Raw genomic sequence first — 57,671 nt, 5'->3', positions numbered from 1 at the left:
GATATAAAAAACCCCGGCAAAAAAAGTCGGGGCAATAAAAATTCCATCAACCATCATACATTTCGTTATCCTTCGCGTAAAGCATTTACAATATTCATTCTTGCTGCACGAACAGACGGCAGGAAGCCGCCAAGAAATCCCATAAAGATTGAAAAGATCAAGGATGAAATTATAATAGATGGCGAAAGCGCAAATTTAAATTCCAATTCGGAAAATGATTGAAAATTAAGTGTGGATATTGAGAAGAATTGTAGCAACGATGCTAAAATTAATCCCAATACTCCACCAAGTAGAGCAATGGCAAATGATTCCATTAGGAAGGCTGCAAGTATGCTTCTTCTTTTGAAACCTAAAGAGCGGAGCGTACCAATTTCTACGGTTCTGTTTGCTACCGAAGCATACATTGTAATCATTGCTCCAATGATTGAACCAAAGCTAAAAATTATGGTAATGAAAATTCCCAGAATTCTTATGAATGTTGCCATAAATTCAGATTGTTCTTCAAAAAATTTTCGTTCAACCTTTGGTTCAAATTGCTGAAGTCTTCTATCAGCTATAAAAGCGCTTCTAAAGTTTTCAAAATTTTCTTCTTTGTCTAATTTTAAAGTTAGTGTGGAGACAGCACTACCACGGTTAAAGGAGCTAAGGAGTTGAAGAGCATCGCCCCAAATTTCTGAATCGAACCCGCTTCCATCTGAAGAAAAAATACCAACTACAGTCCACTGATCTCCTGCAAATCGAACCTGGCTTCCTATCTGTGCACCTTTAAATCGCTTGGAGATTGATTCACCCACAATCAATTCCTTAACACCAAACTTAAACATCCTGCCATCAATTAGTTTAACATTTGGACGAAGAAGTGTAACTGGTTCCGAAACTCCGCGAACAGTAATGTTGCTTAACCCGCCTTTAAATTTATCTAAGTTGATAACAACAACCGGCTCAGCAGAAATAATCTGCTTTCCATCTGGCGATTTTGCAATATGCGGCAACGTTCGTATTACATTCTGCGTTTCACCTTCAATTATGCTACTTATTTCTCCATTAGAAGCTTTACGTGTTACAATCACATTGTCCTTAGCTCCAGTCGCAATCAAAGTTTTTTGAATACCGTAAGCCATCATTAAAACAGCTGCGAAAACAAAAACTACCAGCATAATACCAACAACCGTAATTCCAGTTGTAAGCTTACGAGTTTTAAAATTACGAATTGAATATTTTAAAGGAATCTTCATTCAAGCTCCAAATTTTTCAAAATCTTATTTCTCTTTATTCATTTTGTTAAATCCTAAATTCTAATCACTAAATCCTAAACAATTGCAAATGTCAAAATAAAATCTCAAAACTAAACTTTATAATTTTTCCTATTTAGTGTTTAGAATTTCGTACTTCAAGTTTTATCCAACGTGCCGGAATCCATCAACAATTTTTGTTGTAAGTGCTCTTTGAATTGGGAATATTGAAGCAAGAATTCCAATCAATAAAGCAGATGAACCAGCAAGGATGACAGTAATTGGTTCAATCTGAAAAACCGGAAAAAATCCTTTTGGTATATTAGCTTCGAAACCAGTGATTATTGGAAAAGTAAATAATAATCCAACACCGCCGCCAAGAGCTGAAATTAAAAGTGACTCACCAAGAATTAATCCGATAATATGCTTGGCGTTAAATCCCAAAGTTTTAAATACCGCATATTCTCTTGTTCTTTCTCGTGCAGCCATTATCATTGTGTTGCCAAGTACCAGCATTATAATTCCAATAATTACAAATGACATAACATTCATTGCAGTAATAATTGAACTGACTGCACCCATAAATCCCTGTGCAAATGCTCTTTCAGTTTCAGTTTTAGTTTCAGCAGTGGAATTTTTGAAAAGAGCATCAATCTCGTTGGAAATTCTTCCGGACTGAGAAGGATCTTTTATTTTAAGAATATACCATCCAACATCACCGGCTCTTGCAGGTGATTCTTGTTTCATCCTTTCATCAATATACTGCCAGTGAAAAAACATTTGAGTTGCATCGGTAGTTTTATCACGCGGCTGATAAATTCCTCTAACTACAAAATCCCATCTGCCGGGGAATATGTCGCCTTCAAGCGTTATTATAGAACCGATTTTAAAATTATACTGCTTTGCAATATCGCGCCCAACTATACAAGAGTTTCTTTCCTTCTTAAATGTTTCCAATTCCTGTTTGGATAAAAGGAATTCAGGGTACACTTCAAACATCGTTTCAGCATCAACAGCCATACGGGCAAAGAACTGGTTTTTATCCTTGTAAACTCCGCCAAACCAATTAGCATAAGATACCGTTTCAATCCCAGGTACTTGTTTTATTTTATCCAGATAAGCATAAGGTAACGGGAAGATGAACGAAACTGCCTGACGAGTAATCATCCTGTTGGCAGAAGAAGCTTCTACACCTACATTCCAGGCTGTAACTACAGTTCTTAATAATCCAAATGCAATAACTGCAATGGCTATTCCAAGGATTGTTAAGAGAGTACGAAGCTTATGACGTTGTGCATTTTTAAAAATCAATTTAAATATTTTCATAATTTCTCCTAAACCAAATCGCCTTTATCAAGATGACGAATTAGATGCGCTTTTTCTGCGGCGCGGGGATCGTGTGTTACCATTACAATTGTTTTCTTAAATTCTTTATTCAATCGCTCAAGCAGCATTAAAATTTCTACCGCAGAAATCTTATCAAGATCGCCAGTTGGTTCATCTGCAATAAGAATCAGCGGATCAGTTACAATAGCCCGGGCTATTGCTACACGCTGTTCCTGCCCGCCAGATAGTTGTTTAGGATAGTGTTTCATTCGATCAGCTAATCCAACTATATCCAATGCAGATTCAACATGTTTTCTTCTTTCTGCTTTTGATAATTTTGTTAGCAGCAATGGCAGCTCAACGTTTTCATAGGCAGTTAGTACAGGTAGCAAATTATAAAACTGGAAAACGAATCCAATATTATTTGCTCTCCATTTAGCAAGAGCTGATTCTCCAAGACTGGCAATGTTGGTGTTGTTAATTATAACATTTCCTTTAGTAGGTTTATCTATTCCGCCAATTAGATTTAAAAGTGTTGTTTTGCCGGAACCCGAAGGACCCATCAGAGCAAGAAATTCTCCTTCTTCCACACCAAAAGTAATATCATTAAGTACTGGAATTTCAAAACTATCTCTCCAGTAAGATTTAAAAACATTGTTAACATTAATTATTTCTGCCATTTAGTCTCCAATAATTCTATTATCTAAATATTATTATGAACCTATTTTTATTTAAAGTAGAATGATAAAAGCAAAAAGTCAAACGTCAAAAGTCAGATGTCAAACGCAAAGAACTCCATCAACCATCATCCTTCAACCATAAAACATCTAATTCACTTTTACTTTTACTCCAGCTTTAAGCTTTTCCGGAATTGATTCTACAATACGATCTCCCTGGTTTAGTCCAGATTTTATTTCAGTAAATCCGCCAAAATTTCTTCCAGTTGAAATTGTCAATTCTTCAATCATATCATTTCTTACTACATAAACAAAAGTTCTTCCATCGATATTTACCACTGAAGTTGACGGAACAACCAATACGGATTTCTCTTCAACATTTATTTTCTTGTCAGCAGCATTAAGGAATAAAACTTTCGCACTCATTTCCGGAAGAACACGGTTGTCGTAATCCCTAAATCCAATTTTAACCATAACAGTTGCCTTAGATCTATCAGCTGTTGGAACAACTTTAGCCACAAAACCCGGATAGTGTTTATCGGGATAAGCATCAAGTACAATTTCGCAGTTTTGGTTTAATTTTATCCTTTCAATATTGGATTCGGAAACATCAGCTTCAACTTGAAGTGAACTCATATCAGCCAACAAAACTACAGCCGCTTTGGATGAGGCACTTGCTGCAAAAGGAGCAACAATTTCACCAACATCAGCATTCTTAGTTAAAACAGTTCCGTCAAATGGTGCACGGATTAGCATGTTTTCTAACGCAACCTCCGCTGCTGTAACCTGTGCTTTTGCAACTTCAATTGTTGCAAGAACTCTAAGGTAACGAGATTCTGCTGCATCAAGTTCTTGCTGGGTTGAAGCATTTGCTTTAAGCAATTCTTTTTGTCTGTTAAAATTTCTTTCAGAATCTTTCAAGTCAGCTTCGGTTACTCTTAAATTAGCCCGTGCCTGTTCAAGCTGCGCTTTAATATCGTTATCTTCTAACCTGGCAATTATTTGATCTTTTCTTACTTTATCACCTTCAACAACACCAAGATAAACTAATCTTCCAGTACCTTTAGAAGCAACCGCTGCTTTCCTTTGTGCAACTACATACCCACTTGCTGTAAGTACAGCATTTGATTCCGAGGGAGATCTAAATACCACTGTTGTTAATTTAACTTCGATAGTAGAGCTAAACAAAGAATTATAACCGAAATACCCCGCAATAATTAGTATAAGTGCAGCTAATAAATACACAATTGATTTCAATAATTTTTTCGATCCACCGGATGATTCATAATTTTCATTTGATGAGCGATTGATCTTTAAAGAAGATAAGTCTGCATTCTTTGTTTCCATTTTACCTCATTAACAAATTTTAAATGCTATCTAAATCTATTGCTTAAACTACGATTAAAACTAAATATTCTCCATGAAAAGAAACGTTAAAAAATAATTAAAAAACAAATAATTACCAGCGGGAAATAGGTAAATGAGCCGATTTTATCGGTGAAACTTAAAAAAAACAATACAATAACAAGTAAAAATTTTTATGAAGTATTTTTTAAATCTATTTCGATTAAAATAATAATTTAACGCATGCAATTATAAGTTGTGATTTAGATTTCGATTTTGAGAAAAGTTTCTCATATATTTGCGTCGTATATTTTCAATAAACAACCAACGGGAAAGTTTTATGAAAAACTTATTTTGCTTTTCAATTATCGTCTTAATTATTGGTGTTAACAACGTCTACGGACAATTTGACATTAGTAAAAAAATTAAAAAAGAAGTTGAAAAACGTGTTAATAAAAATATTGACCAGGGAATTGACACAACGCTAAATAAGGTTGAAAAAGGTATAAAGGGGGATGATAAGAAGAAAGACATGACGCAACAGGAAGATAAAAATAAAAAACAGGTAGCTGAAGAACAAAAGAGTTCTGGCAAAGAAACCGAAAATAATATTCAGTTTACAAGTTCGTCAAAATATGATTTTGTACCTGGCGAAAAGATAATCCTCTTTGATGATTTCAGCCAGGATGCCGTTGGCGATTTCCCAGCTTTGTGGACTGCAAATGCTCCTGGTGAGATTAATACATTGAGCATAGCCCCGGGGAATTGGTTCAATCTGAATAGTGGAGATGGGAATTATTTTCTATTAAAAAATATTGATTTTCCAAAAAATTTCATCATTGAATTTGATATTGTTCCTAAAAAAACTGGAGGACGTATTGCTGCTGGACTTATATTGTATGGAGAAGATAAGCATAAGGAAATGGATAATAACCCTCATCCTGGGAATGGCGGCATAATTATCTCCATTGAAAAAGGAGGTTGGAACACATTAGGATACAAAACAGGTGAAAGTAGTAATATTACAGGATCGTCAACGTTGAATCCAGTCGAACCGGAAAAAGTTAATCACGTTATTATCTGGGTACAAAACCGAAGATTCAGGATTTATTACAAAGAAGCAAAAGTTTTGGATATGCCCACAAATATTTATGATGAAACTAAACTTAATCGACTTTGTTTCAGATTATCAAGAGGTGCTTCCTGCGGTTCATACATATCAAATTTCAGAATTACCGATGCATCACCCGATATGCGAAGCAAACTCCTTACAGAAGGCAAATTGGTTAGCTATGGAATTTATTTTGATGTAAATAAAGATGTAGTGAAAACCGAATCGTACGGCACCATTAAAGGGATTGCAACTATTCTACAAGAAAATCCAACCGTAAAAATTAAAATTGTTGGTCATACGGATTCTGATGGTGAGGATAAATCAAATCTGGATTTATCTAAACGCCGTGCCGCTTCTGTAAAGAATGTCTTGGTAAAAGATTTTAGTATTGATGCAGCAAGAATAGAAACAGATGGAAAAGGAGAAGGCGAACCAATTGCACAAAATGATACTGCTGCTAATAAATCGCTGAACAGAAGAGTTGAGTTTATAAAGTTGTAATTATTAACTAACTATTCATTCAATTTAAGGATTATATAGAAAAATATAATAATCATTTTAAAAAAGAGTTATCAAATCATTAAAAAATGCAACTATACAAGCTTGTTATTCTGGTTTGTATGGTTGCTTTCTTTTTCCAATCTACTCCAAAACATTATGATCGTAAATTGATATTAAACCAGCATTCAGGTATATTTTTAACTGGAAATCTGTTAAATTAGCATATCATTTGTCCGTCTTATAATGAATAATGAAAAGATCAATTATATTATCAACGAATTAAAATATTTGCTTTCGCAAAAGCACAACGATTTTAAGGGCATTTATTATTATGGATCAAGAAGACGCAAGGACAACCAAGAAGATTCGGATTACGATCTAATGTTTGTATTTAATAGAGAAGTTGACCGTAAATTAAAAGAAGAGATAGTACATTTGCTTTATAGCTATGAACTGGAAAATGATATAATTATTGATTGCAGAGTTTATTCAGCCGACGATATTGAAAATATTTATACTCCATTTACACATAATGTTAAAAAAGAAGGACTGTTTTATGGAGTATAGTAAAGGGGATTTTATAAAGTACAGAGTTGGCAGATCAAAAGAAACCGTAGAAGAAGCAAAACTGCTGATGGAGAATAATAAACTATTCGCTGCACAGAATCGGATTTATTATGCGATCTTCTATATTGTTTCTGCCCTTGCAAGTAAAGACGGATTTTCTACTTCAAAACATCATCAGCTTTTAGGATGGTTTAATAAAAATTATATTAAAACCGGAAAACTTTCGCAAGAGATAGGCGAGATTTACAAAAATCAATTTGTATACAGAACTGATAGTGATTATAATGACTTTATCAAATTAAAAATAGAAGATGTACAAGCTAATTTTGATAATATGATTATTTTTATTAATACTCTTGAAAAATTATTTTTAGAAACTTAAAAATCCTTCTATGTCAACCCCATTAATGGCTCAGTACCATAAAATTAAGGAAAATCATCCGGATACAATCCTTCTTTTCCGTGTGGGTGATTTCTTTGAAACCTTTGAAGAGGATGCTAAGACTGCTTCTAAGGTGCTGGGGATTACTTTAACCAGGCGAGCAAATGGTTCAGCAGGTGATGTACCACTTGCCGGCTTCCCGTTCCACGCGATTGATACCTATTTACCAAAATTGGTAAGGTCCGGTTATCGTGTTGCCGTTTGCGAGCAGATGGAAAATCCAAAGTTTGCCAAAGGAATTGTTAAACGGGAAGTTATTGAAGTTGTAACACCAGGTGTTGCTTTTTCCGATAAACTTTTAGATCATAAAAAAAATAATTATGTATTTGCTTTTTGCATTAACGATGAAATTGCCGGAATATCTTTCTGCGATATTTCTACCGGAGAGTTTTTTGCCTACGAAGTTCCAGTAAACGAAATAAGTCAGCAGGTAGAATTGATTGCTCCCTCAGAAATTCTTTATCAAAAAAAGGATAAGGATCTGATTTCTTCCATCCTGCAAAAGATAAATTTAAAGCTGCGTCTTACAAAAGTTGATGACTGGGTTTTCAATATAGATTTCAGCAACGATATTCTGACAGCTCATTTCAAAACAGTTAACCTGAAAGGATTTGGAATTGATAATCTTTACAGCGGAACCGTTGCGGCGGGAATTGTTCTAAACTACTTGCAGGAAACCCAAAAAGTAAATCTCTCTCACATAAATAAGATTGGAAAATACAATCCTTCTGATTATATGCTGCTTGATTTTTCCACCAAAAGAAATCTGGAAATAATTTTTTCTATGCAGGATGGCAGCAGAGAAGGCTCACTAATTTCAATTCTTGATAAAACAGAAACCGCAATGGGCGGCAGGATGCTAAAGAATTGGATAAGTGCCCCGCTTAGAAAACTCCAGCCAATTCTTAAACGCCAGGAATGTGTAGAAGAATTTTTTAATAACAAACCTATTCGTTACAAAATTATAAATGAGTTAAAAGAAATTGGTGATCTGGAAAGATTGATTTCCAAGGTCTGCACAGCTAAAGCAAATCCACGCGAGATTGTTGCAGTTAAAACATCACTAAAGAAAATTCCGGTAATTAAAGAGTTGCTTTCTGAATTTAACTCACAAGTTTTAGTAAATCTAAATCAAAAACTTCAACCGATAGAAAAATTAGTTGATAGAATTGATAAAGCAGTTGTCGATTCTCCACCACTCAGTCTTTCAGACGGCGGAGTAATAAGTTATGGATTCAGTCCTGAGCTTGATGAGCTGCGCGACTTGTCTGGCAATGCAAAAAGCTGGATAGCAAATTTGCAAAAGACAGAAAGAGAAAGAACAAATATCTCATCACTTAAAGTTAGCTTTAACAAAGTATTTGGTTATTACATTGAAATCAGCAATGCAAACAAAGACAAGATTCCTGAAAATTACATCCGCAAGCAAACTCTTGTTAATGGAGAAAGATATATAACTCCTGAGCTAAAGAATTACGAAGATAAAATTTTAAATGCAGAAGAAAAGATCGCCGATCTTGAGTATCAGTTATTTAATGAAATCCGGTTAGAAGTTGCTGCCGAAGCTGAAGCCATTCAACAGAATGCAAGGTTAATTGCGATGCTTGATTGCTACATCTCCTTAGCAGAAAGCGCCGAACAATATAATTACGTAAAACCGGAATTAAATGAATCGGATGAAATTGAAATCATCGATGGAAGGCATCCGGTTGTTGAAAGAATACTTAAACCCGGCGAAAAGTTTAATCCTAACAATTGCTCTCTTGTTAATGAGGATACACAAATAATTCTTCTTACCGGACCAAATATGGCAGGCAAGTCTGTTTATATCCGCCAGGTTGGGTTGATTGTTTTACTTGCTCAAATCGGCTCATTCGTTCCGGCAAAATCTGCGCGGATTGGTTTAGTAGATAAAATTTTTACACGTGTAGGAGCAAGCGATAACATTACTGCCGGTGAAAGTACTTTTCTTGTTGAGATGCAGGAAGCAGCAAACATATTGAACAATGCTACAAATAAAAGCCTGATCCTCCTTGATGAAATTGGCAGAGGCACAAGCACGTTTGATGGAATTTCTATTGCATGGGCAATTACAGAGTACCTTCACGAAAACATTGCTGTAGCGGCTAAAACATTGTTCGCAACGCACTACCATGAATTGAATGAGATGGCAACAATTTTTCCGCGCATCAAAAATTTTAAAGTTGAAGTGAAAGAATACGGCGATAAAGTCATTTTCCTTCATAAGGTTTCGGCCGGTGGTGCGGACCATAGCTACGGAATACAGGTTGCACAAATGGCTGGGCTGCCGATGTTTGTAACTTCCAGGGCAAAACAGATTTTGGAAAATCTTGAAGGAAAGGAATTAACTCCGTATGAAATAAAAAAAGCTAAGCTTGCAAAATTTAAAACTCATGATGAAACTCAGTTTAGTCTTTTTGAGATAAAAGATGATTCAATAAGAAAAGAAATTTCTGATATGGAATTGGATAATCTTACGCCATTGCAAGCATTAAACAAGCTAAGCGAGCTTAAGAAAAAAGTTGAGAAGAATTAGTTTTTTGTTATATTATTAAAAGATGGGATCGCCAAACAAATGAAAAAATTTATCATTTTATTTTGTATTTCAATTTTGTTTTTCACTTCCTGCGGAAAAAAATATTCAACTGAGGAAAGAGAATACATTAATAAAATTGAAAAGATTCGGATGGAAAAAGATTATAAATTGAAGAATGACCCGGATTCTCCATTTAACCTGGATCCAAAAGCGCATTTAGAACCTTTAAAATATTTTGACGTTGACCCAGAATTTGTTTTTAAGAGTAGGCTATTCGAATATCAACAAAAGGATACTTTAAAAATTTATGGGACCAAAGGAGATTATCGAAAAGTATTAAAATTTGGTTATGTGAATATAAATTATAAATCGAAGAATTATAAAATTAATGTTTATAAAGGTACAACTACAGATGGACTGGTATATTTCACCATTTGGTTTACTGACAAAACGACCAACAAAGAAACTTATGGTGTAGGAAGATATATTAGTTTTGAAAAAAATGATGATGCAAATTATGTTTATACAATTGATTTTAACTTAGCACATAACCCGTTTTGTGCATACTGCAGTCTTTTTAGCTGCGCTATTCCAACTAAAGAAGATTATATCGCTCTGGCAATAGATGCCGGTGAAAAGAAATTTCATGAATAAATTGAATAATTGTTTAATTGATAAAATGTTAAATTGGTATAAGTTTCAAAAACAATTTAACAACAATGCAACAATTAAAAATCGAAAAGTAAGTTTTAAATAAATAATGAGGTTATTCCGTGGTTGTAGTTTTAGAAAAAAATGCTTCTGAACAGCAAATTGAAGATATAATAAAACATCTTGAGAGCTATGGATTCGATGTTCATAAATCCACAGGTATTGAATCGATTGTGCTCGGAGCAATTGGAGTAAAACCCGATTTTGATACACGCATGGTTGAAGTTCTTGATGGAGTAAAAGAAGTTCACAGAATTACTGAACCATTCAAACTTGCAAGCAGAAGTTTTAAAAAAGACAATACAACAATAAAAATAAAAGATGTTGAAATCGGTGGTAACGAAATAATTGTAATGGCGGGACCTTGCTCAGTAGAAAATGAATATCAGATTAATTTATTGGCTGAAATAGTTGCAAAAGAAGGGGGGAAAATTTTACGCGGCGGTGCTTTCAAACCGAGAAGTTCTCCGTATTCATTCCAGGGATTAGGTGAAGCCGGACTTAAAATGATGCGTATTGCTGCGGACAAAAATGATCTACTGGTAATTACTGAAGTTATGCAAATTGAACAGATTGACCTTGTTGAACATTACACGGATATCTTTCAGGTAGGCGCACGTAACATGCAAAACTATCCGCTGTTAAGTGAACTTGGAAAAGCAAGCAAACCTGTTATGTTAAAACGTGGATTAGCTGCAACAATTGAAGAATGGATGATGTCAGCTGAATACATTTTATCCAAAGGCAACAAAAATGTAATGCTATGCGAAAGAGGAATCAGAACGTTTGAGACTTACACTCGCAACACATTTGATTTATCAGCCGTACCAGTCGTGCATAAAAAAAGCCACCTCCCAGTTGTTGCAGATCCATCTCACGCAACAGGATACAGGGACCAGGTGATTCCGATGGCTCGTGCTGCAGTTGCTGCCGGAGCTGATGCAATTATTGTGGAAATTCATCACGATCCGGACAAAGCTCTTTCAGATGGACCGCAGGCATTATTGCCAGAACAGTACACTAAAATGATGAAAGAAATCAAAGCCATTGCTTCTGCAATTGGAAGAAAGATATAGTTTTGGAAAAAGAGGAAGATTAAGATTAAGTGCAAGAGTAAGATTAAGAGCAAGAGTAAGATTAAACATTTAGTTTTTAAATCATGTCTGTCTACTGAGTCTGTTGCTGAACTCGGATATGTTATAGTGGACGAAGAATCTAACGCCCAGATAAGAGTAAGTGCCATTATTAGCATATAGATTCTTCATTTCGCTTTGCTTCATTCAGAATGACAAGTACTGCAACAAACTCATAAGGCAGGAGCAATTTGGCAAAATATGTGTGAAATGTATATTCTTAAAAATGCAGAATCGGAGAGTGGGAGAATCGGAGATCGCCGTTTCGCCAATTCACCGTTTCGCCAATTCACCGTTTCGCCGATTCGCCGTTTCGCCAATTCTTAAATGTTTGTTTCCAACTATGCTGGTTTAGTATTTAGAATAATTTGATTCCTGGAAAATATTTAATGAAAAATATTTCTATCATCGGACTTGGTTTAATAGGCGGTTCTATTGCCAAAGGATTAAAGAAAAGTAACTCTTTAATCCGCATACATGCTTTCGATAAACCAGAAGTTACAGCCAGAGCAATAACCGAAGGAATGATTGACGCGGCATTAAATTCCATTGAGGATGCCGCTGATGATGATATTATTTTTATGTGCCTGCCGCTTGAGCCTGCTCTTCAATCATTTGAAAAACTATCGCCAATCTTAAAAGAAAATTCTATTCTTACTGATGTATGCGGCATAAAAGGAGTGTTCGAGGAAAAGTGGAAAGGAATATCCAGTAAAGGAATTTACATCGGCGGGCACCCAATGACCGGTAAGGAAAAAGGCGGTTACGAAAATTCTGATCCATTGCTATTTGAGAATGCTGTTTATATTCTATCTGATGTACAGAAAGCGAATGGAAGAACGGACGACTTAGCCAAGTTAATTAAAATGCTTGGTGCAAGAATAATTTTCCTTGATCCTTACCTGCATGATAAAGTTGTAGCAAACGTTAGTCATCTTCCACAGCTTTTGGCTGTTTCGCTTGTAAACACAGCAGCTAAAGGAAATAATAAAATTAATAACCTCGATTTTGCCGCCGGCGGATTCCGTGATATGACCCGCATAGCTTCAAGCGATTTCCAAATCTGGGACTCGGTGCTGAAACTAAATGGTAAAGAAATCCTTTCAGCTCTAACATCTCTTCAAAACGAATTGGAAGAAATAAAAAATTACCTGCTGGAAGATTCAATTGACGAACTGAAAGCAATGTTCGTTTCTGCTGCAACAAAACGTGATGGAATTCCCAAGGACACAAAAGGATTTATGTACCCACTGCACGATGTTTATGTTTTTGTAAATGATGTGCCCGGAATAATTAGTAAAATTTCTACTGCGCTGTTTAATAGTAATATTAACATAAAAGATATAGAACTTCTAAAAATCCGCGAAGGAACCGGCGGAACATTCCGCGTGGCATTCGAATCAGAAAAAGACGCAAGCCAGGCAAAAGAAATTTTAAAAGGAATAGGATTTACTACCAATTGAGAATTAGAAATTGGGAATTGGGAAATATGTATATGAAAAAGAAAATAAAATACAGCGATGAAAAAATCGGAGAGGTAGAAGTGGTAAAAGACTTTTTACCTAAGCCTGAAGAATTAGTATTCAAAGAAAATACTGTAAAAGTAACACTGAATTTGAGCAAATCAAGTATCGAGTTTTTTAAGGGAATAGCTCGAAAACATGGAAGCCAATATCAAAAGGTAATTAGGAATTTACTCGATAATTATACTTCTCATTATTCTGAATAAAACTATTCTAATTATTTTTTCAAAGTGGTTGAAAGTAAAATAGATTTAAACTAACTTGCCAGCAGAATTATTAATGAGACTTGAAAAGTGGTCAGTGGGAATTCAATCCGAAATTACTTGAAGACCAAGTTAATAGATAAGGGGTGTAATGAGGAGAAATCTTTATAGAATAAAACAAAAAGGTTGATATACATTTACACTCACATCTATCACCTAGAGAAAGATATAAATTACTTTTATGGTATGTTAGACAATATAAAATAAAAATGGATATGGAAAAAAGGATAAGAATAGGAATAATAGTTTCTGTTTGTTTATTATATTTTCTATATTCCTGTTCATCTAATCCGTATATTAAATCAGCTAAAGCAGAGTTGAAAATTATCTCCTTAAATAAGGATTCAGTTAATTATAATTCACAATGGCCAAAAGAAAAATTTAATGGATTTAAAGAAACGATTGAATTCTCAAACCACCATTATTATATTTATCTAAAAAATGATGATTCAATATTAATAAGCCTTATTTCCGCGGATAAAAAAGATTCTTGTATGCTTTTTAATAATTTTTTGCGAAGTGGAAAATATGAACTAAAATTTAAAACACTTGATGTAGAAAATGGTCTATATTTTATAAAGTATTCAAACATTGATACAACTTATTGTCAAAAGATTATTCTTATGAAGTAATCGTAAAAAAAATGAAATAATTTTTATTTACAGTCACAGTTTAAACCGCGAATGATTTACATTATTTGAACACAATCAATAATAATTCTTTCACTTAGCGTTTCGTGACAGCCAGTAATTTTCAGTCATTCAATTTACAACCAACCTTGCTGCGGCGTTTGCACAATTCTCACCATCAATTGCTGAAGATACAATTCCACCAGCGTAGCCAGCACCTTCGCCGCAAGGAAATAATCCTTCAACTTCAACATGCATAAAAGTTTCTTTATCGCGTGGAATTCTAACCGGCGAACTTGTTCTTGTTTCTGCTGCAAGAATTTGTGCTTCTTCTGTATAATATCCTCTCATCTTTTTGCTGAATATTAACATTGCCTTCATTAAATTCTTAGAAATTACCTGTGGTAAAATCTGATGCAGCGGAGAAGAAACGATGCCGGGGATATATGAAGTTTTGGGAAGAGTAGCAGAAATTTTTCCCGCGACAAAATCAGTTATTCTTTGTGCCGGTGCTTGTTGATTTCTTCCACCAGCTTCAAATGCAATCCGTTCAACTTCTTTCTGAAATTCCAATCCTGCAAATGGGCCAGACTGTTTATACTTCATCCAATCTTTTTCATCAACTGTAACCACCAAACCGGAATTTGCAAACTGAGAATCTCTTCTTGAAACTGACATGCCATTTAGAACTAATTCATCCGGAGCTGTTGAGGCTGGAACAATTATTCCACCGGGACACATACAGAATGAAAAAACTCCATGCTCCCCTACCTGGCAAGCCAAACTATAATTTGCTGCTGGTAAAAATTCATCCCGCTTAGATGAATGATACTGGATTTCATCAATCAAACTTTGGGGATGCTCTATCCGCACTCCAATTGCAAAAGGCTTAGCTTCAATTTTAATATTTCGTTTGTGTAGAAGATAAAAAATATCACGAGCAGAATGTCCTGTTGCCAGGATAACGGCATCACCAAAAAATTCCTGTTCATCATTTACAACAACACCAATCAGTTTTTTTTCTTTCAGGATGAAATCAGAAACCCGCGAGTTAAAATGAATTTCGCCTCCGCTTTGAATTATTGTTTCCCTGATTCTTTGAACAATTTGCGGAAGTTTGTTTGAACCGATATGCGGATGAGCATCAATTAAAATATCTTCACTTGCCCCAAACTGAACAAGCAGGTTTAAAATTTTTCTGATGTCGCCTCGTTTAGTGGAACGTGTATAAAGTTTACCATCACTGTAAGTTCCAGCGCCGCCTTCTCCAAAGCAGTAATTGGAATCCGGATTAACAATTCCCATTTGCTGGATAGCTTTTAAATCTCTTCGTCTTGTTCGAACATCTTTACCTCGTTCAATTACAACTGGCTGGATTCCAAGTTCAATCAGCCTAAGAGCAGCAAACATTCCTCCGGGTCCAAATCCAACTATAATAACTTTCTTGTTCTTGTTAACTGGATTGTAAATAATTTTTGGAAGTTCTTCTGAAGGTTTTTCGTTTATAAAAACATCAGCAATAATTTTGTAAACGGGTTGACTTCTTCGTGCATGGATTGATCTTCTTCTTGGCAAAACTGCATTAATTTCTTGTGGATTTAATTTTAATTTTTGAGCGGCAAGAATTTTCAAAGTCTCCAGGTCGAATGCTTCTCTGGGTAATACGGATAGTTCAATTTGTTTTATCATTTTTGCGTCCTCTACTTTAAGGAAAAATTTGATTTCAGAATGCGGATTGCCGATTATTAATTACAGAACCAAGAATCGGAGAATCGGAGAAACGGAGAATCGGCGATCTCCGATCATGATCTTCAGTACACAGTTTCTCCCATTCTCTTTTTTTCATTCTCCGCTTCGCCGATTCCCCCTTTCTCCGATTCATTATTCTACGTTCTTCACTCTGCACTCTTCACTCTACATTCTTCACTCTTCACTCTAAACTCAATAACTTCCTTTAATTATTCCACCATCAACCTGAATAGTCGTTCCTGTAATGTAAGCTGCTTGTTCTGATGCTAAAAATACAACGGCGGCAGCAATTTCGTCAGGACGGGCTAATCTACCGAGCGGCACTTCTTTAGACATTTCCGCAATAATATGCTCGTGCGATTCTCCACCAATTTTTGCTTTGTTCTTTGCTAATTCATACAAACGATTTGTAAGAGTATATCCGGGAGCAATATTATTTACAGTTATATTATACTTACCAACTTCGTTGCTTAGAGTTTTTGCAAAGCCAATTATTCCTGCCCGCAGAGAATTGGAAAGCATTAAGTTCTCAACAGGCTGCTTTACAGAAAGCGATGTGATATTAATAATTCTGCCCCATCTTTTTTCTTTCATACCGGGCAGTGCTTTCCGGGTAAAGCGGACAGCGCTTAACAGTACCTGTTCAAATGCTGATTGCCAATTTTCATCAAGTAAATCATCAAAATGCCCGGGTGCTGGACCACCACAATTGTTAACAAGAATGTCTATAGATCCAAAATTTTTCTGTACGACATCAAATGTTTTATTTATATCCTTTTCATCATTAATATCGCATACTAACCAGATAGGTTCAACATCATATTGCTTTTTAATTTCTAACGCAGTACTAATTAATTTTTCCTTATCCCTGGCGCAAATAGCAACCTGGCACCCTTCCTGGATCAGCAATTCAGCAACCGCACGTCCAATTCCCAGGCTTGATGCAGTAACTAAAGCCGTTTTCCCTTTTATTTGAAAATCCATTTATCTTATCTCCGGAAATAATTTTTATTTACCTAATAATACAAAATTTAAAATAGATAGGAAATAATTGTTTGGAGTAACTGAAATGTCAAATACTAAAATAAATGAATGTCAGGAATTTCTATAAGTTCTGTTTTCCCTTTCCTCGTTCCCTCGTCCCGTTCCCTTTTCCTTTCCCCTTTCCCTCGTCCCGTTCCCCAGGTCCCATTCCCCTTTTCCCATTCCCGTTTTCTCAAAATAAAATTTCTCTTTACAACTTCATTTTATATATTTGAACCAGAAAAGAATCTTTATTAAACAAACACCAGAGGAATGATGAAACGATTAAATTTTACAATCAAAATTTTTCTCTTCACTTTACTTTTTACTTCCATAATTATTCCACAACAAGACAAATTAAAATTAAATCTGATGCCTGTACCGGCAAAAATTACTATGCTTGATGGAAAATTTATACTCCAAAATAATTTTTCCATCGCTATAAAAGGAAATCCTGATGAAAGAATCTACCAATATGCAACAAGAGTATTGAGAAGGTTATCCGGAAGAACCGGATTATTCTTTCCACAGGATTTTATTACCAAACAAAGCAACAGCGATACTTGCCAAATGATAATCACTTGTAATCGTTCTGGTAAAATAAAACTTAATGAAGATGAATCTTATAGTTTAAAAGTAACTTCATCAAAAGTTGAGCTGACTTCAGAAACTGATCTGGGAGCTTTACGCGGATTGGAAACTCTTACTCAACTTTTAAGCTCTGATGAAAAAGGTTACTGGTTTCCATCTGTTCAAATAGAAGATGCTCCGCGATTCCCTTGGCGTGGATTGATGATTGATGTAAGCCGCCACTTTATGCCGGTTGATGTAATTAAAAGAAATCTGGATGGACTTGCTGCACTTAAGTTAAATGTTTTCCACTGGCATTTAAGTGATGACCAGGGAGTAAGAGTTGAAAGCAAAGTGTATCCTCAAATTCAAAAACTTTGTTCCGATGGAAATTATTTTACGCAGGAACAAATTAAAGACATAATTAAATATGCTGCCGATAGAGGAATAAGAGTTATCCCTGAGTTTGATGTACCCGGGCATTCAACAGCATGGTTTCTTGCTTTCCCGGAATTGGCAAGCCTGCCTGCCGGACAGTCAGGCGCGCCAGGTCCGTATAAAATTGAAAGGAACTGGGGAGTATTTGATCCAACATTTAATCCAACGATTGAACCAACATATGAATTCTTTGATAAATTTTTTGGCGAAATGGCAGCGCTTTTTCCTGATGAATATTTTCATATAGGCGGTGATGAAAATAATGGCAAGCAGTGGAAAGAAAATAAATCCATCCAGGAGTTTATGAAGAAAAATAATATTCCGGATAACCATTCACTTCAAGCATACTTTAATAATAGAATTCTGAAAATCTTAACGAAGAATGGCAAGAAGATGATCGGCTGGGATGAAATTCTTCACCCTCAAATGCCAACAAACATTGTCATTCAATCGTGGAGAGGAACTGAAGCGTTAATTGAATCGGCAAAAAAAGGTTATATGGGAATTCTTTCAAACGGTTATTACATTGATCTGATTCAGCCTGCGGAATTTCATTACCTGAATGATCCAATTCCTTCCGGCTCTAAACTAAGCGATGAAGAAAAGAAAAAAATTCTTGGTGGAGAAGTAACCCAGTGGGCAGAGCTTGTAACACCGGAAAATGTTGATTCAAGAATTTGGCCCCGCACAGCAGCAATAGCAGAAAGACTTTGGTCTCCGGAAAACATTAAAGATGTTGAAGATATGTATCGCCGACTTGACGTGATCAGTTTTCAACTTGAGGACCTGGGATTAAACCATTTTAAAAACCAGGAGATGATGCTGCGGAGGCTGACAAATAATAATGATACTTCACCCTTAAAAACATTAGTGGATGTAGTTGAACCTGTAAAAATTTATACTCGTCATTCACAAGGAGTAAAGTACACACAGCAATCACCATACACGCGGGTGGTGGATGCATCTCAACCTGAATCCAATGTTGCACGAAAATTTAAAAAAACAGTTGATGCTTTTTTAGCAACAAAAAATGTAAAGTATGCTGAAGAAATTAAACACTGGTTAAATCTCTGGAAATCCAATCAAGATAAATTAACACAACTTATAAAACTATCTCCAGTGCTAAAGGAAATTGAACCGATGTCAGTCAATCTTTCAAAAGTTTCTCAGACAGGATTGGAAGCAGTTGAAAGTATTCTTTCAAATAAAAAAGTAGGCGGCGATTGGAATTCTAAAAATCTTAAGCTACTTGAAGTGGCAAAGCAACCATTTGGGCAAGTTGAACTGATGGTTACTTCAGCCATTGAAAAACTAATTAACGCCGTTGAAAAGTAAAATTAATTGAAATTAGTAAACAAGGAATTTTGAAAATTGAGTGAAGAACTTAGAGATTCATTATTCCTTGTTCGCTATTAAGAACTCTTAGAGATATGAAAACAAAATTATTCATCTTACTATCACTTGTTATTTCTTCATCATTCTTATATCCTCAAAAATTTGAAGAAATAAATAAGCTAATTCAGGAAAACATCGTTTCTCCAAATTTCAGAAACGGGCAATGGAGTGTTTACGCTGAATACACAGACCACCAGGAAAAGATAATTGATTTACATAGTGAGGAAGCCTTGGCTCCTGCTTCCTGTCTTAAGCTTGTAACTACATCCGCTGCACTAAATTATCTTGGCGAAGATTTTAAATACGAGACAAAACTTTATTATGATGGTACGATCAACACAAATGGAATTTTGAATGGGAATATTTTTATTGTTGGAAGTGGAGACCCAACTCTTGGCTCAGACATGGTAAAAGGTTCTTTATCTTTGGATGAACTAATGAAAAGCTGGGTTCAATCAATTATTCAAAAAGGGATTAAAAAAATTTCTGGTTCTGTAATAGCGGATGATTTTCTATTCGATCATATACCTCTTCCTGACAATTGGTTTTGGGTAGATATTGGAAATTATTACGGAGCAGGAACCAGCGCCTTATGTATCAACAATAATCTTTATTATCTCTTCTTTAAGCCTGCAAAGGAAATTGGCGGAGTAGCAAAAGTTTTAAGAACCGAGCCAGAAATTCCCGGATTACATTTTGATAATTTTATGAAAACAGGTAAGAAAGGTTCTGGAGATAATGGATATATTTACTGCGCGCCGGAACAGTATAATGCCACCTTAAGAGGAACAATTCCAGCAGAAGTTGACGAGTTTTCAATCAAAGGTTCAATTCCAGATCCACCACTTTTTGCCGCGCAATACTTAACCAAGAAACTTGAAGAAAATAAAATTAAAGTTTCTAAGCCGGCACATAAACTTGAAGCACAAATTAAATATGATGAAATCAAAAAAATTATTTCAACTTTTTCTCCGCCATTAAGGGATATTGTTTATGTAATTAATAAACGAAGTAATAATCTTTACACTGAACAGCTTCTAAAAACTATCGCAAAAGTTAAATCGGGTACTGGAAGTTTTGAAAAAGGAACAGAAATTAATTTTAATTTCCTAAAAGAAAACGGAATCCCGACAGAAGGGGTAAATTTTTCTGATGGATCTGGATTGTCGAGAACTAATTCAATAACAACAAAAGCATTTGTAAAACTATTAACTTTCAATACAAAGCAAACATACTTCAACTCGTTCTACAACTCGCTGGGTGTAGCTGGCGATAATGATGACTTTGGATATTTTAAAAATTATGGTGCTGAAACACCCATCGCTAAAAATGCAAGAATAAAAGATGGATTGATTCAAAATGTAAGAAGTCATTCGGGCTATATAAAATCGCAAAGCGGAAGGCTGATTGCTTTTTCTTTTATTTCCAATAATTATAATGGAACATCAAAAGATGTTGATGGAATACATCTTAAACTGATGATTGAATTGGCTAAACTTCCTTAGATTAATTAACCAATGCTTGATTCAATCTGGATTCATCCAATACTTTTTCTCGCCGGACTTGCTGCCGGAACAATAGATTCCATTGCTGGCGGAGGTGGTTTAATCACTCTGCCTGCATTACTTGGATTAGGATTCCCACCGCACGTTGCACTTGGAACTAATAAATTTCAATCAAGCTTTGGAAGTTTTACAGCTTCATTCTATTACATCAAACATGGACAAGTTGATTTAAGAGATTGCGTTCAAGGAATTATTTTTACGCTTATTGGTACAGTTGCAGGAACAATAAGCGTCCAACTTATTCATAAAGATTTTCTAAATGATTTTATTCCCGTACTTTTAGTCTGCATTATCATTTATACATTTATAACGCCCAACCTTGGTGAAATTGATAAACATAAGCGATTAAATGAAAAAATCTTTTACTTGATTTTTGGATTGATGTTTGGATTTTATGATGGTTTCTTTGGACCGGGTGTTGGTTCTTTCTGGGCAATAGCTTTTGTTGTTGGTTTGGGATTTAATTTAACAAAAGCAACCGGCTATACAAAGGTAATGAACTTTACAAGCAATATAGTTTCATTAATCATTTTTGCAATTAGTGGAAATATATTTCTGCTTGCTGGATTATCCATGGCTACTGGTCAAATAATAGGAGCACGGATAGGTTCCGGATTGGTGATTAAGAAAGGAGCAAAGTTCATACGTCCTGTTTTTATTACAATTGTTCTGCTAACAACATTAAAGTTGATTTACAGCCGGTTCTTTTAATATAATTATGATGCTCATTCTTGATTGCAATTCTTATTTTATCTAAGTTATAACTAAATTCATTAAAACAATTAACGAATTTCTTTTTCAATTGAAACAGATTAGACACTAAATAATAAAACTTGAGGTGGACAATGAAACTAAAACGGATTACTGTTAAAATTTTGCTGATGCTTTTAATAACTTTTATGAACTTGAATGCACAAGATATTAAAATAAGTGTCGGAGATGTAAAAGATTCAAGAACTACCGGTGAATTTTTTGCGGGATTAGAGGTAGATCTAAAAATTTTTGGTGATGTTCTGGAGAATGCAAAAAGCATGCGTTGTACAATATTAAAAGCAGTTGATGAAATGGATAGAGATTTAGTTAAGGAGGAAGAAAGGACGTTAAATTTTTCAGACCTCGACAAGGATTCACCGGATAGAGCCGATTTAACTCTTAAATTGAAAAATCCATCACGTAAGGCAATGACTATAAAAGAAATTGCTGGTGAAGTTGAATTGTATATTCCAAAGAATGACCCAAATGCAATTGTTACAATTAAAAATTTTACTTCACAATCCGGCAAACCAATTTCCAATCCTGGATTAAAAGCATCTAACATTGAACTATCTATTCTTACAACCACACAATATGAGCAGCTTAAAAAAAAGCAGGAGCAAGCAACAGATACTGCTGATGTAATGGGACAGATGGTTAAAGCGCTTGCTGGATTATTTGGTGGTATGTCAGAACCAGGACAGAACAGCATTATTCTTCAGCTTAAAGATCCGGATGCAATGATCATTAATGTAGAATTTCTAGATCAGAAAGGTAAAGAAATTTCTTCGCAGGGTTCGATGAATTCGGAGGATATACAAGTTTATGATTTTGAAAAGGCAATGCCGAAAAATGCACAAATCCAATTGAATATTATGACTTCACAAGCCATAAAGAAAATCCCATTTACATTGAAGGATATTATGTTACCGTAGGAAATAGATTTTAACATTTACAACTATTTTTTCCAGGTTTATTCAATTTGGAATTGAAACATTGGATATAAAAAATGCGGTACAAATTTTATTGTACCGCATCTAAAAAATGGAACTATCCTTTTCTTACATTAGACTTTTAACTTTGCCTTATTTAATCTCCATCATCTGCTCTCTAACTATCTCTTCAGTGTCCAAAGCAATTACTAATTCTTCGTTTGTTGGAATTTTATATACTTTAACTTTGCCAGTCGGTTTTGATAAAAGAACTTCTCCCGCTGGTTTGCTGTCGTTTAACTCAACATCTAATTCTATTCCGGCACAATCAAGATTCTTACAAACTTCTTTTCTAACTAATTCAGAGTTCTCACCAATTCCACCAGTAAATACTAATGCATCAAGCCCGCCCATAGCTGCCGTGTAAGCTCCAATGTATTTTTTAATCCTGTAAACAAAAACATCAAAAGCATATTTAGCTCGTTTATTTCCTTCAGATACAGCGGTTTCAATTTCCCGCATATCGCTGCTCTCACCACTAATACCAACCAAACCGCTATGTTTGTTAAGAAGTGTGTTTGCTTCCTGAAGTGTTAATTCTTCCTTTGCCATAATGTAAAGAATAACAGAAGGATCCATATCTCCACCGCGTGTTCCCATCATCAAACCTTCAAGCGGAGTAAAGCCCATAGAAGTATCAACGGATAGACCGCCAAGTACCGCAGCCATGCTGCATCCATTGCCTAAGTGAGCAGTAATAATTTTAGTTTGCTCAATCGGTTTGTTCATCAAAACGGCTGCTCTTGCAGATACAAATCTATGTGATGTTCCATGAAAACCATAACGCCGGATTTTATATTTTTTATAAAGTTCATAAGGTATTCCATATAGAAATGCGTGCGGTGGCATTTTTATATGAAATGCAGTATCGAAGACACCGCATTGTGGTGTATCCGGTAAATGTTTCTTGCACGCTTCAATTCCTTTTATGTTAGGCGGATTGTGTAAAGGCGCTAATTCAATATTATCAATTAAGGCTTTCATCACCTGCGGGGTGATTAAAACTGAACCAGAAAATGTTTCGCCACCGTGCACAACTCTATGACCAACTGCATCAATTTCACTTTTATCTTTTATTACACCATGGTTTTTGCTAAGCAAAACAGCAATCACATATTCAATTGCAATTGAGTGGTCTAAAATTTCGCCAACGATTTTAATTTTTTCTTTTCCAAGCGGAGCGTGAGTAAGAACCGCGCTGCTCATACCAATTCTTTCAACAATTCCTTTTGCTAATGCTTCTTTTGTTTCTGTATCGAAAAATTGGTATTTAATTGATGAGCTGCCGCTGTTTAATACTAAAACTTTCATCTAAGAATTTACTCCTATAAAATTTTCTTATCGCCGTTATATTTATAAAAGCCTTCACCTGTTTTTTTACCGAGTTTTTTCTCGCGAACTAATTTACGCAACAAAGGACATGGTCGATAACGGGGTTCACCCAAAGTCTGCCATAAAGATTCCATCCAAGCTAACACTTCATCAAGTCCCATACTATCTGCCATTTCAAGTGGTCCCATTGGAAAGTTATATCCAAGTTTCATTGCTGTATCAATACCATCAGCAGTTGCCACACCTTCCATTAAAATGTGCATTGCTTCGTTTAACAATGGAACAATTGCACGTGTTGTTACAAAGCCGGGATATTCATAAACTTCAACTGGAGTTTTACCAATACGGATTGCAAAGGCTTTTCCTTTTTTAAGAGTATCTTCTGAGGTTTCGAATGCTCTTATAACTTCTACAAGAGGTACTTTGGGAACTGGATTAAGGAAGTGCATTCCAATAATCCTATCTGCTCTTTTAGTAGATTCCGCAATTTTTGTAAGGCTAAGAGTTGAAGTGTTAGAAACAATAATGGTATCTGGTTTGGCTAATTCATCAAGCTGCTGAAAAATCATTTTCTTAAGACCAAAGTCTTCATCTACCGCCTCAATTATCAAATCGCATTCTTTAATGTCAACTAAATTGTTTGTCCATTTAATCCTGCTTAGAATGGATTTTTTTTCACTCTTGGTCATAGCCCAGCGGCTAATTTCTCTATCCATTGATTCAGCAATTTTTTGCTGTGCTAACGCTAAATGTAATTCATCCTTCTCAACAATCATAACATCAATGCTTGCAGCAGAAATTGTTTGTGCAATCCCCTGCCCCATCACTCCTGCGCCAATAATTGCAACAGAATCAATTCTTTCATCTTTTTCGTCAGAAGCCGTAAACGAGCTGAGTAAGTCTTCAAGTTTTAATTTTTGTTCACTCATATAATTCCTAAAATGAAATATTTCTTAATTACTTTTTTAAATCTATTAAAAATGACAAATACTATTCCAGCAAATAAATTTTGTTTAAGTGTTAGAATTGAATCATTAATAATCCTTTTTATTAAAAACAGTAATGCTTGCAGCAAGAATGAGAATAAGCTGAACGAATGAAATTATGATTGGTTCATATGAATTAATTGTCCCATTTATTGCCAGAAAAGTGGATATCGTTCCCAAAGGCGAAGTTAGAGGAATGATATAGTACATAAAGTCTAAAACGGATTTTAAAAATGTACTATGCGTTATTTCAAAAAAGAACTCTCTACCCATTAGTAGAGGACTGAGAATAAAAAATATAACATATGAAGAAACCATTGAAAGTACAGAACTTTTTGTAAGTACAGCAGCAAAAATTATTAAGGAATAAATAACGGCAAAGGCAAAGGTTATTGTAAGAATTGAGTACAAAAAAGCCGGGTCCCAGTTGGAAAATTTTAGTCCGACTAAAAACCAGATTCCAATAATAACATATGCAATATTTAAAAAGACAATCAGGATTCCACCAAAATATTTGCCAAGTAAAAGCTGTGCACGGGAAATTGGTTTAGATAAAAACAGGTCGATGTTTCCTTTTTCGAAGAGAGCCGAAATTATTCCCGCTGTAGAAAAGATTGATAAAAACAATCCACCACCGAATAATGGTCCAATGATTACTGATCTGACCATACCAACAACTTGACTTAAAAGCTGCTGCTCGTTTCCCTTACCAATTCTAATATTCATAAATGATTGTAAATCAAACATTGCAAAGCCAATTGCAAAGCCAATAAGAACTAATGTGGATACGATAGAAAAAATTATAAAAATTTTTCTGGCTAATGCTTCTCTTAAAGTGAAAATTGTTATTTGATAAATGTTCCTCACTTTTTCTTTCCTTCTGTTTCGTTAATAAGAGCAATAAACATTTCTTCAAGAGTTTCTTTTTGAGGAATTACTGCTTTAATACTTTTACCATCCCTGCGAAGGTAATCAATAAAAACATTCAGCTCATTTATGTTTCCAACTTTTACTACAAACGATCCATCCTTAAAATTAGAAAAGGAAAATTCAGATGAATATTTTTGTAAATCTGATTCCCGATTTTCTCCATCAATTGAAAATTGATATTCTTCCTTTTTCTCGGTTAGTTCTTTAACTGTTCCTTCTCTAAGAAGAATTCCTTTGTTTAATATTGCAACCCGATCCGTAATTAATTCAACTTCTGAAAGTAAATGGCTGTTAAGAAAAATTGTTTTTCCCTGGCTCTTCAAATCAAGAAGCAAATCACGGATTTCTTTTCGTCCAATCGGATCAACTCCATCCGTTGGTTCATCAAGAAAAATCAATTCGGGATCATTTATAACAGCTTGAGCCAATCCCAGCCTTTGCATCATTCCTTTTGAATAATTTTTAATTTTAGTTTTTTTCCACTTTCCAAGATTAACTAAATCCAGTAATTGATCTACCTTCTTATTCAAATTTTTGTCATCAACTCCACTTAGCTTTCCAAAGAATTTTAAAACACCTTCGCCTGTTAGATAAAAAGGGTAGCGGTGATTTTCAGGTAGATAACCAATTCTCTTTTTTACTTTGTAATTCTTAATATCCTCACCTAAAATTTTTGCCGATCCTGATGTTGGATGAGTAATTCCCAGCAAAATTTTTACTAAAGTAGTTTTTCCAGCGCCATTCGGTCCTAAAAATCCGAAGATCATACCAGAATCAACTGTTAAGTTTAGACTGGAAAGCGCCTGTACATTTTTTCTTTTAAAACTGGAGTAATAAATTTTGGTAAGATTATCGGTCTGAACTGTAATCATAAATTAACTTGGTTAATAAGCGAATAAGATTTAATTTTTACTGGGTAAATATAAGTAAAAAATAGAAAGAATCGGTTGAAATTTTACGACAAATGACACCTAAAGAAGCGCTAAAAAAATATTTTGGTCACGAAGTTTTTCGATTTGGTCAGGAAGAAATTATTGATGACATCCTGGTGGGAAAAAACTGTATTGTAATTCTTCCAACTGGAGGCGGCAAATCTTTGTGCTACCAAATACCAGCAATTATGACAGAAAATGTTTCAATCGTGGTCTCTCCGCTTATCGCTTTAATGAAAGATCAGGTTGATTCACTTAACAAAAATGAAAAACTGGCGGGGTTCATTAATAGCACCATGGGATTTAGAGAAGCCGAGGAAGTTTTTAACAGCATCAATCGTAAAGAAATTAAATTGCTGTACCTTGCACCGGAACGATTGGAAAATTTATCATTCGCAGAAAGAATAAAAAATCTTTCTCCATCATTTCTATTTATAGATGAAGCTCATTGTATAAGCGAATGGGGACATAATTTTAGACCAAGCTACAGAAAAATAAAAGAGTTTGCGGATTTTATTGGTATAAAAACAATTTCCGCTTTTACTGCAACTGCAACTCCGGAAGTTATAGATGATATAGCTGCCCAACTTGCTCTTATAAATCCCAAGATTTTTATAAAAGGTTTTGAACGAGAAAATCTTACAGTAAAAGTTATAAGGATAAAAAAGAAAAGAGAAAAGTGTATAGAGATAATTAATCAACATGGAACGCCGGCTATTATTTATGCTTCTTCCAGGAAAAGGACAGAAGAGGTAACTGAGTTTTTAAATCTGTATGGTTTGGAAGCCGCCTATTATCATGCGGGATTAGCACCCGAAGAGAGAAAGCATATCCAGGAATTTTTTCTTGAAGATAAAATAAAAATTATTGTTGCTACTACAGCATTTGGGATGGGGATTGACAAGAAAGACATCCGGCTTGTTATTCATTACAACATGCCAGCTTCCATAGAAAATTACTACCAGGAAATTGGAAGAGCTGGAAGAGATGGTTTTGAATCTTACGCTTACCTGTTATACGAAGAGAGAGATAAAGATATTCATAATTATTTTATCTCAAGTTCAAATCCAACCAAAGAAATTGTTAAAGAAATTTATAATGCAATATGCGATTTTGGTAAAATTGCAGTTGGAAATAAAAGCGAAGAAGAAATTCCGGTTAAACAGGAATACATTTCCCAGTATCTTAAAAAAAATATTTCTAAAGGATTGCTTGAATCATCAATTAAAATTCTTGAAGAAGCGGGTTATGTTAAATCTGTCTCGGAACTGGAGAAAAAATACACGATTCAGTTTAATCTCGATCAAAGCAAGTTAAAACAATTTTTAAAAACAACAGAGAATTTTTTAGTAAAAGATGTAATCCTTTTATTAATCCGGGAGTATGGCAGCACAATATTAAATTCAAAAGCACAAATTTCATTAACAAATCTTGCGCATAAGTTTGAAACATCCGAAGAATACCTGGATGATATTCTTTCACAACTTTATAACTCCGGAATAATTGATTACTCGAAACCAATTCTGAATAGAAGCGTTCGATTGAACAGTCCAAGAGTAAGTGATAGATTCCTAAACCTTGATTACAACAAAGTAATTAAAGGTTATGAACATGCATTAAAAAAACTTGATTCAGTTACAGAGTTTGTCTATTCCAATGATTGCAGAATGAAATTTATCATCAATTATTTTGGAGAAGCAGAAAAAGAATATCGTTGCAACAAGTGCGATAATTGCGCAGAAAAAATAAGTTTTCCCAAGGGTGATTTGGAATATCTTTCAGAAATTTTCATACGAACAATTGCTGAAGCTAAGGGAGAAATTCAGGAAAAAAGATTACTAAATATTTTACTTGGAATGATAGGGAAAGAATATTCCACTTACGGAAGCTGCATTAATTATTCTGAAGATGAATTGAAAAATGTGCTGGAAGAATTAGTTTCAAAAAGAATAATTATTAAAAATGTTGTTGGCAAAAAGATAACCATTGGAAATAAAGGCAAAGAACTCTTGGATAAAATTGGAATACAATTATTGCCTAAGGAAGAAAATATTTTTGATTATGAGGAAAATCTTGAATTATTTAACAAATTGAAAGAAGTACGAAATAAGGCAGCCGAAAAGTTTTTGCAAACAAATTATTTGATTTGCCCAGATGAAATTTTAAGAAATGTAGCGGAAGTTAAACCAACATCCACACAACAGATTTTGAGTATAAAAGGATTTAACCATAGAATGTTTAATAAAGTTGGAAATGATTTTCTTGAATTGGTTAAAGAACACCTGGATGAAAAAGGCGGAAACAATAAGCAAGAAGAAAAAATACCTTCAAACATTTCCGAAACTTATAATCTGGTTATTAAAGGATACAATCTTGCGGCAATTGCATCTTTGCGTAAACTTTCTGAAGCAGTTGTATCAATGCAGATAGAAACCATTTTAGAATATTTTCCACAAACAGATATTCAGAATTTGTTCAGCAAAAATATTATTGAATCTATCAATTTGGAATTAAAGAAAGGATTTGTTGATCTCAAAGATTTGAAAAGTCGTTTTCCGGAAGATATAGGCTACCCGCAAATACGGATTGTCCTGGCAAAAAATAAAGCTACTTTGATTTAGATCCTTTATCAATCCTGTTGTAATAATTATTCACTTTTACAAAAAAATCTCTCCAGCGTTCAGGATCTTTATGATAATACTCAAGTGTAGCTTCATACTGTTTCCTGTTCACTTGATATTTCGTAAAAATTTTGTTCTGCTCTAATTTTACTTTAGAAGTATCTCCCCTGTTCTTTTCTTGATTTATTAACAGGTCTACATAAATCGATGCAAATTTTTCTTCATCCATAATTACTTTTTCATCAGAGCAGGTAAGAAATAAAAAAGATGAAAATAGTAAAATAGAAATTAAGCTCTTCATCAGGATTTTTTGCTTGCCTCAAAAAGAATTTTCTTTTCGTGTTCAGTTAAATTCTGGTAACCACTCTGGCTAATCTTATCCAAAATTTTATCAATTTCTTCCTGAGTAACATGAATGTTTTCTTTTTTCTGACCGTTGATTTCATAAAAATCAGCGTCTTCCACTTTAGCGTTAGGCGAAAATCTTTTCCTGAACCCGTTTGATTTTGGTGAACCGTAAGTAGATTTTTTAAATGAATTCATCATCTTACCAAAACTAAACTGATTATTTTTATCGAATAAGATAAACAGAAATCCAACAACTGCACCACCCAAATGAACAACATGGGCAACAAGACTTGGCTGCCCGGCAGACATAAATTCAAACACAACAAGAATTGCAATTAGGTATTTTGCTTTTACAGGAATGAGGAAGTAAATATAAATGTATCTATCAGGAAACATCATGGCAAAGGCAATCATAACTCCAAATATTGCTCCTGAAGCACCTACAGTTTGCGCCATACCTGAACCAGTTATAAGTTGAACAAGTAATTGAACAATTGCACCACCAATTCCACAAAGCAGATAATAAATTAAAAACTTTTTAGAACCCCACAAATTTTCTATTTCCATTCCGAACATCCAGAGTGCGATCATATTAAAAAGAATATGAGAGAAATTAGCATGAAGAAATTGATAAGTAACTAATTGCCAGGGATAGAATAATGCAGTAAGCACTTCTCCGGTAAGTGGATTGTACCCAATAGGTAATCCGGAAATAGGAATGAGTGCAAAGTAGCGGGTAATTATTACTTCAGCAGGAATGCCGCTAACACTTAGGTTTGCAAGTATGAGATTGTTTATCAAATAAACTATTGCATTAATTATTAAAAGATTTTTAATTACCGGAGGAAACACACTGAACCCACCTAAACCTGTCGGACGATAATAATCTCGCTCATTATACATTAATCTACCTTTATATTCTTTTATATGTTAAACATCTTAAGACTAAAAAAGATTCATCTTACTATTTCGGAATGCTGATTTCAGATTGCGGATTGAAATTTTTAAATTACTTTTCAATCCGCAATCCGCACTCATCAATCCGCATTATTAAGAGCTTCAACTCCAGGAAGAATTTTTCCTTCTAAAAATTCTAACGAAGCACCACCACCGGTTGATACGTGAGAAACTTTATCTTCCAAACCAGCTTTTTTAATAGCTGCAGCAGAATCACCACCACCAATTATGGTGGTAGCTCCTTTTGATGTAGCTTCAACTAAAGCCTTAGCAATTGCATCTGTTCCTTTTGCAAAATTATCAAATTCAAAAACACCCATCGGACCATTCCAAATAACAGTTTTTGCTTTTAGAACTTCTTTGCTAAAAAGTTCAATTGATTTTGGACCAATGTCTAATCCTTGTTGATCAGCAGGAATATTTTTAATATCAACTACAGAAGAAGGAGAATCGTTTTTAAATTCCGCAGCAACAACAACATCAACAGGCAACAAGAAATTTACTTTGGCGGTTTTTGCTTTTTCTAAAATTTCTTTTGCCAAATCAATTTTTTCTGCTTCAAGAAGAGAATGCCCAATTTCATATCCCATTGCTTTATAGAAAGTATACGCCATTCCACCACCAATAATCAAAGTATCAACTTTTGGAAAAAGATTTTGAATAACATCAATCTTACCGGAAATTTTTGCACCACCAAGGATTGCTACATATGGTCTTTCTGGTTCAGAGATAGCTTTACCAAGATAATCCAATTCTTTCTGCATCAAATATCCTGCTGCGCATACTTTAATGTATTTAGTTACACCTTCTGTTGAAGCGTGAGCACGGTGGGCACTGCCAAATGCATCATTAATGTAAACATCTCCCAATTCAGCTAACTTCTTTGCAAACTCCGGATCATTTTTTTCTTCTTCAGGATGGAATCTTACATTTTCTAAAATTAGAACATCACCATCTTTCAACAAATTTACAATCGCTTTCACCTGATCGCCAATGCAGTCAGGAGCCATTTTAACTTCCACACCAAGTAATTCAGATAATCTAATTGCTGTTGGTTTTAAACTGTATTTAGGATTAGGACCACCCTTTGGTCTTCCGAGATGACTCATTAAAATTGCTTTTCCACCTTCCGAGATGATCTTTTTTATTGTAGGAAGTGAAGATGTAATTCTAATATCATCAGTAATCTTCAAGTTTTCATCTAAAGGAACATTAAAATCTACTCTTACCAAAACTCTTTTACCTTTAAGTTCAATTTTATCAATCGAAAGTTTGTTCATTTTTCCTCCAGGAATTAATTTCTCTAAATGTTTTAACTAAAAAAAAGACGCAGCCCAACTAAGAAAGTGGAAACTGCGTCTTCTGGTAAATCATCTATAAATTATTTTGCCATTTTAAGCAATAGATCAACACATCGGCAAGAATAACCCCATTCATTATCATACCAGGAAACTACTTTAAAGAAGCGTTTTTCACCTTTTAAATTATTTTGCAACGTAGCTAAAGAATCATAAATAGAAGAACGTTCATCGTGAATGAAATCAGATGATACAACTTCTTCTTTACTGTAACCAAGAATTCCTTTTAAATAAGTTTCAGAAGCTTTCTTCAGCAAGCCATCAATTTCTTCAATTGAAGTATCCTTGGTTGCGCGGAAAGTTAAATCAACAACAGAAACATCTGCTGTAGGAACGCGGAATGACATTCCCGTTAACTTACCTTTGGTAGCTGGTAAAACTTCACCAACAGCTTTTGCTGCACCGGTTGAAGAAGGAATAATATTAATTGCAGCAGCTCTGCCACCACGCCAGTCTTTCTTTGAAGGACCATCAACGGTTTTTTGGGTTGCTGTATAAGAATGTATAGTTGTCATCAAACCTGTTTCAATTCCAATCCCTTCTTTTAACAGAACGTAAACAACAGGAGCCAAACAGTTTGTTGTACAAGATGCATTAGAAACTATATTATGTTTTGCTGGATCATACTCATTATCATTCACACCCATTAATAAAGTTTTTACATCGCCTTTACCAGGAGCAGAAATAATAACTTTCTTTGCACCGGCAGCTAAGTGCCCTTTTGCTTTTTCAGAATCTGTAAATAATCCAGTAGATTCAATAACAAAATCAACACCTAATTCTTTCCAGGGTAATTGTGATGGATCTTTAGTAGCCGCAACGCAACGAACTTTATTTCCATTAACAACTAAAACATCATCCTCTTCTAATTCAGGTTTACTTTTTTCTGTACTTATTTCTGCGTTTAATCTGCCATGAACAGAATCATATTTTAATTGATACGCGAAATATTTTGCATTTGTACTAACATCAACTACTGCAATAACGTTTATTTCTTTACCTAACAAACCTTTCTCCACCATGGCATTAAAAACCAATCTGCCAATTCTTCCAAATCCATTAATTCCAACATTGACTGCCATAAAATTAGTACCTCCTAAATAAGTTTTCTTTATTAAAATTGCTGTGTAAATATAGTTATTCAACGCTATAATATCAATTAAGGTATGCTAAGAATGATTAATTACTGCAAAATTTAGCTGTATTAATCATTAACTTTTCATTATTGCACTTCAATCCAAATTTGATTGTTTAATTTAAGTGTGCACGTACTCTAAAACCTTTTTATTAGCATTTTTATTAAAAATAATTATATTAGCACTGGAGAAAATTAAATTTTCGCAAAATCTTTACCTTATTAAAAAAAATTTTATGATATTAGAAATAATTTACATTCAAAATATAAGAGGGTTGAAATGCTAGCTTTAAGTTTAGCGGAATTCTTAGTGAATGTTCCAATTTTTGCTGATCTTGACAAAGAGACACTTGAAAAAATTGCCGGATTAGGTAAAAAGAAAATTTACCCAAAAGAAACTGTAATTTTATTGGAAGAAGAGGTTGGTTCTGCTTTATTTGTTATTACAAAAGGAAAAGTAAAAGTAGCAAGAACCAGCACAGATGGTAGAGAAGTAATTTTAACTATTTTATCAGAATCTGACTTTTTTGGAGAAATGGCAATACTTGATGGCTTAAACAGATCGGCAACTGTTACTGCAACAGAAGAATCTGAACTTTTTATCATTCAAAGGAATGATTTTATTGATCTTTTAAAAACTCATCCTGAAGTATCAATTGCACTGTTGCAGGAATTAACAGCAAGACTTAGAGCCGCTGATATGAAAATAAAAGCTCTATCTTTAAAAGATGCTGAAGGAAAAGTTGCTACTGTAATTTTGCAGGTTGCTGATGATGTTGGTAAGATTAAACATGGTATTGTGGAAATTGAAAAACTACCTTTACAACAAGATTTAGCAAATATGGCTGGAACTTCAAGAGAAACAATTTCTAGAACTCTACATTCATTTGCCAAGAAAGGTTTACTTGAGTTAGATGGATCGAAATTACGAATATTGAATTATGAAAAATTCAAGGAGAATTACGGTTAATATTTTACCGTTACCTTTTATGGAACTAAAAGTAGATCTGCACGTACACACTAAATGTTCTGATGGATTTTATACACCATCGGAAATAGTTTATAAAGCCAAACAATTAGGGCTTGATATAATAAGTATAACAGACCACGATAATTTGAGCGCAATTGCAGAAGCAACAGAAATTGGAAAACAGATAGGTGTTGAAGTTATCTCTGGTGTTGAAATAAGCACAGACCTTGAAGATAAAGAAGTTCATTTACTCGGTTATTTTATTAATATTGAAAATGAAGAATTTCAGAAATACTTAAGCTTTTTCAGACAGGAACGTTATAACCGTGCCCAGCGCATTGTAAAGAAATTAAATAACATTGGTGTAGCGCTTTCTTTTGATCACGTTATGTCTATAGCAATGAATAGCGCAGTAGGAAGACCACATATTGCAAATGCTTTATTGGAAGCTGGTTATGTTAATAGTTTTTATGATGCTTTTGATAGATATATTGGAAACAATTGTCCCGCTTTCGAAAGGAAGATACACGTTTCACCTCAAAGCGCTTTAAAATTAATTAATGATGCTGATGGGTTATCTTTTATCGCTCATCCAGGATTTATACAGGAACGAATACTAACAAGTTTAATTAATTTTGGATTGGATGGAATTGAAGTTCTCCATCCATCTCATAACCCTTCTCAGATAAAATTTTACCGGGGAATAGTGAATGAGTATTGTCTTCTTGCCTCCGGTGGTTCAGATTTCCATGGTGGTAAACGGGGTGATGAAGATAACTTTGGTAAATTCACAATTCCTTTTTCTGACCTGGAAGCTATGAAAAAAATGCTAACAAAGAATAGTGCATAAAGGAGAAAAAATGTACAACGTAATTGAAGGAAAACTCTCAGCCAAAAATTATAAATTTGCAATTGTTGTAAGCCGGTTTAATGATCTTATTAGTCAAAAACTTTTAGACGGAGCAATCGATTGCTTAAACAGGCACCATGCCGATTTAAACAGTGTTGATGTTATCAAAGTCCCCGGCTCATTTGAAATTCCACTTGCTGCAGATAAACTTGCCGGAACAAAAAAATATAACGCTGTAATTTGTTTGGGTGCTGTAATACGCGGCGCTACACCTCATTTTGAATACATCGCTTCCGAAGTGACAAAAGGAATTGCACAGACTTCCTTAAAGTATGGTGTGCCGGTTACGTTTGGTGTATTAACTACAGATTCTATTGAACAAGCCATTGAACGAGCAGGAACCAAATCCGGCAACAAAGGCTGGGATGCTGCAATAAGCGCAATTGAAATGGCAGATTTGATGACAGAAATTGGTACTAAGAACAAATAGTAGCAAATAAGATATTTGATTTTACTGATCCATAATTCGGTTGAAAATTTTATTTATCAAATCAATTTAATGAATGAAAAATAATTGCCAATCGTAAGCGTTGTTATACCTACAAGAAACAGATGTGCTTTGCTTGAAAGAGCCATCCAGAGTGTTTTAAAACAATCTTTAACTAACTTGGAAATTATTGTTGTTGATGATTCATCTTCCGATCAAACCCAGGAAATAATTGAAAAGTTAAAAGATAAACGACTGAAATATTTTCGTTTAGAAAAACAATCTGGTGGAGCGGTTGCCCGCAACAAAGGGATATCGTTCGCTTTAGGTGAATACATTGCTTTTCTTGATGACGATGATGAATGGCTTCCGGAAAAACTTCAAAAACAAGTTGATAGTTTGGAGTCGAATCCGTTAGTAGGAATTTGTTATACAGGAAGACGCACAATTAGAAAAGGACTTTTAATTTTTGGTCTGAGCAAAAAATTTTCATTCAAAACTGCACCAGACAATAATCACTTCAGATCAATTATGAAAGATAATTTTATCGGAATCACTTCATCAGTTATGATCCGGCGCCTCATTCTTATTGAAGAAAAAGGATTCGATGAGCAATTACCATGTTTTCAGGATTATGATCTGTACATTCGCATATTAAAACATTGGAAAGCTAAAGGTATTGATGAACCGCTTGTTAATTATTACTTAGAAGGCAACACAAAACATGTATCTTTAACAAAAAAAAATGTTTCTCTTGCTACAAAGTATTTGCTGCAAAAATATAAAGACGAACCATATATTGATCTTCTAAACAAGGCTTTGAGAATTATAAATCTTAAAAAAATGATTAAATCCGTTTACTATGCACGGGAAGTTTTGAAGTTTAATTTGGATAGTTTTAATAATTAAATTTCACCAGGATTTTGCTTTTTAATAGTTTTAATATGTCTTCCAATATTAATAAATTTTTCCCCATCAAAATAAAACTGATCTTTGCCGGTTACTATTTTTTTGTTCAAAATGATTTCTACACTGGAAAGAACATTTTTTGATTTATCGATTTTAGTTTCTATTCTATACTTGTTTCCTTCATAATTGAATGACGAAACATCTTCCTGTATTATTGATCTGGATTCACTTCCCTCTCGCAAGAATCTTCCACCTACAACTTCAAATACCAAGCTGGAATCAGAAAAGGAAACGAGCTTGACCTTAGAATTTTCATTAATCAATTCAACTCTTAATGGAGCCAATACTTCAATCTTTTTAGTGTCCAGCGCCCATTGGACTGTTTCTTTTACTCCAAGCTTCATCATAGGAACCCGGTTTAATTTATCCGGAATGCCCCAAACAAAAATGGTATCAGATTTAATTTCATTCTTCATTTCATCAAGGCTAACCAATGCTTTATCCAATTTTTCCCCAGCTTTTTCCCACCGCATCATCAAACTAAAATTATATGCTGAAGTAATTAGGATGAAGAATAAAATTAATATGTAAATTATTTTTTGTTTATGGTTGTTGTAAAACAAGTGTTCCAGGATTATTGCAATGATAATTACAAAACCAAATGAAGCAGCAAATATGTACCAGCGCATCAAATTTGGTAAAGCTGGAATAACAAAAATTGTAAACCAGAGAACGCCGGTAAATACAATTCTTTTTTCCCTTTTATCAAACTTTAAAAACAATTTAACTAACAAATAGATTAGAGAAATAAAAGCAATGGCAAATAAAAACATCCAGAATATATTATGCGATAAATACAACAATCTTTCCAAAGCTTCCGGTGGAAAAAATGAAAGCGGTATGTAGATTAATAAATTTAAAATCCATTTTATTGGTCCAGAGTTAGCGAAATGAATTGAATTAAACGGAGTTCCGCCAATGAAAACAAATCTATACACCAAAATAAAAATCACTGCGGCGAAAGCAACTAAAACATGCGATGATGTTCTGAATATTTTCTTCTTGGTAAAATCTCCCTTTGCCACAACAACAATAACTGGAATAAATATTCCAGCAAATGCAGTTTCTTTAATTAGAACCGCTGCTATAAAAAATAAAATTGAAAAGAGCAATTTTTTATTAGATTCATTTTCATATCCATCATAATAGTTTATAAATGAAAGAAGCAGAAAGGAGGTAAACAATGATTCGCCTGCATCCGCAATCCAGGCTACTTCAAGCTCGTGAGATGGAAGCACCATAAAAATTGAAACCGCCAACATAGAAACCGATTTTGAAAATCCAATCTTATCCAATGCTTTTAAAATGATGAAGCCACAGAAAAGATAAATTAGCAAACTGGTAATTCTGAAAGCGATTGGATTAAATCCACCAATCATTAATACTAATGGATGAATAATATTTCCCAGCGGTCGCCAATAATATTGAGAAATATCCGCCCGCCAGAATGGTTGGAATAAAGAAATGAATCCTTTATTTAAATGATAACCCAGGATTTGATAATCATCATTAATAAATGGAACGAATAATACGGGTGCCCAGCTTGCAAGTGTTATAATTGCAATAACCAGGTAGCGATACTTGTAAATTATTTTGCTGTAAGAATTGAACCGGTTTTCCATTTGTACAAATATAAATTTTTCAAGCACAATCTACATAAAGAGAAAAAGTTAATCAAACCACAAGGAAACTTTTATTGGTAGTTCCTCCTTTAACTAAAAATGTTATATTTACAAACAAAAAGTGGCAGATTTGAAATCTGCTAAATAAATCCTCAAATCGTTAAAGGAGACCCTATAAACATCTTTACAATAACAATTTTATAGGATCAATAGTCAAATGAAGAAAATAATCTTATCCTTACTGTGTACATTACTCAGTTTACAAATCTCCGCACAGCAGCTTGGCAATTGGAAAAACTTTACTAATATGAAATCAATAAGCGATGCTCTAATAACTCCGGATGGAATTTGGGCTGCAACAAGTGGAGGAGCATTTTATTTCAATTTTAATAATAGCACCTATTCTCAGTTCAATAAAGCAAAAGGATTGGGTAACAACCAGTTAACTACTATTGCGGTAGACAAAAATGGCTACATTTGGTTCGGCAGTTTGGATGGAATGATTGATATATATGATCCTGGTACTAATACTTTTATAAAACGAATTTTAGAAATATATAACTCCTCCAAAACACAAAAACAAATTAATGACTTACGGGTTGAAGGTGATACAGTTTATGTTTCCACGGATTTTGGTTTATCTCTAATTGACGTAAAGACATTTTCATTTTTTGATACATTCCTGAAGTTCGGTAATATAACATCCGATACTAAAATAAAAAGCTCGTTTAGAAATAAACTACTTTTTGTTGCTACTGAAAACGGAATAGCCAAACAAAAAGATGGTGCTACAAATTTATCGGCTCCAGAATCCTGGGAAAACTATACTACCAGCAAAGGTCTGCCTTCAAATTCAACTTTCAAATTTGTTAAATACAAGGATTCAATTATAGTTTCAACCGATAAAGGTTTAGCTGTTTTTACAGACACAACATGGAAAATTTTTCTGCCATCATTTAACAATTCTTTAATATCTGATATGGAAGTTCGTAATGATTCTTTATTTATCCTTTCTTACGATAAAATTTATGTTTATTCAAATGGAATTATTACTCAACCTTTTCCATCAATACCAACTTGCCAGCGGATAGTTCTTGTAGATAAACAAATTTATGGACTAACAAAAAATGGCTTGGCTAAAGTTACTCTGTCTGGTATTAATCAATACATTGCTCCGGATGGACCAAGTTCAAATTTCTTTTTTGGATTAGCCGTAGATAAGAATGGGAATCTTTGGTCTGGTAGTGGTTCTAATGAATTTGCTACAGGATTTTATAAATTTGATGGCTCTACCTGGACAAACTACACTAAAGATGATGTTCCAAATGCTAACTTCAATACAATAATTAAAATTTACGTCGATCCAAATAATACAATCTATACATTAAACTGGGGAGACGGTTTTACAAGATATTCAAATAATAAATTCCAGATTTTTAATGCATTTAACACTGATCTATTCGGCATATCGAATAACCCGGAATTTGTTGTGGTGCAAGGATTAGCAAATGATGCACGCGGTAATCTGTGGATTCTTACTTATAAATCTGCTAATAAACAACATTTAGCTGTTCTAAAAACAGATAGCACATGGCAATTTTATTCCAATATCCTAACCAACGAAATTTTGAACGGATACGGTTTGCTGATTGATCAATCCGATACTAAGTGGATGATTGTTGGTAACTCCGAGAGTTCAACCGGGGAAAGAATTTTTTATTTTAATGATACTAAACCACTGTACACAAGTGATGTTGATGGCTGGGGATCTATTTCTTTAGCCAACGGACTAAACTCCGAATCAATTAATTCTTTTGCAATTGATAGAAGAGGTGAAATGTGGATTGGTACAAGCGCTGGAATAAACATAATTTCCAATACACGCGACCCAAAGAAAATAACCAGTCTTTATTTATTACGTACTCAAGTTGTAAATGCAATTGCAGTGGATGCGCTTAACCAAAAATGGATTGGAACACAGCAGGGAGTTTTTGTTGTTTCATCTGATGGAACTAAAATCTTAGCGAATTATAATTCATCTAATAGCCCTTTGCCTTACGATATAATTAAAAGCATAGCTATCGATAACAACACCGGTTTAATTTACTTTGGAACAGATTACGGGCTTGCATCCTTAACTACTCCATCAATCAATCCAAAAGAAAATTTTTCAGACATTCTGGTTTCACCCAATCCTGTTGTACTTGATGATGGTAAATCTACAAGCATAACTATTGATGGATTAATTAGAGATACTGATATAAAAATTCTAACCATAACCGGAAAATTAATTACAAACTTCTCATCTCCCGGTGGCAGGATAGCAACATGGGATTGTCGTGATATAAATGGAAATTTTGTTAACAGCGGAGTTTATTTAATTGTTGCATACGACAAAGAAGGAAATAATGTTGGAGTTGGTAAAGTTGCGATAATCAAAAAATAATTTCTAAAAAAATGCAGTAATGATGAGCTGATGTTTTTAATAAAAAAACAAAGAAATACGACAATAGATTTTAATTACCTGGTCATAATTATTCCGGCATTCTATATTTCCGTATTTCTAAACTACTAATTCTGACCCGCAAAAAAATGATCGATCTAATAAACATCTCCGTACAATTTACCGGCGAGTATCTTTTCAAAGATGTAAGTCTCAAAATCAACTCAAAAGATAAATTAGCGTTGGTAGGAGCCAATGGTTCTGGTAAAACTACACTTCTTAAAATTATTTTTGGATCGCAGGAGCCTGAAACAGGAAAAGTATTAAAACAAAAAGGAATTACGATTGGGTACCTTCCACAGGAAATTGTAACTCATACCGGTAAACCACTATTTGAAGAAGTTAAATCATCGCTTGTTTCTATAAATGATTTACAAAAGCGCGAAGATGAAATTACTGAATTGCTGAACACTTCAATAACGGAAGAAGAGCGCGATGATTTGATTTACCAGTTTGGAGCAATTCATCATAGAAAGGAAGAAATTGGCTTTTATGGAATTGATTCTGAAATTGAAAAAGTTTTAATTGGTCTTGGCTTTACCGAAAAAGAATTTTTGAAATTAACTAATGAATTTTCCGGAGGCTGGCAGATGAGAATTGCACTTGCCAAACTGCTTCTCTCAAACCATAATATTCTTCTGCTTGATGAACCGACGAATCACCTTGATCTTGACTCATTGGAATGGCTTATCTCTTACCTGAAAGGTTATGAAGGTGCGTTGGTTATTATTTCTCACGACAGACATTTTGTAAATTCTGTTACAGAAAAAACTCTCGAAATGTTTCTTCATAAAGTTAATTCCTTTAATGGAAATTATGATGCATACCTTAAATTCAAAGTTGAAAGAGACGAGCAATTAGAAAATAAATTTGTAGTTCAGCAAAAAAAAATTAAAGAAACAGAAAGATTTATAGAAAGATTCAGATACAAATCCACAAAAGCAAAACAAGTTCAAAGCAGAATAAAACAGCTTGATAAAGTTGAGTTGATAGAGCTCCCCGATTCTGAAGCTGGAATCCATTTAAAATTTCCTGAGCCGCCACCAAGCGGTGTTGTTCCAATGGAATTAATCGGAATAAAAAAAGCTTTTGAAGATAATATTGTATTTGATGGAATCAACTTTAAAATCGATAGGGGTGATAAGATTGCTTTTGTTGGTCCGAATGGTGCTGGTAAAACAACACTGGCAAAAATTATTGCTGAAAAAATTGAAGTTGACGGTGGTAAAAAAATTGTTGGGCATAACGCAATTATATCATACTACGCACAGGAAGTTGCTGATAATTTAGATCCTTCGCTGGATATCATTCAGTCGGTGGAAGATATTGCCAAGAATAAAACTATCGGGCAGCTTCGTTCAATACTTGGCTCTTTCCTGTTTACCGGTGATGATGTTTTTAAGAAAGTTGAAGTACTTTCCGGTGGAGAGAAAAGCCGTGTGGCACTTGCAAAAATTCTTTTAACAAAAGCAAACCTGATTGTTCTTGATGAACCAACTAACCATCTGGATTATACATCAAAATTAGTTTTGCAAAAAGCGCTCGTTGATTTTAAGGGAACACTGATTTTAGTTTCGCACGATGTTGATTTTTTACAGCCGATTGTTAATAAGGTTCTTGAAATTAGAAGAAATTATTTCCAGCTTTTCCATGGCGGTATTGAATATTACCTTGAGAAGAAAAAAGAAATTGCTGAACAAGAAAAGAACGAAGCATTAAATCAAAAAACCGCAAGCAGTGGAAGTAATCGTAAAGATCAAAAAAGAATTGAAGCTGAACAACGGCAGCAAAAATATATTGCTACCAAACATTTAATTAAGGAAATTGAAATAATTGAAAAAGAAATTGCCCGGCTGGAAGTACAGAAAGCAAAGTTGGAAAAGGAATTAGGTGAAACTGAAGTTTTTTCCAATCCTGCATTAGCAAAAGAGAAGAATGCAGAGTATGTTGTTAACAAGAAAGAACTGGACAATTATTTGAACAAATGGACAGTTCTAACCGAAGAATTAGAAAAGATAGAAAAAACTTTTCAATTGTAATTTGGCTTACCTGTACTTTTTATTAATCCCGCAGAATACTTGATGTTTATTTAATAGAAAATAATTTCGTTTCTAAGTTAGTAAACGTTTTCGTCCAAATATTTCAATTTAATGTTAAATGTTTGCACTTTTCTTTTCTCATTTAATAAGGTATCTTCCCGATAAAATAGCGACTAATTTATGGGTGCTTTCAACTTGAATGGAAAGCCCCCAAGGAAATAAAAAATTATATTTCCCATACTTAATTTTATATTGCGTTGCAATGAATTTGACGAACCTGGTAAGTTTAGAATTTAACAGTTGTTCCAAAATACAACATGCGAAAGAATTCCTAATTGTTTATTACTCTGTTAAGAATTCATCAAAAAACATCAATGGAAAACAGGGATAGAAAACAAAGAGAATGTAATTAACGTATTGCTTTTTACTTTGTCAAAAATCAAATGAAATACAAGAAGACTAAATAGACTATGAAAAAGATTAATAAAACTAAAGACGAACTTTTACAAGAATTGAATACTCTTAAACAAGAGAATGCTGCTTTAAAAACCGCGTTTGAAAATGATATAACCGAACGCAAGCGGGTAGAAGAGTTTATCCAACGAAGTGAAGGGAAATTTAGAGCCCTGTTTGAGAACGCCAATGATGCTATCTTTCTAATGAAGGATGATTCTTTTATTGACTGTAATTTTAAAACTGAACAATTGTTTCAATGCCGAAGAGAAGATATTCTAAATCGAAAACCATACGAGTTCTCTCCTCCAAACCAACCAGATGGAAGAGATTCAAAAGAAAAAGCACTTGAAAAAATAAATGCGGCTCTTTCCGGTATACCTCAATCGTTTGATTGGAAGCATATAAAATTGGATGGAACACCATTTGACGCTGAGGTGAGTCTCAACCGGATTTACATTGAGGACAATGTAATGATTCAGGCAATAGTACGTGATGCCACCGAACGTAAGCGGACAGAAGAAGAACGCAATGTATTATATGAGATTACACAAGGAATTACAACTACTAACAATCTGCATGATTTACTTGAATTGATGCACCAATCTCTAAAAAAAGTAATATATGCGGAAAATTGTTTTGTTGCATTGCATGAACAAAACACAGGACTTTTTAGTTTTCCCTTTTTTGTAGATAAATTCGATACAACCCCAGAACCAATAGCGATGCGTAAAAGTTGTACCTCACATGTATTCAGCATAGGTAAACCTTTATTGCTTTCACAAGAATTATTTGACCAGCTTGTAGAAAGAAATGAGGTTGAATTAGTTGGAACAAATTCTCCATCCTGGATTGGTGTACCATTAAAAACTCCTTCCAGAACTATCGGTGTTTTAGTTCTTCAACACTACGAAAAGGAAGATATATACAACCAACGTGATCTTCAATTTCTTGAATCGGTGGGTAGTCAAATTGCTTTTGCTATTGAACGTAAACAAGCCGAAGAAGCGCTTAGAGAAAGCGATGTTAAATTGAATGTTATTCTTGAATCAACTGCTGATGGAATTCTTGCAGTTGATAGTATAGGAAAGGTTATCAAAACCAACAATAGATTTGCTGAACTTTGGCAAATTCCTAAATCAATAATTGATTCCGGGGATGATAATATTTTATTGAATTTTATAATGGACCAGTTAGTAGACACAGAAGAATTTATTTCTAAAATCCGTCAACTCTACAATTCGCCTGATGAAGATTTGGATATACTTCATTTTAAGGACGGACGTATATTTGAAAGATTTTCAGCTCCTTTTATAATGAATGATTCCTCAATCGGGCGGGTATGGTCATTCCATGATATCACTAAGAGAAAACGGGCTGAGCAGGCTTTACAAAACGAACGATTACTATTACGTACACTAGTTGATAATATTCCCGATTCAATTTATTCCAAAGACCTTGCTTGCCGTAAAACACTTGCCAACCTAACAGATTTACATTATCTGGGAGCAAAATCAGAAACCGAAGTTTTGGGTAAGGATGACTTTGCGTTTTACCCAAAAGAACTGGCAGAAAAATTCATAGCAGACGATCAATTAGTAATGCAATCTGGCAAACCAGTCCTTAACAAAGAAGAATATGTTATTGATGAGAATGGTAATCAGCGCTGGTTACTCACTTCTAAACTACCTTTGAAAGATGAAAAAGGAAATATTATTGGCATTGCCGGAATAGGACGTGATATAACAGATCGGAAACGTGCAGAAAGAGAAATTCAAAAATATAATGAACAGTTCCGAACAGTTTGGAATGTTTCTCTTGATGGAATGAGAATCATGGATCAGGATGGTAAGATCCTTTTAGTTAATGATGCTTTTTGTAATATGATTGGACTTACAAGGGACCAGTTAGAAGGATCACATCTTTCAGTTTTGTTTCATAAAAGTATAAATGAAATTTCTGATCTCAATGAAAAGAATTCTAAAATGGTGGCTTTTAAACTTCGATTTTTGGAAAATAAAATTGAACCTAAGTTTGAAAGAGAGCTTCATTTATGGGATGACCGAAAAGTTTGGTTTGAAGTGACAAACGCCTATATGGAATTTGAAGGAAGCAAAAAAGTAGTACTTAGTGTTTTTAGAGATATAACAGAGAGAAAGAACTATGTTGAAAGATTGGCAAGAGAGCGAAATCTCCTTAATACGTTAATAGAAAATATTCCAGATCGTATTTATGCAAAAGATACAAATGGCAAGTTTATTATTTGTAATAAGGCATTAGTAACTCGTATGGGAATAACAAATCCGGATGAAATTGTTGGCAAAACGGACTTTGACTTTTTACCTTACGAGTTAGCATCACAATTCCACTCTGACGAACAAGCGGTAATCAAATCCGGTAAACCTCTAATCAATCGGGAAGAACCTATGGATGATGTATCTGGTGCAACCAGATGGAATTTAACATCTAAAGTGCCTTTGCTAGATAATGAAGGAAACATAATTGGTATCGTTGGTTTGGGCAGAGAAATTACAGAAAGGAAGCTTGCAGAATTGCAAATGAGTAAATACATTGAAGAATTAAAAACCTCGAATGCCGAAAAAGATAAATTCTTTTCAATAATTGCTCACGATTTAAAAAGTCCATTCAATGGTTTTTTAAACATGACTAAGATAATGGCAACTGAAAGCAAAGATTTTACCATATCCGAAATTGCAGAATTTAGTAGTGCTTTAAATGAATCTGCCGTTAATCTTTATAAATTGTTGGAAAATTTACTGGACTGGGCTATAATGCAACGGGGAAAAATGAATTTCAATTTACAAAAACAAAACTTATCTGCAATGGCTTCTCAAAATATCTCTACTAATATGGAGCGCGCTAAACAAAAAGGGATAAAAATTATCAATCAAGTTGAAGATTCTATAAATGTTTTAGCTGATGAAAAAATGATTAACACGGTTCTAAGAAATCTTATTTCCAATGCGGTAAAATTCACAAAAAAAGATGGAACAATAACAGTAAATGCCAAATACAGTGAAAACGAAATCATAGAAATATCGGTTAGTGATACTGGTATTGGAATATCAAACAAAGATTTAAATAGACTCTTTATAGTTGGTGAACAGGTAAGTTCAAAAGGTACTGAAGGTGAATTGAGTACTGGATTAGGTTTATTACTGTGCAAAGAATTTGTAGAAAAACATGATGGAAAGATTTGGGTTGAGAGTAAAGAAAATTTAGGCAGTACATTTTATTTTACACTTCAAAAACCAATTTAGTTGAATGACAAGTAAATAGATTATGAAAAAGAGTTCTAAAACTAAAGAAGCACTTTTACTGGAATTAAACACACTAAAACAAGAGAATGCTATACTGAAATCTAAATATGAAAAAGATATCAAAGAACAAATAAAGTTAAAATTTGAGCTTGAAAATTCCATTACGAAGTACCAACATTCTTGCGATTCCATAAACGACACAATGAAGTTGCAGGACGAACAAAACATCCGGCAACTGTTTGATAATTACCTGCAGATGTATTCCTCACGCGATGATAACCTTACAACATATTTCAGTGATAACTTTTCCGGCTTTACCGGGGGTGGAGATTTTTTAGTAAAAGATAAAGCAGAATGGATTGCAATTACCCGCCAGGACTTTGCCCAGGTCAAGGATCCAATTCATATCGAACTAAAGGATCTGTCCATCCAATCATTATCAGAAACAATTGCAGTAGCTACCAGTTTCTTCACAATTCAATTACCAATAAAGGACGAAATCCTTTCACGGGAGATAGCGCGCCTGGTGCTTATTTTTTGCAAGGAAACTAATGGTTGGAAAATTTCGCACAGTAGTATATCCATTCCCTACCACCTGGTTCGGGATGGAGAAATTTATCCTATGAAAGAACTGGTAGATCGAAATCAGTTCCTGGAAGAGTTGGTTGTTGAACGAACGAAACAACTTTCTGAAGCAAACGATAATTTGAAACAAACAAATGAAATACTAACAAGAGAAATTGTAGAGCATAAACAAACAGCAGAGGCGCAAAGGGAAAGCGAGCAAAAATATCATCAGGTTGTTGATCGCGCAAATGAAGCAATAGTTGTAGTACAAGGGGGAATGGTCCGGCTTACTAATCCGATGACCAGAACCATGACGGGTTATTCAGAAACGGAAATTGAAACCACACCTTTTCAACTGTTTATCCATCCGGACGATCGTACCCTGGTAGTCGAAAATCATCTGAAAAGATTACGCGGTGAATATGTTCCCAGCTATTACATTTTCCGATTGCTGAACAAAGAAGGGAATACCCGTTGGGTTTATATGAATGCAGTGTTGATCGATTGGGAAGGATCCCCAGCTACTCTAAACTTTTTAACTGACATTACTGAAAGAAAACTTGCCGAAGAAGCTTTGCAGCAAAGCAACCAAAAATTGGAAGCTATTATATCTGCTTCACCTGATGGTATAGGAATGATATCGATAGATGGAAAAATGCAATTTTTTTCTGATAAATTATTTAAAATGCATGGTTATTCTATCGAAGATAAAAATGAACTGATTGGAAAATCAGCTTTAGATTTTATCGATCCATCGAATCATAAAATGTTGCAGGATAATATCAGCAAATTACTTACGGGTGAAAGCGACTATAAAATAAAAGAATATCTGGCTGTTAAAAAAGATAATACCCGATTTTATATTGAAATTAATTATACAGTTTTAAATGATTCCGAAGGAAATCCATTAAGTATTCTTTTTGTTGAACGTGACAGCACCGAACGTAAACTGACTGAAGAAGCTTTGCAACAAAGCAACCAAAAATGGGAAGCCATTATATCAGTCTCACCGGATGGTATTGGAATGGCATCTTTGGATGGAAAGATACAACTTATCTCCGAAAAATTAGTGAAAATGCATGGCTATTCTTTTGAGCAAAAAGATCAGTTTATAGATAAACCAATATTTGATTTTATTGATCCAGCAGATCACAACTTGTTAAAGGACAATATCCGCAAGTTACTTTCCGGCACAAACGACAAAAAACTTACTGAGTATTTGGCAATAAAAAATGATAATAGCAGGTTCAATATTGATGTAAATGCAAGGATTTTGTTTGATTCCGCCGGCAACCCCAAAAGCATCTTGTATGTTGAACGTGATATTACCGAACGCAAAATAGCAGAAGAGGCTTTGCAAAAAAGTAACCAAAAATTGGAAGCTATTATATCAGCTTCACCTGATGGAATAGGTATGATATCGCTGGACGGAAAGATGCAGCTAATGTCTGATAAATTAGCAGAAATGTATGGCTACTCCATCGAACTAAAAGAGGAATTTATTGGAAAATCAGTGCTTGATTTTATTGATCCTTCTAACCACAAAATATTGCTTGATAACATTCACAAACTGATTGCAGGTGAAAACGATAATAAGCTTAAAGAATATCTGGCTATAAAAAAAGATAATAGCCGATTTTATATCGATGTGAATTCTACAGTTTTGCTTGATTCAAATGGCAATCCAGAAAATATTTTGTTTATAGAACGAGATATTACCGAACGCAAGCAAAATGAATTAATTATTCAACAGCAGAACAATCAACTTCAGGAACTTAATGCTACAAAAGATAAATTTTTCTCCATCATCGCTCACGATTTGAGAAGTCCATTTCAGGGATTTATTGGAATAACACAATTAATGGCTGATGACATAACACGATTTTCACTTACAGAATTATCTAATTTAACTAAAGGAATGAATAACTCAGCAAATAACCTTTATAAACTCTTGTTAAATTTATTGGAATGGGCTCGTATGCAGCAAGATGCGGTAAGCTTTAATCCGGTCGAAATTGTTTTATCAGAAATAGTTACTCAGAATATTGATCTTATAATTAAAAGAGGAGAGCAAAAAGGGATTGATATAATATCTGAAATTCCGTTGAATCAAAAAGTTTATGCAGATGAAGCAATGCTAAATACTATTTTACGAAACCTTTTATCAAATGCCGTTAAGTTCACAAAGCAAGGTGGTAAAATAGTTGTCCGATCAAATCAAACAGAAAACAATACTGTTGAAATATCAGTAACGGACAGTGGAATTGGAATGTCTTTGGACCTATGTAATAAATTATTTAAGATGGAAGAAAAGGTAGGACGAATAGGAACTGAAGGAGAGGAAAGCACCGGTTTAGGTCTACTACTATGTAAGGAATTTGTGGAAAAACATAACGGTAGTATACATGTAGAAAGCAAAGAAAATGAAGGAAGTAAATTTACATTTAGCTTGCCGGGCAAATAAGTTTGCACTTTACAATTTCAAATTCACCTTATTCTTAACTATTATTTTTCCTTGTTAATTCTTCCATTTCGTCAGCCAGTGCAAGTCCACCATAAAGTGCTGCATCATCACCAAGCGCAGTAGCAATTATTTGCACTTCTCTGCCGGCATCTTTCAAAACATAATCCTTAAATGATGCTTTAATTTTGGGGAGCATAAACTTTCCAAGTGCTTCTATAACTCCGCCACCAAGAACTATCATATCAAGATTCAAAAGGTTGGTGATACTTGCAAGGTTTTGTCCAATTATCACACAAGCCTTGGTTACGTTTTTAACTGCAATAGGATCCAACTTTTTAATTGCAAGAGCAAGAGCTTTACTCTTAATCGGTTTGTTACCAATGGCAAAGTGTTTTAAAACACCTCGTTTCTTTTTCTTCAAATCTTTTCTAATATCTCTAACAATTGCAAGCCTGCTTGCCAGAGCTTCAAAGCAACCATGTTTTCCACATCCACAAAGCGGTCCATTTGGCTGAATAACCATATGACCAATTTCTCCGGCAAAATAATTTGTACCCCTGTAAAGTTTTCTATCAAATATTAAAGCGCCGCCAATACCGGTTCCAACAAAAACTACAAGAACATTTGTACCTTCCTTCTTTAATTCATACCGCAGAATACCGAGCGCTCCAAGATTAACATCATTTTCAATTAAAATGGGAATGGAAAAATGTTTAGCAAGAACTTCCCGAAAATTAAAATTGGAAATTTTTAAGTTTGGTGCTGATCCGATAATGCCAGTATATGGATTTACTGAACCGGGAATTCCAACACAAATTGCTTTTACACTACCTTCTTCAACTTCACCTTCTGCTAAAACATTTTTAATTGTCAACACAAGGGCTTTAAACATTCCCGCTTTACCGCTATCCGGTTGCGTTACAGTTTTTGATCTAGCAATGATCTTGCCTTTTGGATTGATCAATGCAGCCAGTATTTTTGTTCCGCCAAAATCTACACTGATGATGTAATTTTTAACCAATTTTTTTCTCCAGAAAATTTACAGGAGTAAAATACGATAACTGAATGAATATTTAAATTATTTCTACTAATGCACTGGTAATTGTATTTTTATCCGGATCGAGTAAAAAGACCCGGTAAAATCCCCGATCAGTGAATTCAATTTCATTAAAAAAGATATAAGTCATAGTCGATTCTGTATCGAAAGGATATTCTCTAACATACTCAAACTTCCCTTCGCGCGGATTATACTTATCAAGCTGAACGATAACTTTTGTGAAGAAAATTTCTTTTGCTAATTTAGCCATAACCGTAATTTTACCGGCAGTAAACCTGTCGCTGCAATCAATTTCTTTTCCATCATATTTTACGCAGAAGTATAATAAGTCACAGGATTGAGCCACTACTTTTTGTTGAAAGCCAACAAAGATTAAAAAAAGTACGAATAAGTAGAAATAATTTTTCATATGCGCTCCCTTTATTTTGTTTAAAATATTTTATTATAGTTATATTCCTTTTAGAATATATATAGATTTTTAAATTTAACCAAAGAATAAAACTCAAAAATATCAGACAGATATCATTGACATTGATATTTTCTTTAATTGAATAATAATATGGAAAGAGTAAGACCATTAAAGAAGTTTGGACAAAATTACCTTGTTGATCAGAACATTGTTGCAAAAATTGTGGAAGAAATATCTCCACAAAATAACGAGGCAATAATTGAAATTGGTCCAGGGTTAGGTGTTCTTACTAAAGAATTGTATAGGAGAAACAAAAATCTTTATGCAGTTGAAATTGATAACCGGGTTATAGAGCAGCTTAAGGAATTGTACCCGGAGTTAAACTTAATCAATCAGGATTTTCTTAAACTGGATTTGCATTCCATCCATAATAATTCTAATCAGAAGTTGCGCGTTGTCGGAAATATTCCATACAATTTAACTTCACCCATAGTTTTCAAATTGATAGAAAACTCATCAATCATTAATGATGCTGTCTTTATGGTACAATACGAAGTGGCAAAAAGAATGACGGCACAAAAAGGAACCAAGGATTATGGAATTTTTTGTATAGTTTTAAACTATTTTTCTGAAATTAAATTTTGTTTTAAGGTATCGCCAAATGTATTCTATCCAAAACCGAAAATTTTTTCTGCTGTTGTTCATATTTATTTTAAACCTGGTTTAAGTGATTTTAAATTCGATAAGTTATTTATAAAGGTAGTTAAGGCTTGCTTTGGGAACAGGAGAAAAACGTTAAAGAATTCTTTAAATAATAGTATATTTGGTAAGCTAAATTTTGAAAACAGTGGTATCGATTTGTCACTTCGTGCTGAGCAATTGGACCAAAAAGATTTTATTGTATTAACAAAATTTGTACAGGAAAAAACATTAACAAAAGAAGAAACCAATTGATAAGATGATTATTCCACCAACAAAATGTATAATGAACTAACCACCTGATGAAATCGATTAAATCACTTTTTCTAAACCTCAATGCTATCGATTTTGTAGTCACTATTTTTTTTCTCTTTCTATCACTTGTTAATATAGTTTTCTGCTCAACCATTCATCCGTGGTTCTATCTGGCAATAGTTAATTTTATGGTGATGATTTTTATTTTAATTGTTGCCTATTATGACAATCATTCATTGAAAAAAATATGGAAATATCTTCACTACTTTTACTTATTCCCGCTCATTTTGTTCATCTTCAAAGAAATATATTTAATGCTAAGACCGATAAGACCAACTGATTATGACTCCGTTTTGATTTCAATTGACCGGTTTATTTTTGGAGTTGATCCAACGCTAGTGTTGTTTAAAATCGCAAATCCATTTTTTACAGAATTGCTGCAAATTGTTTACGCTACTTTTTATTTCCTTCCGCTTATTCTTGGTATTAACCTGATGCTTAAAAATAAATGGATTGAATTGGATTACAGCGTGTTCTGCATAGTGTACGGATTCTTTCTTTCCTATTTGGGATATTTTATATTACCAGCAGTTGGTCCACGATTTACACTTCACGATTTTTCTAAAATAGGAAATGACTTACCAGGATTGCTCATTACTAATTTCTTAAGAGAGATTACGAACATGGGTGAATCGATCCCAACTGGTACACTTAATCCTGTTGATATTGTTCAGCGGGACGTTTTTCCGAGTGGACACACCCAGATGACATTAATAATAATGTATCTTTCTGCAAAGCTGAATGTTAAATCAAAATATTTTTTAATTCCAAACGGCATTCTCTTAATTATCGCTACTGTTTATTTACGTTATCATTATGTTATTGATTTGGTTGGCGGATTTGCTTTTATGGTTTTAACTATGTGGAGTGCAAAATTTATTTTCAATTACTGGCAGCGCTTTACGGTTAAGCAGGAGTTTTATTTATCTAAACGGAAATAGTTTTATCAACCTTCTGTATTGTTTCAACAATAAGTGGAAAGTATCTATCAAGTGAGCAATTTGCATCTTCTCGTAAATAACAATTATTTATCTCGTCCTGTGCACGGCAATAAACGCAAACGTTTTTACGCAGCAGATCAACATAATCGAATACATCATCGCTTTGAATGGAATGAACAACTTTTACAATTTGCGGTAGAAATTTTTCAACTGCACAGATTTCAATTTCTGTTAGTGTACATTCTCCGCTATCTGAAGAATCAACACAGACAGAGCAGACATTTTCCCGGATAGCTTTCTTGTATTTATTCATTTGTTTGTCCTTATCTCTTAATCGAAATTAATTATTAAGTAACATAGTTTCAAGACCACAATTTTTATAGATCAAAATGGAAAAAAGAAACCAGGTTAAAAGAATTTTTGATACGATTGCGCATCGTTATGATCTGCTGAATCACCTTTTAAGTTTTGGTACCGACATTTACTGGAGAAATAAAGCGCTAAAACTTACAAAGCTGAATAGCAATTCTGTGTTGCTGGATGTTGCCTGCGGTACAGGTGATTTTGCAATCACAGCTAAAAAACTTGGAGTGAAAAATATATTTGGCGCCGATCTTTCAATTCAGATGTTAAAATTATTCAACAAAAAAGCTAATTGGATTAGAGGTAACTCAATTCAAATGGTTGCTGAATTTCCTCCATTCAAGGAAAAATCTTTTACTAACATTACTGTAGCATTCGGAGTTAGAAATTTCTACGACATTCCAAAAGCTTTCAATTCTTTTGTGAAAATTCTAAAACCAAATGGGAAATTAACAATTTTAGAATTCCGATTACCAAAACACAAATTATTTAAAGTGTTGTACCGGTTTTACTTCAACAAAATCCTTCCTCTTATTGGAAGAATTATTTCCAAAGACAACGAGGCGTACACTTATTTACCGGAATCTGTAAATGAATTTGATGAAAAGATAAAATTGCAGGATTTGTTAAGAAGTGCAGGATTCCAAACTGTTGAAGTTCATCCACTAACATTTGGAATTGTACAGGTAGTTATCGCTACAAAATTGAAATGATTGCAAAGAATTTTTTCATTTAATCTCGTATGAAATTAAATTCTGTGTCATAGTCTGACTCGTATCGCTCAGGTTAGTACTACTACCGGTTAGTACTTCAATTACTGCCATATTTCCTTGTAGCTTTACAATGCCAATATCTTTAACAAACCACATAAAAGCTGCAAAACTACTAAAGCTAAATTTACCCGGATCGTTTTTATCCGGAATACGAAGGTTGAGTGTATATTTTATTTTTTCAGCTGACATAGTTACCTGTCCGCTGGTTAAATTCAAACTGATATCTTCACGCACAAGGTAATTTGCTATCAAATCAATAATATTATACGATGCCAAATCTGTAAAGTTCAATCCAATTTTGTACACTTTCCAGGATGCGCTCTGATCCAGGTAACGTGAATAAACAATTAATTCTCTGTCAAAGTCCATAGAAGCTGAAGAACCTGGTGTAGCCTGGTAATATTTATAAACTCCAGTGGTATCAAGAAAAAAATAAACGCCAGCATTAGTTCGTCTAAAAAATGCGTTTGTTTTCACAGTATCCAATCTGAGTTTTGTAGAATTTAATTGAACAAAGTATTCCGTATTGTTAACTTTTTGCAAGCCAGTAAAGGAAACCATTCTTGAACCCATAAAAGATATACCAGCTTGAGTAACCGTTTCAACCGCATAATTAAATTTACTTCCGCCGTTGCCTGGATAATATTGCAGAGCAGAATCTTGATTATTTAAATTAGTATCAGCAGGGTTGGACTTTTTACTGCAAGAAATAAAATGTATTGATAAAAGAAATATCAGAAATAACTTCAATTGTAGTTTTATCGATTTCATTATAAATTAAAAACCAACTTGCTTAATTTTTTAAATGCTTTTGCACGGTGGCTGATTTTATTCTTTTCGTCCAGATTCAATTCTGCCAAAGTTTTATCATAACCATCCGGTAAAAAAATTGGATCGTAGCCAAAACCCAATTTACCTCTCGCTTCATTAATAATTATACCCTTAACTTCGCCAAGAGCTGAATAATATTTTTTTTCATCGATATAAACCGCACAACAAACAAATTTAGCTTTGTGCGGAGGTGAAAACATAGAAAGTTCTTTTAATAGTTTCTTGTTATTTTCATCGTAGGTGCAGCCTTCGTAAGAATACCTTGCAGAAATTACTCCGGGTGCTCCATTAAGCTGCTCTACTACCAATCCAGAATCATCTGCTATGGTAGGCAGCATATACTTTTCATAAATTATGGTTGCTTTCTTTTTGGCATTTTCTTCAAATGTAAGTCCATCTTCAACAATTTCAGGAACATCATTCAAATCGAGCAGAGAAATAATATGGAAATCACCTCCATCAAAAATTTTTCTTACTTCTATAATTTTTCCTGGATTGCTGGATGCAAAAACTAATTCTTTCAAAATTGCTTTCCTTTAAATTCTTTTAAGCAGATTTTTTAATTCCTGTTGCCCTTCAAAATACAACTCGGTTTCATCATATAATAATGATCTTCCTGATTTAACATTCCATTCACCATCAATTATAACTTCTCTTACGGATTCTTTAGTGCAGGAATAAACAATGTTCGAATAAATTGAATTGTCCTCTTCGGATAAAGAAAGATTTGGTGATTCCAAATTTAACATAACCAAATCCGCTTTCTTCCCAACTTCAATACTGCCAATATCATTATCAAGATTAAGAGCTTTTGCTCCGTCAATTGTAGCCAGTCGAAATACATTCTGTGCATTCATTACTGTTGGTGAGTGAAAAGGTTTTTGGATTAAAGCTGCCAGCCGCATTTCTGTAAACGCACTTAAATTATTATTGCAGGGAGCACCATCCGCACCAAGAGAAACTTTTATCCCTTCCTTAATATATCGCGGAATGTTAGCAATACCAGAACCCAACTTAAGATTGGAAGATGGACAATGAGCAATTCGAGTATCGGTTCTTTTTAATATTTCAATTTCATTTTCGCTTGTGTGAACGCAATGTGCAAGTATAGTCCAGTTATTAAGAATTCCAAGATGATTAAAGTACTCTATATTTTCCTTTGAATGCAATCTTCTAACTTCCTCTATTTCACTTTTATTCTCTGAAGAGTGTGTGTGGTAAATGCTTCCTACAAATTCCTCTGCCATCAAAGCAGTTTCCTTTAAAAGTTTTTCTGTGCAGGAAAGAACAAAGCGCGGCGCAAATCCGTATTTTATTCTGCCATTCTCCTTATCATGAAATTGTTTTGCTAAATCGTAAGATGTTCTAATCGAGTCTTCAGTTGATTCTCTGAATTCCGGGAGGAGATCATTTATATCCACCATACATTTACCGGCAATAGCGCGTATACCGGAAGTAATCAATTCTTCAAAAATTATTTCCTGGTGATTGATGGTTCCCATATCTAAAATTGTTGTAGTTCCTCCGGTTATTAATTCGTTGATGCCGATCTTAGCCGACATTCTAAGCGAATTTTCATCGTGAGCATTCTCAAACGGGAATATTTTTTTCTGAAGCCAATCAAGCAATTCCAGATCATCAGCACAACCACGGAAAAGTGTTTGGCAAAGATGAATATGAGTTTGCACAAAACCGGGTATTAATGTTAATGAAGGATAATGAAGTATTAATCCATCATAATTACCTGTATCTATTTCGGAAAGGCTCGCGATTCTTGTAATCACATTTCCATCAATCTCAACCGCAAAGTTTCTTAAAATTTCATTTTCAGGATTTGCAGTAACAATTTGTTTTGGAATTAGAAGTGTTTTTTCCATCTATAATTTTCTCTTTATTCTTTTTCAGATAATAATTCATCCAGAACTTCCATTGCATAACGGAGGTGTGGAATTACAATGGAACCGCCAACAATTAGAGCAATGTTAAAAGATTCGTACAATTCTTCTCTTGTTGCACCTTCCTGAACCGATCTATCGATATGGTAGAAAATGCAATCGTTACACCTAAGTACCATCGAGCCAACAAGTCCCATCAACTCTTTCATCTTTGCTGGTAGGGCGCCAGCTAAGTAAGCTTTGTTATCAAGAGCAAAGAATTTATTATAATCGCGGAAGCCCGAGTTTAGAATTTTCTCATTCATATCTAACCGGTATTTACGTGTCTCCGAAACAGATTTTTTCATTAGCATATCTCTTTTTACAAATAAATATAAAGAAATGAATTTGAAAAAGAATCTCTTACCGGGTTGAATTATTTGAATCACTCACCTTCGCAGTTTTTATGGAAGAATCTTGATCATGCTCTGTTATGTTAAATATCAAGTCTAGGAATAATATAATTTATAGCATCCTTTTTATAAATATTTGAGAAAGAGATAAACATTAGGAAGGCTTTCTGTTAGCTCATCTCTTCCTCCTTCTGGGCAAAATATATTTAGTAAAGTAAAATATAAATGATTCATTCTGTTATAAACAGTTCCCTTTGAAAATTATTATGTGAACCAATAATAGGGACTGCAAGAAGTAAAATTAAAATATTACTATGTTGCCGTACTCTTACTCAAACTAACCTTCCCAACTACTTATTGAAGCGGGCTTCTGGTACGATCATGAAAACGGTCAACACTAAAAAAATTAAAATCACTTATGATATATACTCATTTGGTTATTATCTCTTTTCAATCTATGATTTTATTTTTATTGTTACAATTATATTTTCGTCTCTTTTAAACATATCTACTCTTGATCCTGATCTTCACTACCCTCCATCATAAGCGTAAATATTTTTTTTAAACCTTACATAAAATCTTTCCGGACATTCCTAGAATTATTCTGGATTAGTAATAACTTGTTGCGGGTTTCTCCAAAACTTACAGGACTTTCCCAAAATCTTTCCGGGTAAATTTTGAAACTTCC

The 57,671-nt window shown here is 34.1% G+C and carries 48 protein-coding genes; 25 read left to right on the top strand and 23 right to left on the bottom strand.

The annotated features are described in order from the left end of the window. Positions 1-65 precede the first annotated feature (65 nt). The 4 genes from NTX22_15540 to NTX22_15525 all read right to left on the bottom strand — a co-directional run bounded on the left by NTX22_15540 (position 66) and on the right by NTX22_15525 (position 4,582). A complete protein-coding gene (locus NTX22_15540) occupies positions 66-1,235 on the bottom strand; it encodes an FtsX-like permease family protein (GenBank protein MCX6151938.1) in 1,170 nt (389 codons plus the stop codon). 162 nt (positions 1,236-1,397) lie between these two features. Continuing rightward, on the bottom strand, positions 1,398-2,558 hold the full coding sequence (locus NTX22_15535) for an ABC transporter permease (GenBank protein MCX6151937.1): 1,161 nt from the start codon (positions 2,556-2,558) through the stop codon (positions 1,398-1,400). Between the two features lie 8 nt (positions 2,559-2,566). After that, positions 2,567-3,238 carry an ABC transporter ATP-binding protein gene (locus NTX22_15530; protein ID MCX6151936.1) on the bottom strand — a complete coding sequence of 224 codons (672 nt, stop codon included), beginning with the start codon at positions 3,236-3,238 and terminating at the stop codon, positions 2,567-2,569. 147 nt (positions 3,239-3,385) lie between these two features. Next, positions 3,386-4,582 (bottom strand): efflux RND transporter periplasmic adaptor subunit, encoded by a 1,197-nt coding sequence (locus NTX22_15525; protein ID MCX6151935.1) that lies wholly within the window; start codon positions 4,580-4,582, stop codon positions 3,386-3,388. A 337-nt stretch (positions 4,583-4,919) separates the two neighbouring features. Here NTX22_15525 and NTX22_15520 point away from each other — a divergent pair, with 337 nt between their 5' ends. The 9 genes from NTX22_15520 (at position 4,920) to NTX22_15480 (ending at position 14,022) form a co-directional block, all read left to right on the top strand. Then, complete coding sequence (locus NTX22_15520) at positions 4,920-6,194, top strand: OmpA family protein (GenBank protein MCX6151934.1); 1,275 nt, start codon at positions 4,920-4,922, stop codon at positions 6,192-6,194. 243 nt (positions 6,195-6,437) lie between these two features. Next, the gene (locus NTX22_15515) at positions 6,438-6,761 is read left to right on the top strand and encodes a nucleotidyltransferase domain-containing protein (GenBank protein MCX6151933.1); all 324 of its coding nucleotides are present in this window, start codon (positions 6,438-6,440) and stop codon (positions 6,759-6,761) included. After that, on the top strand, positions 6,751-7,143 hold the full coding sequence (locus NTX22_15510; GenBank protein ID MCX6151932.1) for a HEPN domain-containing protein: 393 nt from the start codon (positions 6,751-6,753) through the stop codon (positions 7,141-7,143). Before NTX22_15515 ends, NTX22_15510 begins: the two co-directional genes overlap by 11 nt. A gap of 10 nt (positions 7,144-7,153) precedes the next feature. Beyond that, complete coding sequence (mutS, locus tag NTX22_15505; GenBank protein ID MCX6151931.1) at positions 7,154-9,760, top strand: DNA mismatch repair protein MutS; 2,607 nt, start codon at positions 7,154-7,156, stop codon at positions 9,758-9,760. Positions 9,761-9,799: 39 nt separating this feature from the next. Further along, positions 9,800-10,414, top strand: a complete 615-nt coding sequence (locus NTX22_15500; protein ID MCX6151930.1) for a DUF1684 domain-containing protein — start codon at positions 9,800-9,802, stop codon at positions 10,412-10,414. A 119-nt stretch (positions 10,415-10,533) separates the two neighbouring features. After that, entirely contained in the window at positions 10,534-11,547 is a 1,014-nt protein-coding gene (aroF, locus tag NTX22_15495) for a 3-deoxy-7-phosphoheptulonate synthase (protein ID MCX6151929.1), read from the top strand. 446 nt (positions 11,548-11,993) lie between these two features. After that, entirely contained in the window at positions 11,994-13,067 is a 1,074-nt protein-coding gene (locus NTX22_15490) for a prephenate dehydrogenase/arogenate dehydrogenase family protein (GenBank protein ID MCX6151928.1), read from the top strand. Positions 13,068-13,099: 32 nt separating this feature from the next. Next, positions 13,100-13,333 (top strand): CopG family transcriptional regulator, encoded by a 234-nt coding sequence (locus NTX22_15485; GenBank protein MCX6151927.1) that lies wholly within the window; start codon positions 13,100-13,102, stop codon positions 13,331-13,333. A gap of 266 nt (positions 13,334-13,599) precedes the next feature. Next, complete coding sequence (locus tag NTX22_15480; protein ID MCX6151926.1) at positions 13,600-14,022, top strand: hypothetical protein; 423 nt, start codon at positions 13,600-13,602, stop codon at positions 14,020-14,022. A gap of 129 nt (positions 14,023-14,151) precedes the next feature. Here NTX22_15480 and NTX22_15475 read toward each other — a convergent pair whose 3' ends face one another. The 3 genes from NTX22_15475 to NTX22_15465 form a co-directional block, all read right to left on the bottom strand. Beyond that, complete coding sequence (locus NTX22_15475) at positions 14,152-15,708, bottom strand: FAD-binding protein (protein ID MCX6151925.1); 1,557 nt, start codon at positions 15,706-15,708, stop codon at positions 14,152-14,154. 252 nt (positions 15,709-15,960) lie between these two features. Then, the gene (locus NTX22_15470; GenBank protein ID MCX6151924.1) at positions 15,961-16,752 is read right to left on the bottom strand and encodes an SDR family oxidoreductase; all 792 of its coding nucleotides are present in this window, start codon (positions 16,750-16,752) and stop codon (positions 15,961-15,963) included. Between the two features lie 95 nt (positions 16,753-16,847). Beyond that, a complete protein-coding gene (locus tag NTX22_15465; GenBank protein MCX6151923.1) occupies positions 16,848-16,988 on the bottom strand; it encodes a hypothetical protein in 141 nt (46 codons plus the stop codon). 79 nt (positions 16,989-17,067) lie between these two features. Between NTX22_15465 and NTX22_15460 the strand changes: the two genes are divergently transcribed. The 4 genes from NTX22_15460 (at position 17,068) to NTX22_15445 (ending at position 22,447) form a co-directional block, all read left to right on the top strand. Next, on the top strand, positions 17,068-19,134 hold the full coding sequence (locus tag NTX22_15460; GenBank protein MCX6151922.1) for a family 20 glycosylhydrolase: 2,067 nt from the start codon (positions 17,068-17,070) through the stop codon (positions 19,132-19,134). Positions 19,135-19,229: 95 nt separating this feature from the next. Continuing rightward, positions 19,230-20,699: a D-alanyl-D-alanine carboxypeptidase/D-alanyl-D-alanine-endopeptidase gene (gene dacB / locus NTX22_15455; protein MCX6151921.1), complete on the top strand. Its 1,470-nt coding sequence runs from the start codon at positions 19,230-19,232 to the stop codon at positions 20,697-20,699. Positions 20,700-20,711: 12 nt separating this feature from the next. Then, positions 20,712-21,470, top strand: coding sequence for a TSUP family transporter (locus NTX22_15450; GenBank protein ID MCX6151920.1), 759 nt, complete (start codon positions 20,712-20,714; stop codon positions 21,468-21,470). A 134-nt stretch (positions 21,471-21,604) separates the two neighbouring features. Continuing rightward, positions 21,605-22,447: a hypothetical protein gene (locus NTX22_15445; protein ID MCX6151919.1), complete on the top strand. Its 843-nt coding sequence runs from the start codon at positions 21,605-21,607 to the stop codon at positions 22,445-22,447. A gap of 150 nt (positions 22,448-22,597) precedes the next feature. On the opposite strand, the gene NTX22_15440 is transcribed toward NTX22_15445, so the two are convergent. From NTX22_15440 to NTX22_15425, 4 genes are all read right to left on the bottom strand, one after another. Further along, positions 22,598-23,815: an acetate kinase gene (locus NTX22_15440; GenBank protein ID MCX6151918.1), complete on the bottom strand. Its 1,218-nt coding sequence runs from the start codon at positions 23,813-23,815 to the stop codon at positions 22,598-22,600. A gap of 14 nt (positions 23,816-23,829) precedes the next feature. Continuing rightward, on the bottom strand, positions 23,830-24,765 hold the full coding sequence (locus tag NTX22_15435) for a 3-hydroxyacyl-CoA dehydrogenase NAD-binding domain-containing protein (GenBank protein MCX6151917.1): 936 nt from the start codon (positions 24,763-24,765) through the stop codon (positions 23,830-23,832). A 105-nt stretch (positions 24,766-24,870) separates the two neighbouring features. Beyond that, the gene (locus NTX22_15430) at positions 24,871-25,689 is read right to left on the bottom strand and encodes an ABC transporter permease subunit (GenBank protein ID MCX6151916.1); all 819 of its coding nucleotides are present in this window, start codon (positions 25,687-25,689) and stop codon (positions 24,871-24,873) included. Then, positions 25,686-26,624 carry an ABC transporter ATP-binding protein gene (locus tag NTX22_15425; protein MCX6151915.1) on the bottom strand — a complete coding sequence of 313 codons (939 nt, stop codon included), beginning with the start codon at positions 26,622-26,624 and terminating at the stop codon, positions 25,686-25,688. The genes NTX22_15430 and NTX22_15425 overlap by 4 nt, the downstream gene beginning before the upstream one ends. A gap of 92 nt (positions 26,625-26,716) precedes the next feature. On the opposite strand from NTX22_15425, the gene NTX22_15420 reads away from it, so the two are divergent. Then, positions 26,717-29,305, top strand: coding sequence for a RecQ family ATP-dependent DNA helicase (locus NTX22_15420; protein MCX6151914.1), 2,589 nt, complete (start codon positions 26,717-26,719; stop codon positions 29,303-29,305). Here NTX22_15420 and NTX22_15415 read toward each other — a convergent pair. From NTX22_15415 to gap, 4 genes are all read right to left on the bottom strand, one after another. Beyond that, complete coding sequence (locus NTX22_15415) at positions 29,292-29,606, bottom strand: DUF4296 domain-containing protein (GenBank protein MCX6151913.1); 315 nt, start codon at positions 29,604-29,606, stop codon at positions 29,292-29,294. The two genes, NTX22_15420 and NTX22_15415, sit on opposite strands and share 14 nt — an antisense overlap. Continuing rightward, positions 29,606-30,556 carry a rhomboid family intramembrane serine protease gene (locus NTX22_15410; protein MCX6151912.1) on the bottom strand — a complete coding sequence of 317 codons (951 nt, stop codon included), beginning with the start codon at positions 30,554-30,556 and terminating at the stop codon, positions 29,606-29,608. Before NTX22_15410 ends, NTX22_15415 begins: the two co-directional genes overlap by 1 nt. A 134-nt stretch (positions 30,557-30,690) precedes the next feature. Then, positions 30,691-31,890 carry a phosphoglycerate kinase gene (locus tag NTX22_15405; GenBank protein MCX6151911.1) on the bottom strand — a complete coding sequence of 400 codons (1,200 nt, stop codon included), beginning with the start codon at positions 31,888-31,890 and terminating at the stop codon, positions 30,691-30,693. Between the two features lie 101 nt (positions 31,891-31,991). Beyond that, entirely contained in the window at positions 31,992-33,050 is a 1,059-nt protein-coding gene (gap, locus tag NTX22_15400; GenBank protein MCX6151910.1) for a type I glyceraldehyde-3-phosphate dehydrogenase, read from the bottom strand. A gap of 333 nt (positions 33,051-33,383) precedes the next feature. Between gap and NTX22_15395 the strand changes: the two genes are divergently transcribed. The 4 genes from NTX22_15395 to NTX22_15380 all read left to right on the top strand — a co-directional run bounded on the left by NTX22_15395 (position 33,384) and on the right by NTX22_15380 (position 36,319). Next, entirely contained in the window at positions 33,384-34,073 is a 690-nt protein-coding gene (locus NTX22_15395) for a Crp/Fnr family transcriptional regulator (GenBank protein MCX6151909.1), read from the top strand. After that, the gene (locus NTX22_15390) at positions 34,045-34,923 is read left to right on the top strand and encodes a PHP domain-containing protein (protein MCX6151908.1); all 879 of its coding nucleotides are present in this window, start codon (positions 34,045-34,047) and stop codon (positions 34,921-34,923) included. Before NTX22_15395 ends, NTX22_15390 begins: the two co-directional genes overlap by 29 nt. Before the next feature lie 10 nt (positions 34,924-34,933). Next, entirely contained in the window at positions 34,934-35,413 is a 480-nt protein-coding gene (ribE, locus tag NTX22_15385; GenBank protein ID MCX6151907.1) for a 6,7-dimethyl-8-ribityllumazine synthase, read from the top strand. A gap of 84 nt (positions 35,414-35,497) precedes the next feature. Next, positions 35,498-36,319: a glycosyltransferase family 2 protein gene (locus NTX22_15380; GenBank protein ID MCX6151906.1), complete on the top strand. Its 822-nt coding sequence runs from the start codon at positions 35,498-35,500 to the stop codon at positions 36,317-36,319. Here the strand turns inward: NTX22_15380 and NTX22_15375 are convergent. Then, positions 36,316-38,028: a hypothetical protein gene (locus tag NTX22_15375; GenBank protein ID MCX6151905.1), complete on the bottom strand. Its 1,713-nt coding sequence runs from the start codon at positions 38,026-38,028 to the stop codon at positions 36,316-36,318. The genes NTX22_15380 and NTX22_15375 overlap by 4 nt on opposite strands. A 190-nt stretch (positions 38,029-38,218) precedes the next feature. Here NTX22_15375 and NTX22_15370 point away from each other — a divergent pair, with 190 nt between their 5' ends. The 4 genes from NTX22_15370 (at position 38,219) to NTX22_15355 (ending at position 49,308) form a co-directional block, all read left to right on the top strand. Beyond that, positions 38,219-40,447, top strand: coding sequence for a hypothetical protein (locus NTX22_15370; GenBank protein ID MCX6151904.1), 2,229 nt, complete (start codon positions 38,219-38,221; stop codon positions 40,445-40,447). Between the two features lie 146 nt (positions 40,448-40,593). Then, positions 40,594-42,543, top strand: coding sequence for an ABC-F family ATP-binding cassette domain-containing protein (locus NTX22_15365; GenBank protein ID MCX6151903.1), 1,950 nt, complete (start codon positions 40,594-40,596; stop codon positions 42,541-42,543). 470 nt (positions 42,544-43,013) lie between these two features. After that, complete coding sequence (locus NTX22_15360) at positions 43,014-46,277, top strand: PAS domain S-box protein (protein ID MCX6151902.1); 3,264 nt, start codon at positions 43,014-43,016, stop codon at positions 46,275-46,277. Positions 46,278-46,299: 22 nt separating this feature from the next. Then, positions 46,300-49,308, top strand: a complete 3,009-nt coding sequence (locus tag NTX22_15355; GenBank protein MCX6151901.1) for a PAS domain S-box protein — start codon at positions 46,300-46,302, stop codon at positions 49,306-49,308. Positions 49,309-49,342: 34 nt separating this feature from the next. Here the strand turns inward: NTX22_15355 and NTX22_15350 are convergent, their stop codons facing one another. Further along, positions 49,343-50,329 carry an ROK family protein gene (locus NTX22_15350; GenBank protein MCX6151900.1) on the bottom strand — a complete coding sequence of 329 codons (987 nt, stop codon included), beginning with the start codon at positions 50,327-50,329 and terminating at the stop codon, positions 49,343-49,345. A gap of 52 nt (positions 50,330-50,381) precedes the next feature. Continuing rightward, positions 50,382-50,774 (bottom strand): hypothetical protein, encoded by a 393-nt coding sequence (locus NTX22_15345; GenBank protein ID MCX6151899.1) that lies wholly within the window; start codon positions 50,772-50,774, stop codon positions 50,382-50,384. A 150-nt stretch (positions 50,775-50,924) separates the two neighbouring features. Here NTX22_15345 and rsmA point away from each other — a divergent pair, with 150 nt between their 5' ends. After that, positions 50,925-51,728: a 16S rRNA (adenine(1518)-N(6)/adenine(1519)-N(6))-dimethyltransferase RsmA gene (gene rsmA, locus NTX22_15340; protein ID MCX6151898.1), complete on the top strand. Its 804-nt coding sequence runs from the start codon at positions 50,925-50,927 to the stop codon at positions 51,726-51,728. A 47-nt stretch (positions 51,729-51,775) separates the two neighbouring features. Continuing rightward, the gene (locus NTX22_15335; GenBank protein ID MCX6151897.1) at positions 51,776-52,729 is read left to right on the top strand and encodes a phosphatase PAP2 family protein; all 954 of its coding nucleotides are present in this window, start codon (positions 51,776-51,778) and stop codon (positions 52,727-52,729) included. On the opposite strand, the gene NTX22_15330 is transcribed toward NTX22_15335, so the two are convergent. Next, positions 52,716-53,042 (bottom strand): hypothetical protein, encoded by a 327-nt coding sequence (locus NTX22_15330; protein ID MCX6151896.1) that lies wholly within the window; start codon positions 53,040-53,042, stop codon positions 52,716-52,718. The two genes, NTX22_15335 and NTX22_15330, sit on opposite strands and share 14 nt — an antisense overlap. A 76-nt stretch (positions 53,043-53,118) precedes the next feature. Here NTX22_15330 and ubiE point away from each other — a divergent pair, with 76 nt between their 5' ends. Beyond that, on the top strand, positions 53,119-53,805 hold the full coding sequence (ubiE, locus tag NTX22_15325; protein MCX6151895.1) for a bifunctional demethylmenaquinone methyltransferase/2-methoxy-6-polyprenyl-1,4-benzoquinol methylase UbiE: 687 nt from the start codon (positions 53,119-53,121) through the stop codon (positions 53,803-53,805). 15 nt (positions 53,806-53,820) lie between these two features. On the opposite strand, the gene NTX22_15320 is transcribed toward ubiE, so the two are convergent. The 4 genes from NTX22_15320 to NTX22_15305 are packed head-to-tail and all read right to left on the bottom strand — an operon-like array spanning position 53,821 to position 56,938. Further along, entirely contained in the window at positions 53,821-54,636 is an 816-nt protein-coding gene (locus NTX22_15320) for a hypothetical protein (GenBank protein MCX6151894.1), read from the bottom strand. Next, positions 54,636-55,220, bottom strand: a complete 585-nt coding sequence (rdgB, locus tag NTX22_15315) for an RdgB/HAM1 family non-canonical purine NTP pyrophosphatase (protein ID MCX6151893.1) — start codon at positions 55,218-55,220, stop codon at positions 54,636-54,638. The genes NTX22_15320 and rdgB overlap by 1 nt, the downstream gene beginning before the upstream one ends. A gap of 12 nt (positions 55,221-55,232) precedes the next feature. Continuing rightward, positions 55,233-56,573: a 5'-deoxyadenosine deaminase gene (locus tag NTX22_15310; protein ID MCX6151892.1), complete on the bottom strand. Its 1,341-nt coding sequence runs from the start codon at positions 56,571-56,573 to the stop codon at positions 55,233-55,235. A gap of 14 nt (positions 56,574-56,587) precedes the next feature. Beyond that, a complete protein-coding gene (locus NTX22_15305; GenBank protein MCX6151891.1) occupies positions 56,588-56,938 on the bottom strand; it encodes a carboxymuconolactone decarboxylase family protein in 351 nt (116 codons plus the stop codon). Between the last annotated feature and the right edge of the window lie 733 nt (positions 56,939-57,671).

The organism is Ignavibacteriales bacterium (assembly GCA_026390815.1).
Lineage (GTDB): Bacteria > Bacteroidota > Ignavibacteria > Ignavibacteriales > SURF-24 > JAPLFH01.
This window is presented reverse-complemented; position numbering and strand designations above follow the sequence as displayed.

Bases quoted from the DNA above. Each gene is read 5' to 3' on its own strand.
- NTX22_15540 (MCX6151938.1), bottom strand. From the start codon at position 1,235: ATGAAGATTCCTTTAAAATATTCAATTCGTAATTTTAAAACTCGTAAG.
- NTX22_15535 (MCX6151937.1), bottom strand. From the start codon at position 2,558: ATGAAAATATTTAAATTGATTTTTAAAAATGCACAACGTCATAAGCTT.
- NTX22_15530 (MCX6151936.1), bottom strand. From the start codon at position 3,238: ATGGCAGAAATAATTAATGTTAACAATGTTTTTAAATCTTACTGGAGA.
- NTX22_15525 (MCX6151935.1), bottom strand. From the start codon at position 4,582: ATGGAAACAAAGAATGCAGACTTATCTTCTTTAAAGATCAATCGCTCA.
- NTX22_15520 (MCX6151934.1), top strand. From the start codon at position 4,920: ATGAAAAACTTATTTTGCTTTTCAATTATCGTCTTAATTATTGGTGTT.
- NTX22_15515 (MCX6151933.1), top strand. From the start codon at position 6,438: ATGAATAATGAAAAGATCAATTATATTATCAACGAATTAAAATATTTG.
- NTX22_15510 (MCX6151932.1), top strand. From the start codon at position 6,751: ATGGAGTATAGTAAAGGGGATTTTATAAAGTACAGAGTTGGCAGATCA.
- mutS (MCX6151931.1), top strand. From the start codon at position 7,154: ATGTCAACCCCATTAATGGCTCAGTACCATAAAATTAAGGAAAATCAT.
- NTX22_15500 (MCX6151930.1), top strand. From the start codon at position 9,800: ATGAAAAAATTTATCATTTTATTTTGTATTTCAATTTTGTTTTTCACT.
- NTX22_15490 (MCX6151928.1), top strand. From the start codon at position 11,994: ATGAAAAATATTTCTATCATCGGACTTGGTTTAATAGGCGGTTCTATT.
- NTX22_15485 (MCX6151927.1), top strand. From the start codon at position 13,100: ATGAAAAAGAAAATAAAATACAGCGATGAAAAAATCGGAGAGGTAGAA.
- NTX22_15480 (MCX6151926.1), top strand. From the start codon at position 13,600: ATGGATATGGAAAAAAGGATAAGAATAGGAATAATAGTTTCTGTTTGT.
- NTX22_15475 (MCX6151925.1), bottom strand. From the start codon at position 15,708: ATGATAAAACAAATTGAACTATCCGTATTACCCAGAGAAGCATTCGAC.
- NTX22_15470 (MCX6151924.1), bottom strand. From the start codon at position 16,752: ATGGATTTTCAAATAAAAGGGAAAACGGCTTTAGTTACTGCATCAAGC.
- NTX22_15460 (MCX6151922.1), top strand. From the start codon at position 17,068: ATGAAACGATTAAATTTTACAATCAAAATTTTTCTCTTCACTTTACTT.
- dacB (MCX6151921.1), top strand. From the start codon at position 19,230: ATGAAAACAAAATTATTCATCTTACTATCACTTGTTATTTCTTCATCA.
- NTX22_15450 (MCX6151920.1), top strand. From the start codon at position 20,712: ATGCTTGATTCAATCTGGATTCATCCAATACTTTTTCTCGCCGGACTT.
- NTX22_15445 (MCX6151919.1), top strand. From the start codon at position 21,605: ATGAAACTAAAACGGATTACTGTTAAAATTTTGCTGATGCTTTTAATA.
- NTX22_15440 (MCX6151918.1), bottom strand. From the start codon at position 23,815: ATGAAAGTTTTAGTATTAAACAGCGGCAGCTCATCAATTAAATACCAA.
- NTX22_15435 (MCX6151917.1), bottom strand. From the start codon at position 24,765: ATGAGTGAACAAAAATTAAAACTTGAAGACTTACTCAGCTCGTTTACG.
- NTX22_15425 (MCX6151915.1), bottom strand. From the start codon at position 26,624: ATGATTACAGTTCAGACCGATAATCTTACCAAAATTTATTACTCCAGT.
- NTX22_15420 (MCX6151914.1), top strand. From the start codon at position 26,717: ATGACACCTAAAGAAGCGCTAAAAAAATATTTTGGTCACGAAGTTTTT.
- NTX22_15415 (MCX6151913.1), bottom strand. From the start codon at position 29,606: ATGAAGAGCTTAATTTCTATTTTACTATTTTCATCTTTTTTATTTCTT.
- NTX22_15410 (MCX6151912.1), bottom strand. From the start codon at position 30,556: ATGTATAATGAGCGAGATTATTATCGTCCGACAGGTTTAGGTGGGTTC.
- NTX22_15405 (MCX6151911.1), bottom strand. From the start codon at position 31,890: ATGAACAAACTTTCGATTGATAAAATTGAACTTAAAGGTAAAAGAGTT.
- gap (MCX6151910.1), bottom strand. From the start codon at position 33,050: ATGGCAGTCAATGTTGGAATTAATGGATTTGGAAGAATTGGCAGATTG.
- NTX22_15395 (MCX6151909.1), top strand. From the start codon at position 33,384: ATGCTAGCTTTAAGTTTAGCGGAATTCTTAGTGAATGTTCCAATTTTT.
- NTX22_15390 (MCX6151908.1), top strand. From the start codon at position 34,045: ATGAAAAATTCAAGGAGAATTACGGTTAATATTTTACCGTTACCTTTT.
- ribE (MCX6151907.1), top strand. From the start codon at position 34,934: ATGTACAACGTAATTGAAGGAAAACTCTCAGCCAAAAATTATAAATTT.
- NTX22_15370 (MCX6151904.1), top strand. From the start codon at position 38,219: ATGAAGAAAATAATCTTATCCTTACTGTGTACATTACTCAGTTTACAA.
- NTX22_15365 (MCX6151903.1), top strand. From the start codon at position 40,594: ATGATCGATCTAATAAACATCTCCGTACAATTTACCGGCGAGTATCTT.
- NTX22_15360 (MCX6151902.1), top strand. From the start codon at position 43,014: ATGAAAAAGATTAATAAAACTAAAGACGAACTTTTACAAGAATTGAAT.
- NTX22_15355 (MCX6151901.1), top strand. From the start codon at position 46,300: ATGAAAAAGAGTTCTAAAACTAAAGAAGCACTTTTACTGGAATTAAAC.
- NTX22_15345 (MCX6151899.1), bottom strand. From the start codon at position 50,774: ATGAAAAATTATTTCTACTTATTCGTACTTTTTTTAATCTTTGTTGGC.
- rsmA (MCX6151898.1), top strand. From the start codon at position 50,925: ATGGAAAGAGTAAGACCATTAAAGAAGTTTGGACAAAATTACCTTGTT.
- NTX22_15335 (MCX6151897.1), top strand. From the start codon at position 51,776: ATGAAATCGATTAAATCACTTTTTCTAAACCTCAATGCTATCGATTTT.
- NTX22_15330 (MCX6151896.1), bottom strand. From the start codon at position 53,042: ATGAATAAATACAAGAAAGCTATCCGGGAAAATGTCTGCTCTGTCTGT.
- ubiE (MCX6151895.1), top strand. From the start codon at position 53,119: ATGGAAAAAAGAAACCAGGTTAAAAGAATTTTTGATACGATTGCGCAT.
- NTX22_15320 (MCX6151894.1), bottom strand. From the start codon at position 54,636: ATGAAATCGATAAAACTACAATTGAAGTTATTTCTGATATTTCTTTTA.
- NTX22_15310 (MCX6151892.1), bottom strand. From the start codon at position 56,573: ATGGAAAAAACACTTCTAATTCCAAAACAAATTGTTACTGCAAATCCT.
- NTX22_15305 (MCX6151891.1), bottom strand. From the start codon at position 56,938: ATGAAAAAATCTGTTTCGGAGACACGTAAATACCGGTTAGATATGAAT.